Below are 54,775 nucleotides of genomic sequence, written 5' to 3'. Positions count from 1 at the left end.
GCCCCGGCGAACGGTTGATACCCATTTCATTGCACAAAGATGTTCAGCTTGACGCGTCATCCAAATCCGTCCCAAACCTCAAGCGTTTATAACCCAGATCTACTAGCGGGTTTTCTTCTATGCCGCTGCAAGAATCTCAATTAAGCTCACCCACACAATCACGACTAAAAACTGCGCGCTCGCGAACTTTGCTGCTCTGCATTTTAAATTGAATAAGCTGTTGTAATGCGTCGATGAACATAAAAGATTGAAATAGAGTTCTCTTGGCTCGGTAGCTTCAGATACCCAGGAGAAACGAGCATGGGGAAAGCAGATATGACAAAACCTACTTCCGCTCAGAAAAAACTCTCGGAACGGTTACCAGTTTATCTATCGTTGGCCTGTATCATATGCAGCTACCTTGTCTCCGCCGCTCCATTGCAAGCTTCTGAGCTTCCCTGGATCAAACTAGATAGAGAGGTTCAGGCGCCATCGGGTGCCAAATCACTCTGCAAAGATTATTCGTGGGCGTGCGCGAATACTCGTACTTCTGGTCTGCCAGAAGCGCGGGAGAAACAGATCGTTAAAGCGATTAACTTGCGCGTCAATCGGAGGATCCGCGCCGTTTCGGATCAAAACCAATACGGGACAAAGGAATACTGGACACTACCAATGCAGGGGTCAGGGGATTGCGAAGATTTCGCTTTGCAAAAGAAGTTTGAACTAATGCAGAACGGCCTGGATCCTACGAAGCTACTTATTGCAACTGTCTTAGACACCAATCGCAGTGGCCATGCAGTTTTAGTTTATCGCTCGAGTGAAGGCGATTTGATTCTGGACAATGTCACCAACAGGATCAAAACTTGGAAGGAAACGAGGTATCTTTTCCTACGAATACAGGACCCAAATCACCCTGATCGTTGGGTACAGGTTTCTAGCGGCTAAAAACAATGTGGCGCGCCCTAGAGACGCGCCACAATAAAATTTTGGTCCTGCGACTACTGGTTGTTTCGCGGCAACCCAAGTTTAGGACACCGCTTCAAACTTTGGTCAAGCTTTCGCAGCGTTGTACAAACGCGGAGTCACCAGACCTGTACTGTTCAAACCGCGCATTGCCTTGGCTGCCGCAAGCACTGCCAGATCAGCAATCGGCTCAATGACGATTACCAGCATATAAGCGCCGCCAAAGGACAGAACCGACGCCATGGTTTCTGCGCCGAAACCCTGGCCGTAGAAGGCCCAGAACCCAACCCATGCGACTACTCCTCCCTGATACGTCGCACTTAGGGCAAGAGCTTGGCCATATTTGAGGTCAACATATGCTGTGCCGGGTGCGATGATGCGGCTGGCCAGTGCCTGTAGCGCAAATAGCGGCACCAGCAGAGTGGTCAGGTTGATGAAGTACTGCGGAAGATCGAACGGGGCAAAAAACACACCCTGAATCAGGAGACCAGCTGCCAATCCAAAAGCCGCGGGTGCAGCACCGAGAAGCAGAAACAGCGTCGACCCCAGGATGAAGTGGACTTCAGAGACACCAACCGGGAAATGCGGCAGGACTTCGAAGAAAAGGAAAACCCCAACGGTGGCGAGCACCGAGCGCATAACAAAAGATGCAGGTCCATTCGCACGCAATGTGGAAAACGTTTCTTTCGCTGCGTAAGTAGCCGCACCTGCGGCGGTAACATAGGAAAGCGCGATTTTGGCACCATTCACGATGCCCGGTTCGATATGCATGTTCTTTCTCCCTACCGCCTCACCCGGCGGCTTGTCAGGTTGAATCGACCGTAAGGCCGACAGGTTCAGTCTGGGCATAGCCCGGCGCTTTACGGCAGGTCTCCTGACTCGCGGGTGCTCGCTCCGCCAACCTTCCCGGTTCCATTACGAACCAGTGGTGTCTTGGCATCGCTCTCCGCTCACAGTTGCGGGGGCAGTTACGGAATTGGCGCCATTGAAAACACCGAACCGTATTCCCTTTTAATCCTTTTGGCTTCCGCCATCAGGAACCGAAAACAATTCACCGCTACAATGGCGGCTTCGCCTGTGTCAATTGTCTTTGCGACCTATTCCAATGTAAACTCGACCGAAGCAGGATTCACGCAACCGGTCACGTGATCAACTGGGTAAACCAAGCGTTACCTGAAACCTCTTGAAGCTCTAGCTGCTAGAGGCTTTAAGATTCGAATTAATTCGCGATAGTGCGATCCAAATACGTTAAACTTGTGAACCAGGACGAGACCTATGCTTACAAGGCGCCATTTCATTCAATCCACCACAGCGCTGTTCTCGGCGTCTGCGGCCAGTCCATTGATCGCCAAAACCTGGCCAACCGCATCGCAGAAGACCTATTGGGACAGTCAGGTCACGCCAATTGGTTACGATCCAATGACCTCAAATCCGTGGGGTGTTCATGACCGTTTTTTACCAAGACGCGTCGCGGCAAATGATGGTTTGGTTCCAGGTGACATCCATGTGGATGCCGTCGCGCGCTATCTCTACCATATCGAAGAAGGCGGGACCGCAATGCGCTATGGCGTAGCGATCGCGCGCGGGAACCTTTACGAGCCCGGCACCTATGTTATCCGCCGAAAGGTCGAATGGCCACACTGGACACCAACCGCTTCAATGATCGAGCGCAACCCCGAATACGCGGAATTCCGGAATGGAATGGAGCCCGGGCCGAATAATGCTCTCGGCTCTCGTGCCCTTTATCTATACGTTGGAGACCGAGACACATATCTCAGAATTCACGGCACGCCTGAGCCAAGAAGCATCGGCGGTCGCGCAAGTTCTGGATGTGTGCGAATGATCATGGCTCATATCAATGACCTCTACCCAAACGTGAAAACCGGCTCGACCGCTTTCCTATACTCTGCCGAAGATAGCGTCACAGCCCGCTCATGAATATTGGGCAGCGTACATGGACGTCGCTGCCCTCATTTCGATCAGGCGTCGCGCGCAATGCAGATCGGAGCGCCATTCGTCGCGCGCAATGGTACCAATGTCGTCTCGACGGGTCCGCTGTGCTCATACCAAAAGCAATTGTCTTCGGGCAGGAGGCGCGCTGTGGTCAAATCCTGCGCCGGCCCTGCCAGCGCTACGACCGAATCTGGCACGTTGCCTGGTTCAAGTGCTTTGCTTTTGGCCCCGGTGAACTGGGCTGAGCAACCAGCCGTAATCGAGACTAACGTGATGGTAATTGCGATCCGTTTCTGCATTGATCTGTTCCAAATTTTTTGCGTCATCTGCAATTAGATTGCATCCACACGGCCGGCCCGCAAGACGAAATGAACTAACAATATCGCAGGCAAAGAACCCGGATGAAAAAAATACAAAAGGTATTGAAGCTCTAGTTACTGTAGGAACTATTTACAAAGGACCATAGAGATTCTTGAGGTCCAATCATGTCATCCGATACCCATAGCCACGACCATGGCCACGAAAACAAACATGGTCACCACGCATGCGGTAGCGGCGGGTGTGGCGACATCGCCCCCGCCGGTCCAATTCCTGAAGGTGGTAGAAGCTTTCAGGTCTCTGGCCTTGATTGCGCCGAAGAGGTGGCGATCCTGAACCGTGTCGTCGGCCCGAAAGCAGGTGGCGAAGAGCATCTTGCATTTGATGTGATCAACGGTCGGATGACACTTCTTGAAAGTGCTGCCAAGTTATCTGACGAAGATGTCATGCTGCTGGTTGCCAGTACTGGTATGACCGCCAAACCATGGGATGACGGAAATGCCGCCCAGGACCAGGCGGCGCATATTGCACGTCAGCGGCGGTTCACCACTCTAAGCGGAGGGTTTTGGGCAGCGGGTTTTGGCTGGCACATTTTTGAAACCGGCATGGGCGGTGCGCTCGGGCTGTTTTCGGGACATGGTGAGGTTCCGATGCCTTTGCCCGAGGCAGTTTTATTCGCGGTTGCGATACTGTTTGGCGTCTGGCTGGTGGCCCCCAAGGCCTGGTCTTCGGCGCGTCGCCTTTCGCCGGATATGAACCTTCTGATGGTTGTTGCCGTCGCTGGTGCCATCGGACTGGGTGAGTTTTTTGAAGCGGCAACTGTAGCATTTTTCTTTTCGCTTTCTCTTTATCTGGAAAGCTGGAGTGTCGGACGGGCTCGCAACGCGGTATCCGCGCTGCTTGATCTGGCCCCCCCGACGGTTCGGCTGGTTCGTGCTGACGGTTCTGAGGCAACGGTCCCGGCGGCGGATGTCTTTGTCGGTGACAGCTTCATCGTTCGAGGCGGGGATCGCATTCCACTTGACGGGGAAGTCATCGAAGGGGCTGGTGCCGTTGACCAGGCTCCAATCACAGGTGAAAGCGCGCTGATTCCTAAAGAGCTGGGTGATGAGGTCTATGCCGGCACAATCAATGGTGAAGGCACCCTCAAAATACGTGCGACGAAAACAGCGTCCGATACCGTGCTTGCCAAGATCATCCGGATGGTCGGTGATGCTCATGCTCGCCGTGCGCCAGTTGAGCAGTGGGTTACAAAATTTGCGCGGATCTATACGCCCATCGTTATGGTCGTCGCAGTGGCTATCGCCCTGATCCCGCCGCTTGCATTTGGCGCATCGTGGGGCTTCTGGTTTTACAATGCACTTGTTCTGCTGGTTATCGCCTGCCCCTGTGCGCTCGTCATTTCCACACCGGTTTCAATCGTTGCGGCTTTGACCGCTTCGGCCCGGGCTGGGGTTCTGATTAGGGGCGGTGCCTATATTGAAGCCCCCGGTCGTACCACCGCACTGGCCATGGACAAGACAGGCACGATCACCATGGGTGAGCCTGAAGTGGCCAATGTCTATCCGCTGGGCGGCGCATCCGAGCAAGAGCTGTTGGCGAACGCTGCAAGCCTTGAGGTTCGGTCTTCACACCCGCTGGCCCGCGCCATTTTGACCCGGGCAGAACAGATCGACATTTCGATATCGGCGGCTGAAGACATCCGAACCGTTCCCGGTCGTGGTCTGGAAGGCCGTACCGAGCGTGGAGATATCTGGCTTGGCTCCGACCGCTTCGCTGTAGAGAAAGGCTTTGGCGTGTCCATCCCTGCCGAGTTGCGCAACCAAATCGAAAGCGCGGGAAGCACACTTGTTGTTGTCGGGGATGAGAACGGGTTAACCGGTTTGCTTGAGCTGCGGGACCGCATTCGACCCGAAGCCCGAAGCATAGTTGCCCGGCTTCATGCGCAGGGCGTGAAGTCAATCATCATGCTGACTGGTGACAACGAACAAACAGCGAGAGCGGTAGCAGCCGAAGTCGGCATCGACGAAGTCCGGGCTCAGCTTCTGCCGGAAGACAAGGTCGCTGCGATCGAGGAGCTGGCAAAACAGCACGAAATGGTTGCGATGATCGGCGATGGCGTCAACGACGCGCCTGCGATGGCTCGGGCACATTATGCAGTTGCGATGGGTGCAGTTGGATCTGATGCTGCTATTGAGACTGCAGACATTGCTCTGATGACTGATGACATCGGCAAAGTACCCTGGCTGATCGATCATTCACGTCGAACCATGTCGATCATCCGTCAGAACATCGGCTTCTCACTTGCGACCAAAGCACTGTTTGTGACCCTTACCGGTTTTGGATTGGCATCAATGTGGGGTGCAATCGCCGCAGATGTCGGAGTGTCCTTGCTGGTCGTGGCTAACGCCTTGCGGCTTCTGAAAGCCTCGGAGGGTAACATACACTCAACAGGAACAGAAACCGTTGGAACGCCAGGTGAAAATGCTGAATTGGCGCATGGGCAGTAATCAGGCGCGCGGAACCTAAGATCGCGTGTGCTGTGGGATGCCCACTGAAAACAGCATCCCACAGCCGATTTTCGCAATTTATCACTGTGGCGTGGTGCCCGATATATCAATCAGTCCTGGGCTTTGTGTGGCATTTCATCCTGAAGATTAGGGACATTGACACTGATCTGGTTTCCCGGCCCCGCACTTTAATCAGTCAACTTCATCCTGAATGCGGGGGGTTAGTTTGGATCGCCCCACTGCCCCACCCTCTGCTACCGCCAGATCCATTGTCATCATCCTGTAATCACCGCGCATCCATGAAGAAAACAAGTTCTTGTAGAACCGCGAAAGCGGGTGTCCCGACTGCCCGGATGGTGTCAGGAAAAAGAAGCCTTTGTCTTCTGAAACAGACATGACGGCCTGAAAATTCGTGCCGATATTTGTTGCAAACGGTTTTTCGTCAGACATCCCGAATTGAGACGAGAGCAATGAATAAGGTCCTCCGGACTTCGGTTCCCGCACAGATAACAACCCATTGAGGAATCCGGCTGGGCTAACCGCAGACCAATCCAGATTCACAATGTGTTCAGCTCCCCAGCTCCACGAAGAAAGGTCGGGACCGTAGCGCTCGGTTATCCAGACGAGCGCATCGTCGAGTGCGAGAACGATCCACTCGTCGCAGGTTTCGACACGAGTTGAGGTGCGATTGTCACACCACATCGCGGCCTCGTCTCTATTTGAAAGAACCGCGGCAAGAAAATATGGATTCGGATTTGTCCACAAATCACGCCCCGCAGGAAATTCATCCTGTAGAAATCGGCGTTGCAAAGCACGCGCCCATGCCCAGAATATTAATGGCTCCGGTGAAAAACGATCCATTTCACCGTTCCATTCAGCCAAGCGGTTCAAGGCATCCTGTCGGATTCCATCGAGCGGGTCGTCGGCTGCGGGGATCATGGGTGCAGAACGCCACAAGTCCGCCGCCATCAGAGGCAACAAGCTACGCGCTGCCGAACTAACGGTATCTTGTTGTACCCCCATAACACCATCAACTGAAAAAACGCGTTGGCGCGCATCAAGTTCTGTGAGCCGTTGCTGCCGAAGCAGGATTGCATCTTCATCGGAGATGCCCGGCCAGGTCATGACGTCTTCTTTGTCAATAACGACGGTCTCCAACCCGAACAGAGGCATTTCAGAGATCAGCTTCAAGGCGTCTTTTGCGGTGACTACCTGTGTCAGTCGGTAAAGAGTTTTCAAAAAGATATCGCTATCTACCCATTCGGATGTGCCGTTTTGCAATTCAGGTTGCCCGGCATTTGAGTCCAAGGCCCAAGCAACGTCATTTGAACGACCCAGAACAACGAACGGAACGCCGGGCAAAGTCACCCCTGCTACTGCCCCCGAGGGAAATTGAAGATCAGCCATGTACAAGGTTGATGGGAGCGAAAGCGGCCCGCTAGTCTCGATCGCGAGAATTGGGGAATTGGAAACCGTTCGTTCACTGGTCAATGCCCAGGCACCCAGCCGAGCTTTTGGCGTGCTCTTGAGCAATCCGGGTGTTTTCGGTCTGTCGCCTGGAATTGACGCGCCGCCACTCTCGGCCTGCCGCAGATTGCCTAAGAACTGTTGAGTTATTCTGAGACTATCCTCTGGCCGCCAGGCCATGATTGTCTTTTCATCGTACAACAACAGTTCTGGTGCCCCCCGGCCACGCCGGCCTTTTGACACCTCCCCGATCCAGGCATTGACACCGGCTGCATAGGCAATCAGCATTTCAGACAAAACTGGATCTATATCGCGATATCGCGGAACTGGTACTTTACCCGAAGCGGACCGTCGTTCCCTTAACATCTGACCCAATCTATCCTGCGCATGAACGAAACCAAGTGCGAAATAGGCATCGGACGGGGATGAAGCCGAGATATGTGGGATCGCCATAGAGTCCCTCAGGACGTCCACAGAATCTTTCAAACCCTCTAACCTAAAATCTTCCTCATAGTCCGGAAGAGAAGCCAGCATGAGATATGTAGCCGTGCTTAAACAGACAGTAGTGATGAACAGGGCTGCCAGAACCAACCCAAGCACGATCCTGAGCAGCGCTTTCAATTTCAACCACCAATCGGATCAGCCTAGGACACCAGACGCACAACTGCGATCGACAGAAAGAATGCAATCAGGCCACAAACGATGGCGTATCCTGCAGCATACTGAAGAATATCAAGGCTGTTGCCATTCCGGCGCTTTGCCAGGACCCCACCCCAAACGGCGCCAACCAAGGCACCCGCGATTGCCATCATCTTACATCCTCTGATTTTGTTCATTTGCGGTGCAGTTCACTTCAGGCGTTCAAACCGTCAAACTGATAGCCGCGCGTCTGGAGGCGTTCTGAAAGAACTCTCACGAGTTAGCTTCGCGTTTCTTGGCAGTGAGATCGCCCAGCTGCTTCTCAAGCTGTGCCCGTGCACTACTTAATCGCTTTTGCGCTGCTTCGTTTTCTACCTTGTCATTCGCAGCGGCAGCAAGTCGATCGTCAGATAGCGGGTCTGTCGGACGCCCGTCGACCAATACTTCATAATGAAGATTTGGGCCGGTTGCGGTGCCGGTCGACCCGACACGACCAACCACCTGGCCCGCCTCCACGCGCTGACCTTTGGTCAGACCATCGGCGGTTGCGCTAAGATGCGTGTATCGCGTGACCGTGTCCGATCCATGAGCGATTTCGACCACACGCCCATACCCCCCGCGCCAACCAATATAAGACACGCGGCCCGGGGCCGTCGCATGCACCGGAGTACCACGTGCGGCAGCAAAATCGACACCTGTATGCATCCGAACATTTCCGTAGACCGGGTGCTTCCGCCGACCAAAGACTGAACTCAGGCGCGCGCCCTCGACTGGCTGCGAGAAGACGCGAAGAAGCTCACCATCGACATAGATTGTGGCGCGGCCATTTTCGGCATCTGGCCATGCTATTTCATAAAGTTGGTCATCAACTTCCAGCGCCGCAAAAATGAGTTCTGGCTGGCCTGTTCTCTCGCCATCGATGCTCTTTTCGCGCCAGAGAAGACGGAGAGCTTCACCACCTGTCAGGTCCCTCCGAAAATCCACTGTCCCGCTCAGCATCTGCGCCAGATCCACCGCAAAACGAACCGGGATCTTTGCGCTACTCAGCGCATTTGAAATCGAAGTTTCGATCTCTATTTTGCGGGCCAGAATGACGGTGTTGGGTTCTGGTGAGACCACGCGCGTGGACAACGTTTCGCTAAGTATCACCTCGATTCTTACGCCATCTTCCACCGCAAGCTCCACGCTCTGCGGTTGATCCGCTGCGGTTGTAACGACTGTTATCGAGTGGCCTGGGCGCAAACGCTGCAAATCATATTCAGCGCCAAGCGCAAGTGCGATTTCGGCCCGATCGGTTGCGTTGATCCCGGCTTTAGACAGCAAACTGTCGAGCGTGTCACCCAACGCAAGTTCGCGCGTCCATGTCCGTGAAGGCGGTTCAACAGGTGGCAAAGGTTCCTCTGCCTGAATGGGTTCCGGTTGAGCAGGTCGAAACGAAACGGGGCTTGGAGCGAGTTCTGCTGATGGTACGTTCAGCAACTGAGCCGATGTGATCTGCGGTTCCGCAGGAAGCTTGGGCACCGGAAAGACCGTGGGCGCAGGCGCCGTCATTTCAGACCGGTTCGAGGCAATGAACACGATCGAAGCAATTGAGACGCTGCTGATCGCGATTGCCGAGGTTGCTAGAAACCGTGCGTTCATGATGTTTTATCCGCTCCACTTTTCAAAGCACGACGGATCTTGGGCACAGCGAATTCTCTCTGCTCATGATAGTCGATGGTGCTGACAAATTCGCCTGTGGGGCTAAACAGAAATACACTTGCAGTGTGGTTCATTGTGTAGTCGCCATCTTCCATTGGAACTTTTTCATAAGTGGCGCGAAAATCGTCTGCGGCCTGAGCGATTTGGTCCGAAACGCCGACCCACCCACGGACAGCGGGATGAAAGTAGCTGACATAGTCGGCCATAGATTCGACTGTGTCTCTTTCAGGGTCTACGGTTATGAACACGACGTTCAATTCATCCGCGTCATTGCCCAGATCATCCAGCCAGAGGGAAATATCCGAAAGTGTCGTCGGGCAAACATCCGGGCAGTAGGTAAAGCCGAAGAACACCATTGTTGCACGTCCGACGAGCGATTGCGGGGTGACGGTGGTCCCTTCGTGATCAACCATGCGAAAGTTCATGTCTGACAACGCAAGGGGACGAAGGCGATCAGATTGAGCCGCTCCCGGCCCATCCACTTGCCACCATCCGGCAAAGAGTGTCAGCCCGATTGCACCAAGCCCAGCAGCCCCAAATGTGAGAACGCGTCGCCGTTGCATCAGTTCCCAGGGCCTCGCGCAGCAATACCAAATATCGGTACGTTGACAGTCTTTTCTGCGCCATCGGCAAAGATCAGAGTCAGCGCAAAACTCTCGCCTTCGGTCATAGGGCGTTGCAGCCGCATGAGCATAGCGTGGAGCCCGCCCGGCTCAAGCGCTACGGAACCACCCGGCGCAATTTCCAGCTCGCCAGCTGGTGCCATGGAACTGACGCCCTCTGCATTGGTCGATGTCTGATGGATCTCGGGCATCATCGCAAGATCGGTGTGGATAGACGTCAGCGTGACGGCCTCATTGCCGGTGTTGCGGATCGTCATGTAAGCGACGCCAGGTCGGTTGGTGCCAATTGAAGCGCGCGACCAGGCATCTTCAACGACAACATCGCCGCCCCCTGCCAGTACAGGTGCCGATAGAATGGCAGTGGTGCCGAATGCGGCAAGCACACCTGCCAGAAGTGTATTTTTTGCAGTGAGTCTCATAGTACCTCTCGCTACTGCTCAGCTTTGCAGTGCTGCAACTTCTGCAGCGACCAGGCGTCTCAATTCAGCCTCACCAAACGGATCCAGAGATTTGCCATTGACGAAAAATGTCGGAGTTTGCCGTATACCGACCGCTTCCACATCAGCGCGATCCTGATTGAGAACACCAACTGTCTGGGGCGCAAGCATTTGTGCCTGCGCTGCCTCGGCATCCAGTCCCGCCGCTGCTGCAATTCGAATAATAAGACCAGGCTCAGGCGCACCATGCGCGGCCCATTTGGGCTGCTCTCGCAACACGGCTTCCAGTACCGGTTCAAAGACCCCCTGCATGCGTGCCGCTTCAAGCACGCGGATCGCCTCCTCTGAGCCTTCGCCATGGAAAGGGGTGTACCGGATCACAACGCGCACGGCGTCTCCATGCTGTGCCATGATGTCCTTCACGACCGGATGAAAGGCACGGCAGGCTTCACAAGCCGGATCGAAAAATTCGACAATTGTAACCGGTGCGTCCTTTGGGCCGAGAACAGGCGAGTAGGAACGGATAAGTGTTTCAGCGATTTCGGGTGCAACAGGCTCGGTGTTGCCTGAAGCAGCCGGACGGTTCACGTACCAGGAAGCGGCTCCGAATCCGGCACCACCGAATGCGAGAACGGACAAAATCAGGCCACGTCTGTTCATACTTGTTTCTCCTTGAGTGAAAGGGCGCACAGAACGCCGATTAGCGCGAATGAAACGAGCGCCATCAGCGGAATCGGGATGCCCAAAACAGTTTGATTTGCGTCCGTGCAGGACGGACCACTGGCCGAGCATGGTTGGATTTTTTCGGGGATTAGACCAGCATACAGGCCCATATGCCACAAGGCGACAGCAGCGCCCCCCAATGCCAGTGCTATCCCGTATCGGCCCACGTTCTGGTCCTGCCACCACAGGCCAAGCCCCAGTACGATCGCCAATGGGAACATGAACGCGCGCTGGAACCAGCACAGCACACAGGGCGTCTGCCCCAGGATCTCTCCAATGAACAGAACAGAAAGAGACGCAACCAGGGCAATCGCCCAGGCCAGGCCAAGAAGTGTATCTTTGGAAAACCGGGACATGGTGCTCAAAGTCTTTGTTTCAGATCCGCAAGAATTTCTTCTGCTGGCGTGCCATATGACCAGGACTGAACGAATCCAGCGTCCTTGTTGAACAGAAACAGATGAGAGGTATGCCCCATCGTATAACCGTCCGGCGCAGTGGCTTGTTCGATCCGTTCGTAGAAAATCGGAAAGGTCTTGGACGTCTCCGCAATCTGTTCCGGCGTGCCTGTAAGCCCAATGATCCCCGCATCGAAAAGTGGTACATACTCGGCCAGGACTGCCGGGGTGTCGCGTTCGGGGTCAATGGATACGAAGATAGGTTGCACTTGGTTTGATTGGCTTCCCAGCCCTTCCTGCACTGCTGCTACCTCAGACAGTGTTGTCGGGCATACGTCCGGGCAGTTGGTGAACCCGAAAAACACCAACATCCACTTGCCTGCAAAGTCGTTCTGAGTACGAACAACGCCAGAGTGATCTGTCAGTTCGAACCTGGCTTCGAACGGGACAGACCCCTCCTCAATCCGCGCAGGTCTATATTCTGACCACAGCATCAGATAGGCAAATGCCGCCGTTGCGACACCAGCCAGTACCCATAAGATTTTTTGAAATACGGTCAGTTTCAAAGTTAGCCGTCCGCCTGTGATTCTTGGTTCAGAACGGCATGTACACCCTCTACCTGCTAGAGGTTCAAAGGGGATTTTGAGCCTGCGGCTGGGTGTCACAGGTCCACCGGCTGGAAGGTGCTATTGTGCGGTGCTAACCCGAACCTACATACGCTGTAACTTTGTAAGGAGACCCAGATGCTGACGATCGGAACGCTTGGAAAAAAGACCGGAACCAAGGTTCAGACGATCCGCTACTACGAGCAGATCGGACTTATGCCGGAACCGGGGCGCACCGAAGGTGGCCAGCGGCGTTATGGCCATACCGAACTGGATCGCCTGGCTTTTATCCGTCACGCCCGCCAACTGGGGTTTTCGCTTGAAGCGATACGCGAACTGCTTGATTTGTCCGACGATCCGGATCGCCCATGTCATGAAGCCGACAGTATCGCGCGCCGACAACTCAAACAGATTGAGCAAAGAATGGCGCGGCTAGAAGCGTTGCGGACCGAGCTGGAGCGCATGGTGCATGAATGCAGTGGCGGCAACACCTCGGATTGTCGTGTACTCGAAGTTCTACGCGATCATTCCGAATGTCTTACTGATCACGAAGACATCGGCGCGTAACCCTGGGCAGCGTTGTTGCGAACTGGAAATAGCCTCTTGAAGCTACAGTCACTGTAGCAATTACAAGTCTTTCTGAGTTGATTCGACGAGAGACCAAATGCTGAACCGAGACCCGTTGTTAACCGCCACACCTCTGCTTGATTTTGATACACCCACAATTTTGGGACTCATAACGGAACGGCGCTGGCCCGATCTGCCTGTCTCGGATCGAATTGGCGCTATTTATGATTTCGTGCGTAACGAGATTGCCTTTGGTTACAACCGTGCTGACGATATCCCGGCTTCAGAGGTGCTCGCTAACGGCTTTGGGCAATGCAATACCAAGGGCACGCTTTTGATGGCACTGTTTCGCGGCAGCGGTATTCGATGCCGTTTGCATGGCTTTATGATCCACAAAGAGTTGCAGAGGGGTGTGGTCCCCGAATTGATTTATCCGCTGGCGCCAGAAGAAATCTTGCATTCGTGGGTCGAAGTTGAAGTAGGCGATCGTTGGGTCAACCTCGAGGGATTTATTCTGGATCAGCCATACCTGGAGGCGTTGCAGCGTAACTTTGCAGAAACAGAAAGCCTGTGCGGTTACGGGGCGGGCACCGGTTGTTTGAGCGACCCTCAGGTCGAATGGGAAGGTCGTGACACGTACATTCAGAAAACCGGCATCGTGCAGGATTTTGGCGTTTTTGATACTCCGGATGCGTTCTATGCTGACCATGCGCAAAGTTTCGGCAGCATTCGGGGTTGGCTCTATCGCTTCATATTCCGTCACTGGATGAACGCGCGCGTTCGATCCCTGCGCAATGGGAAGCTGAAGGCTCGAATGGCGGCCACGCATACACACGGAAATGCATAGCGGGGCCTCAACTGAAGCGCTTTTGCAAGGCCGTATTCAGTGCCTCTGACAATAAAACCAAAACGATGATTGCCAACGTCACGGTCGCAGCCTTTTCATACTGAAACGACCGCACGTAGGTTTGTACATACAACCCGATGCCACCGGCACCGACAATGCCCAGTATCAGGCTTTCGCGCAGATTTAGCTCAAACCGAAATACGGTATCGCGCATGATCACAGGCGCCATCTGCGGCCAGATTGCCCAACGCAACTGTTGAATTCTGTTGGCCCCTGCGCTTTCAAGCGCCGCCACAGGAGCGGTGGCAACATTGTCGATGGCTTCTGCATAGAACTTTGCCAACATGCCGGTCGCGTGAAATGTGATTGCCAGAATACCGGGAAGCGGACCCAACCCAACAGCGCCCACCATTAGCATAGCGACCAGGATCAGCGGGATCGAACGGATAACCGCAAGCAAGGCACGGACGGGACGCCAGATCGCTGGTGACACCATAGTTTCAGACGCCAGAACGGACAGTCCCGCGGACAGGATCACAGCGAACAATGTTCCCAGAATGGCGATCCTCAGTGTCTCCGCCAGCCCGGTCAGAACCTCGCGCCAAACGGACAGGTCAGGTGGGATCATGCGCCCCAAAAACTCTGCCAGACGGGGTCCCGCGCCTGGCAGCTTGCCCAATCCCATATCTCCGCTGGTCAGCGACCACAGGATCGCCAGCACCAGCATGACCCAAATGACGGATCGACCCATCAACTGACTACACGCAGCCCCGATGTGACACCGGCACCGTGATACAGTTCATCGATGTCCCCGCTGGTCAACTGAGCCGACGGTTTGTCGAACAATACCACGCCATCTCGCAGGCCTATGATGCGCTCAGCAAAGCGGCGTGACAGGTCGGGCTGATGCGAGCTGAAAATGACGCCGATTTCGCGGCTACGTGCAGAGCTGGTGATCAGGCTCAGAATGCGTTCGGCGTGAGCAGGGTCCAAATTGCTGACGGGCTCATCCGCAAGGATCAACTCGGGTTCTTGTGCCAGACATCTTGCAATCGCAACGCGCTGCCGTTGTCCACCCGACAACTGATCGGCACGGCGGCTTGCCAGATCGGACAGCCCCGTATCCTGAAGCGCTCGTGTCACGCACATATGGTCCTCTTCCCGAAACCGACCCCAGAGTGAGGACCAGATAGTCATCCGGCCCATCCGACCGTTCATCACATTCTGATAAACACTCTGCCGATCAACCAATGCGAATTCCTGGAAGACAAAGCCAGTATTGGCACGGTCCTCGCGGGATGGAATTCCTGTTGCCAAAAGTGACTTGCCCAGCACCTGGGCCTCGCCCTGCCAACCGCTCGAACGACCATCCAACAACGCCAGCAACGTTGATTTGCCCGCACCCGAAGGACCGAGTAGCGCGACGCTTTCACCGGGCTGCACCGACAGCGAAACATCTGAAAGAGCTGCCGCACTGGCAAAGTGCTGCGATACCGCGTTGAGTGAAACTATAGGGTTCATTTCAGAAACCCATAGCGCCGCGCAGTCTCGCGCACGCCTTCGTAAACCGACGGATCAGCAGGAAGATAGCCATCCGGGCCATAGAGGTAAGCCAGTAGGTAACGGTTCTCACTATCGTTGAGGCGCAGCATGGTTTCAATGAACTTCGCCTGCAGTCCGGTGTCCAGATCAGGGCGGGCAATGATTGCGTGGCTGGGAATTTGTTCTGATTCCGCCAGCACCTTGACCTCGGCCTGCTGATCCGGGGTCAGATAGAGATCGGCATACTGGCTCGCACCCGCCGCATCGACCAGCCCATTGGCCATGGCCTGCATCGCCTGCTGGTAACCACCGGCAAAGAATTTCTGCCCGAAAAAGCTGTCGGCATCGCCCGTGCCCGAGAACAGCCCGGCGCGCACAAACAGATCAAGCGGATAGATGTAACCGGATTCCGAGACCGGATCGGAAAAGGCGATGTCACGTCCCCGGAGATCGGCCAGCGTTTCGATTCCGCTGTCACGCCGCACGAAGACCCGGCCCGAATAGCTGGGTTGCCCGCGATATACCTCAGACAACAGCGGTACGGCGCCGATCTGGTCTTCGGCCAACACAAAGGGCAACGCTCCCATGAACGAGATATCGGCATCACCGTTGCGCAGCGCCTCAACGGCGGCAGCGTGGTCGAACGTGACAAACCCCGTGACCGGGACGCCCATCTGCTCTGAAAGCCAGCCGGTGATGACGTTGATGTCACCCAATAGCTTTTCGGGGTTCTCCTGCGGGATGAAGGCCAGCTTCAGCCCCCGGTCAGTTGCAGCCATTACGGGCAGGGCTGCAGATGCGGCTGCAGCGACCAGAAAATTGCGGCGCGACAACATCAGAACATCCTCTCGTCAATTTCGGCCTGCATGGCCTTGAACAGTTCCCACTGGCGGGTGGCTTCGGTCCAGTTACCCTCGGCGCTGGCATCGCCAACCGCTCGCAGGATCGCGGCGAATTCGTAGATTTCGGGCTTGGCGTTCTGATTGACCATGACACTGGCATCCGCCGCCAGATCAGGAGCTACCGTGTCGATCAGAACCGCTATGTTTTCGGCATCCTGCATCGGCAGCAGGGTATCGAGCGTGCTGGCGAATGTTGTCAGCTCCTCCCAGGACAAGCGGAATACGCTGTTGCGACCCTCGAATACTTGATAGGGGTCTTCACCGTCTCCAACAGCTTCGACGTAGGCCGTCAGATCTGCGCGCTGTGCTTCGTCCAAACCCAAATTTTTGGTATCATTGAACCAGTCAACAACGCTGGCCAGCGTCGGCAGCGATCCGTCATGCATGTAAGGTGCAGTGAAATTGACGTTGCGCAGCGTCGGGGTTTCGAACGCAGAAGCCGTGCCGCCGGGGAATGGTGGTTCAGCGCTGCCGATGTCGTAGGTCAGACCATCGCGGAACTGACGGTCAGGCGTGTGACACGAAGCGCAGGACTTGTCACCAAGTCCTGCAAATTTGGTGTTGAATAGCACCTCCCCGCGCTTGGCGGCGTCTGACGCCAGATCGGTCAGCTTGCCGGACCGATCGATCTTAGGGTTGGGAAGAAAGTCGAACTGTTTGATATAGGCTTCCAGCGCATCCAGTTGAAACGGCGTTGGCTCCTTTCCCGCGAATTCGGTCACAATCACATTTCGGATGAACCGGCGCAGGCTGGGTTCGCGCCCGTCGCGGCCATAAGGTGCGGTAAAGCGGATGCCGCGCATGGAAGGCGTATCCAAGTGATCATCGGTCCGATCATTGAACATTGGATTGAAGAACGATCCGTCCACATCCATCCCACCCGGATGGGATGACAGGCCCGGAATGAAGAAATCCCGGTTCACGTCGGAGCGGTTGTGGCAGGTCGAGCAGGCGATGCCCAACTCGCGCGCCGGGCCGCCGAAGATTTCAGGGCTATCGAACAGCATATCGCCATAGGCCACCAGCGGTAGATTGGCTTCATCCTCACCCGCCTCTTCAAACTGAAGAACCAGCCGCGGCAGCTGCGCCTGATCTCCGATGTTCGACCCTGGCGGCAGCGTGGCGGGCATTGTGATTTGTTCGCCGGAAAGCACAACTGTTTCAGGCAGCGGTGTTAACTTGTCGCGTTGGGCATACTCGGATGGCAGATAGTTGGCACGAATATAGGCAGCGACAATGGCCTGAGCCTCCGCAAATTGGTCGACATCCACCGTTTGTGCACCATTGCCCAGTACTCCTGCGCTGCCAAGGGTGGAGTTCAGAACCAGCCATGCCCGGCCCAGATCGCGAGCCGCCGACGCATCCGCAGCCTTGATACCATCTTCGAATGCGCGGAACAGAGCTGCCGCTTGTGCAACCTCGCGTGCCGCTTCAGGCTGACCCAACGCGGTCTTTGCGACATCCAGATGGCGCAGGATTCCCTCAGCAATGGCAATTGTGCTTGCTTCGAACAGCGCCTGGAGATCTTCGGCTTGCATAGCTTGGTTGATCGCAAGCGCCTCTTTGTCGGAAACGCGTGACAATGGAGCGACCTGAATGTCACTGCCAGGTGCGGGCGAGGTCCAACTCCTCTCAATTTCATCCCAGGGAACCGGGGTTAGATTTCCCATGAACAAGGTCAGTCGATACGCGGCAGCGCGCGGAGCCCAAGGAGATTCTTCAATCGCCGTGGCATCGGCGATCACTGGCAATGCGCAAAGAAGTGTGGACGCTATTAGATATTTCATAGCTCTGTCTATTAAGGTTAGCCTTGTCTAATTTATTGATGAAGGCATGCTCATTGTCAAGTTCGGCTTTCAGGTGCATACACTAGTGACTGGATTAACGACCTAATCGTGAGCCGATGACTGAAACGACACCGCAAGATTCAGATCGTAGTATTGATACCCAGGCGAGTGGATTTGAGGCTGTGCGACAGGCCCACCAAAGCGAAATGGTTGAAGACTACGTTGAACTTATTGCAGAGTTGATCCATCAGAATGGCTCGGCGCGCCCGGTCGAAATAGCCGAGCGGTTGGGCGTAACCCAACCTACGGTTTCGAAGAATTTGGCCCGTTTGAAACGAGAAGGTTTCATAGAACAAATTCCCTACCGCTCACTTCAGCTGACCGATGCCGGACGTCAATTGGCGGAAGCTTGTAGAAGGCGTCACCGGATTGTCGTGGAATTCCTGATCGCCTTGGGCGTTTCATCGGAAGTCGCAGAGCATGACGCTGAAGGTATTGAGCATCATGTAAGCGAAGAGACTCTTGCAGTTTTTAAAGGGTTCGTTGGGCGGACTGAGGAAACAAAGTAGAAACTAAAAACCTAAGTTGTGCTGGCGAATTCTGACACTCTTAGTTTTAGAAAGACTAAGACCACTTAAACCTTTGTTGGGCCGTTACACTAGCCCCGCACGAACACTTGTCGCATCTGAAAAGCGAAAAATGAGCGGATTTAGTGATTGAATCTTTTCCCAAGCGGCCAAGGTAAAAATCGGTCTAGCTCATTTTTTTTCATTGGGGATCGAAACCTTTAGCGGCAGTGGCCTTACTACAGCAGCTATCCCCCAACTGAATTGGCGGACACGGTACAGTCGCGTAGGAACAAAAGACACAGCAATCGCCCTCCAACGGTTTCAAAACTGCCTCGCATGATTTGCATTCATAAAACCACTGGCACGAGTCAGTTGGCATTTTCTCGGTTTCAACGTGCCCACACCGAGGGCAGGTCAAAATGCTATCGAGCACCACAGTTTGATTTGTCATTGTCTCACATCTGCATGATTAGATAGTCATTGATTTGAGCCTCATTGAACACGATGACCCATGCCAACGCGGTAATCGCCGTGCTTCCGACAAGCCACCATTTCAGATTTGCCAACGTCCCGTTTAGATGCGCTAAGAACCACGAAACCGCGACCAGCGCTGTTGAGACGGCGAGAACATAGTAGCTTGCCGCCGCTATTTTTCCGAATACTGCCAACCAACTGCCGCCCAAGCCTAACAACATCATGGCCATTGGAAGAACACAGCATGTTGCGACGCCCAGAGCTGAAACCGATCCCAAGTAGCTGAGGTTCACGTATTTCTTCATCTTTTGCTCCCGAGATGCTCGATTTGATTGTGTTGAAGCACCGGTATTCAGAGCGTATAACTCCTGTAGTAACTACAGGATCAAGTGGAGGCACTTCACATGATTGCGATAGGTGAGGCTTCCCGGCAATCCGGGGTTGGCATAGAAACCATCCGCTACTACGAACGCGAAGGTATCGTACCAAGACCTGTGCGAGCTCTGAACAATCGTCGCCTCTATTCAGCAAGCGATGTGGGAAGACTTCGATTTTTGAAGAGGTGCCGCGACCTGGGATTTCCTCTCCCAGACGCAAAGGCGCTTTTAGAGCTGTCAGAAGGAAGTGCCGAAGACTGCCGGTCGGTGAAAGAGCTGGCCGAGGCGCATATTTCTAGCGTTCGAAGCAAGATTGATGAGCTCAGACGTCTGGAGCACGCCTTGAGTGAGCTTACTGCCAATTGTGATAGTGGTAACGTTCACTGCCCGATGCTGCAAAGTCTGCGAACGATGGATGATATCTGACTCTGGCCACCGGGCGGAAGCTCAGAGTCTGAGATTTGGCCAGATCAGGTCAGACCAAGGTCTGTGGTGCGGTAACAGATTGTAGTTCATAGTCGATTTCACGATGAGAGCGAAAGTAACTGACCTGACGATTGGCAATTGGTCGTTGTCGCGAGTCTTTCTTGCGGCAAGTATCTTCGTGATGGGTACTGCTACCGCAATCGTTGGGGTCTGGGTGTCTAATCGAATTCAGAACGCAGTCGTGCAAAACTCCGCCAACTCCGCAGCGCTGTATATGGAAAGCGTAGTTTCCCCGCTTAGCCAGGAATTTGCACATGGCGACCGCCTTTCTGAGCAGGCGAGCCTCGCGCTGGATGAGATTTTCATGACCCAGCCAATGCGTGACCGTATCGTTTCCTACAAATTCTGGAAGCAAGGCGGTGTGATTGCGCATGCCTCGGATACAGACATCATAGGAAACCGTTTCAATCCAACGGATGATTTAAGGCGAGCGTGGAACGGTGATATCTCCGGCTCTTTCGAAGAACTTGATCATGCCGAGAGCGCCGCCGAGGCGGCATTGGGGATACCACTGCTGGAAGTTTACAGCCCAATTCGCGAACTCTGGTCCGGCGAAATCATCGCAATTGCGGAGTTCTACGAAAGAGCTGACCAGCTTGAGTTAGACTTAGCCAAGGCCAGGCGAACAAGTTGGTTGGTCGTCGGCTCCGCATTTCTGGCAAGTACTATTGTTCTGTATTCCATCGTCGCAATTGGCGACAAAACAATTCGACGACAGGGGTCTCTTCTTAAACAGCGGTTGAAAGAAAGTGAGAAGATGGCTGAGCAGAATGCGCTGCTGCGGTCGCGTGTGGTCGAGGCGTCAGAAAGATATACCACGCAAACAGATCGGTTCCTCAAGAATCTTGGAGCTGAGCTACATGATGGCCCTGCGCAATACCTGTCGCTCGCCGCCCTTAGACTGGAGGCGGCGTTTTCCAAAGAGTCGGAAAGGCCTAAAGAGGCAGTGGAAATTCAGCAGTCTTTGCAAAAATCGCTGGCTGAAATTCGTGCAATTTCGCGAGGGCTGTCCGCGCCAGATATCGATAGCCTGTCACTCGTCGATGTTGTGAAGAGAGCCGTAGAGGATCACGCCGAACACAGCCCGTTGCGACCGGATATTTCATTCCTGGGCAGCCAGGCCCCAGAGTTGTCATTGTCCGACAAACTGTGCGTTTTTCGGTTCCTCCAGGAAACGCTTTCCAATGCCGCTAGATATGCTCCAGCTTCCAAGTGCACTGTTATCGCTGAGGCGCAGAACGACCGCATAGTTGTAAAGATCACAGACGACGGACCAGGATTTGACAGGTCAGAAGAAACCGCGTTGCGAGACGATGGTGGCCAGGGGCTTATGGGCTTGCGAGATCGGGTCGAGAGTATTGGTGGCAGGTTCGACGTCGCATCGAGACCGGGCGAAGGCACCACCATAGCTATGACACTATTTCCCAGAAAGTTAGGCACATCATGACTACATCTGTCGTAATAGCCGATGATCACCCGATATTCAGGGATGGTTTGCAACGCACGTTGGATGAAGCAGATGGCTTCGAAGTTTTAGCCGCTGGGTCCAGTGCTGAAGAGGCAGTATCGCTGGTCGGCACGCATCAGCCGGACATAGCTATTCTTGACCTCTCGATGCCCGGTGGCGGGATAAGCGCGACACGTAAAATCGCGGCAATGGCAAATCCACCCGTCATTGCAATCTTGACGGTCTCAGAGAACAGCGGCGATGTCGCGGACGCCTTGGAGGCGGGTGCGATTGGGTACATTGTGAAGGGAGTAACCGCGAGCGAACTAACCGCTTCTTTACGCAGCATCGCCGCAGGTGAAGGGTTCGTTTCTCCTGGCTTGGCCTCGCGGGTACTTCTTCAAATCAACGCTGACACCGGCATGTCTGTTAACAGCAGCATTCTAGATGACCTTACACATCGTGAGGAAGAAATACTGAGACGTGTGGCCAAAGGACTGAGTAATCGTGAAATCGCTGACGAGTTAGACCTCCAGGAAAAGACCGTGAAGCACTACATGACCGCAGTTCTGTCCAAGCTTCATGCGCGAAATCGGGTAGAGGCCGCGCTCATTGCACATGATGTTTGGAACAAGGGAGAATAGCTGCGGTCTCTTTGGCGACGGTGGCGGCCCCTCACCAAAAAGAAGCCGCCAACGGATTATCGACTGGAATTGCAGCTCAGTTGGCGACCGACTGTAACCTCCGGCGATCAGAGGCCGTTGCGTTTCTTTCAACAACAGTCCGGTTGTAAGGGTCTTTCAACTCGTAACGCCCAAACTCGATCTCCTCTTTCCAACCATTGGCATAATTTACTTCGATATTGTTGCCTTGGCGTTCGATTTTCGTGGGTCGACTTCCAGCAGTGCCGCCTTGCCCAGATGAGCGTACATTGTCGATTGAGATACCATTCGCCAAGGACCGAAGCCTTGAAACGTCAGCGCCTGTCGCGGGGCGTTCCTCAACAGTTCGGTTCTGAGCATTCTTTCTCTCATACCGCCCGTTTTCGATCTCTTCCTTGGTTCCGTCGGCGTAACGCACTTCAATGCCGTTGGCGTTTGTTTCGACCTTTGTTATCCCAGCCGAACCCGACGATTTACCCCCTGATTGAGACCGATCCTTCTTTCCGCTGCCCTTATTGGAGCGTTTGGAGTCATCGTCGTCATTATCGTCATCGTCGTCGCGACCACTTTTTCCTGATCCCGAATTGTCGTCCCGGTCATCATCTCTGTCGTCGTCTCGATCATCGTCTCTATCGTCATCACGATCATCATCTCGGTCGCCACCACGGCCGCTATTACCCGACCCCGAGTTATCATCCCGATCGTCGTCGCGATCATCATCCCTGTCATCGTCACGATCATCATCCCGGTCATCGTCACGATCATCCCCGTCTTTCCCTTTGCCGCTTTTGGCAAAGGCATATGACGGTTCAAAATGTAGGCGGCCATCGTCATCAAAGGTTGGCACATAAGGCGTCGCGGCAATCAACGAAGCCAACGCCGCGGTACTTAGAAGTTGACCCAGCTTTCTTTGAATTTTCATTTTCGCCTCCAATTTTGATCGTCACGCTTCATGACATTGGAGACAGGCTACTACCGGTCCGACTTTCCCACATCGGGCTTAAGTCTGACGAATTTCAAGCCGAACGTCTTAATCAGATCAGTCAAACCAATAGATTTTTTGCAGAACCAAATGAGCAGTTTAGTGGGGATTAACCCCGTCGCCTTTCAACTCGTCATCAGGTTCGAGGTGAATGACAAAGACGGAACCCGGGTACAGACACTCTAGTTCTTCCTCTATGTCGTTACATATATCGTGCGCTGCGCTGACTGGCATTGTGCCGTCCACAACAAGGTGAAACTCTACAAAGATAACATTCGCGGATCTGCGCCCTTTGAGGTCATGATACTCTAAGGCTGCGCCGAGGTTTGCTTCGATTGCATTAGAAACAGTCTGCAAGTCATGTTCCGACAGGCTCACATCCATCAGGCCATCGACGGATGCCCGAATAACTTTCCAGCCCTCCCACAAGATGTTCAGCGCAACAAGAATTGCCAGGATCGGGTCAAGGATCAACCAGCCGGTGACAAGCGCTAGTATCAGTCCAGCGACGACACCAACAGAAGTCATAACATCCGTAAAAATGTGGCGGGAGCTCGCTTCCAAGGCAGGCGATCCCTCGCGCCTACCTGTCCTAAGCAAGAGGTAGGCCCATGCACCGTTCACACCCGTTGCTACGATATTGACGGCAATTCCAAGCAGCGGCGCATCCTCAAGATGCGGGTTCGGGAGCGCCAGTACAGCTTCTCTGATGATCAAGAACGCCGCCAACACAATCAGCGCGCCCTCAACCACGGCTGAAAGATACTCAGCTTTTTTGTGACCAAAGGGGTGGTTTTGGTCAGGGGGCTTATTGGCAACCCGAACTGCGAAATACGCCAACAAAGCCGCGACAACATTCACGGTTGATTCCATTGCGTCCGACAACAAAGCCACCGAACCTGTCAGCCACCAAGCCAACAGTTTCAGGGCCAGTACCGCAATGGATATCGGGATAGACCAAAGAGCGATTTTTTGTGTCATTTGGCCGCGACCCTCAGTCAATCATGAACAGAAACTCGGGTGATTGGTGAGCTCCGATGTTCAAAACGTAAAACAGGTGTTTGGCGAAAAGGGAATAGGTCTTACGGCATCCTATCGGCGACAGCATCTGGTCGCCGCTGCGTGGCGCCAAACGACTGTTATTCGGATGAAAGCCCGGTCGACGAAACAGGAACAGCCTTGAGGTAGGCGGCAATCGCCAAACGGTCCTCATCCGTCAGCCGTGAGGTGTTCTCGATGACCTCCACCATCTCACCACCCGCACTGTCATAGTCTGGTGTAAAGCCAGATTTTAGGTATTCGGCAATGTCTGCTTCTGACCAATCAAGCTGGTCTGAGGTTAAGCCGGGGATACGACCTTTCCCGTTTGGATTTGGTGCACCCGTCAGCCAAAGGTCTCGTTTCAGGCCCCCTAAACCATTTCGCGGGGTATGGCATTCAGCGCAATGACCCAGCGCCTCGACCAAATACCTGCCATGTTTTTGTTGGTCGGTCAGATCATCTTCGACCACCCAGCCTGATGACATGAACAAGAGCTTCCATCCCCCCAATCCGCGCCGAACGCTGAAAGGAAAACCTACGTCATGCGCAACACTTTCCGTTGCGGCCGCTGGCAGCGTGCCGAGGAATGCGTGTAGCGAAACCACGTCTTCGGCCGACATGTTGGCGTAAGAGGTATAGGGAAACGCTGGGAAATAGTGCTGCCCTTCGGGTCCGGTTCCATGGATCAAGGCATTGGCCAGATCCAGGGCAGACCAGGATCCGACACCAGTTTCCGGGTCACTGGAAATGTTGGGGGCAATGAACGTGCCGAATTCCGTCTCAAACCGGCGACCACCAGCGAGCACGAGCTTGTCTTCACCGACCGCATCCGGCGCTGAATGACAGGATGCGCATCCTGCCGCGTGGAACACGATTTCACCTCTGGCAAGATCTGGGTTCAAACCGTCGAGTCGTGATTGCTCCATTCGTTGAGGTCGGGTCAGGACCAAACCGGCCAACCCGACCAACACAATGACGATTGCGACAAAGAAAAGAAAGCGCCGCACCGTCAGTGCCCAATCAGTTCTTTGGAGCTCTGTATGCTTTGTGACATGCCGAACAGCTTCCGCCCAGATCGCCCATCGCTGCTTTTAGGGCATCAACATCTTGACCTGCCGCAGCCTGCATCGCAACAGCGGCGTCTGCCATGGCCTGCCCTTTCGCACCAACGTCAGGGAAGTTCTCCCAGATCGCAGGCAATGCACGGGTGGTCGGATCGGACACATTGTCAGATCCCTGGGGCCACATCGCGGATTGATCGATTTGTGTCAGTACAACAAGATTATTCGCGGCCCGAGTTGCGGCCTCGGCATCATAATCGACCTCTCCCTTAGCCATTCCGCCAAGTGTACCAAGATTGAAGGCATAGAGTTGCATGATTGAGGTACGAGCTTTCACAGCCGGGTTTTCACTTTCTTGGGCGATGGCTGTGCCAATGGCGGCCAATGACAAAAGACCTGCCGCGAATACTGAGAACTTCTTCTTCATGATGTGTCTCCCTGTTTAATGCTCCGAATGTTAACTTGAACGATTTTTCTTGTAATTGTTTGTTATTGGTCGTCACTTGTTAATTTATGAACAATGCAAACTGGGATGATATTCGGTACGCGCTCGCCGTAAGCAATTACGGCTCACTCAATGCAGCGGCAGCGGCACTGGGCGTCACGCATGCGACCGTGTTGCGAAGGGTGGCCGCATTCGAAGAGCGCAATAGCTGTGTGATTTTCCAGAAAAGCCCTTCGGGATACTCCGCCCTGCCCGAGGCCAGAGCAGTTCTGTCGGCTATGGAAAGCGTCGAAGATGCGGTGCTATCGGTCGAACGTGCGCTTGTAGGAGCAAACCGGTCTCCGGTAGGTCACGTACGTATCGCGTCAACTGACAGCCTTTGCCAGCTTGTTTTGCCCCAAATACTTAAAGAGATATCCCAGTTGTACCCTGGCTTGGAGCTGACTTTATTGAGCGGCAACAGCCATCATGATTTATCGAGATTAACTGCGGACATCGCCGTAAGGCCCTCCATAAAACTTGAAGAAGGGCTTGTTGGGGAACGCGCAGGTACGCTGTCATTTGGAGTTTTCGACGACGGCGGCACCAATCAAAAATGGTTGCGGCTTGATGGGGCATTGAGTCGTTCTCTTCCAGCAAAATGGCTTGCCGATCATGTCAGTGCGGATGAAATGACCAACGGAGCAGATAGCTTCTTAGTGCTTCAGCAGATGGCTGCATCTGGGGTGGGCAGAGCGTTTCTGCCCTTGTTCATCGGGAACGCGGACCCTCGGCTTCAGCTATCGAGCGAGATGGATCCTGGAATTGATGTTCCACTGTGGGTCGCGACACTTGATGAAATAGCACACACTCCGAGGTTTGCCATTGTACAACGAGCTTTGGTTGATCGCATAGCCAACAAAACACTCTGCCGCTGAGAACAACGGGAAGTCGCGCCCTCGCTCGGGCGGACTGTACGCTTTCAGGCCTTCAAGGGTTTCGTCCGGTGGCAGGAAGCGCGCGATCATTAAGGTTACTAACGTCGCAAAAGGCGCGGCTGACCTCTAAGGCAACCCCATTGTTCGCTGCCTGACCTACAAATCAGCTCTGATTCTCCGAAAGGGAAGTCAGATCAAACCAAACAGTCCGTCGGAGCATGAACTGGAGGCGGTGGGTTAGTTTATGAAGCAAATGTCAAATTCAACTAATGTCTAACATTGGGGGCGTCTTCTGATGACGAACGTCCACCGCTTGTCTGGTCCAACTATGACGGTTAGGTCGGGTTCGCTTGACTTTAAACAACAGGAATGTGGGGAGACATATAGCTTTGCGATTCGATAGATATTAGTTTACTGATTTTATATGTTATTTTTCCTTAGAGGAGCGCAGACACTAACATTCGCAAGTCAAGGCATTTCCGATTAGTCAGCGCCCTTCTTAGAATTTCTCAGGTATTAGCTGCGTCTCGACCAATGAGCAAACGCGCTTCTCTCTGACATCCACTGTGGTTTGTGCCGGCTGGTGATCAGAGCCCGTAATAGGCCTTCGGCATCATCCATAGCCTCGCTCGTTTCGCAAATCGTGATGCCCAGGTCGTCTAAATTCGTTTTGTAGAGCTCCGAACAACGAGTCGTGTGGCGAGCTCTTCGGATTTAGGTGCCTGATCAGAAGCGATCCAATCGGCTAGCGCGTCTGCTGCTCGTTCACCCATCTTAAAAACAGGTAGATGCACGCTTGTCAGAGGCGGAACGGTCACGGACGAAATTGGAAGGTCGTCAACGCCCATCATAGAAATCTGGTCCGGGACGCTGATGTTTTGCGCTTGAAGACCAAGCAAAACCCCAAGCGCAACGACGTCAGATAGGCATAAAATTGCATCTGGCTTGGTGTTTAGACCGCCGAGGTGTTTTGCAACGTTTACTCCGCCCTGATGGCTGATCTCGGTTTCGAAGGTTGAAAGATTTCCAGCGAAGGGAAAGGTTGTAATGCCTGCAAGGCGAGCTCGTGTGCGATCATTGTCGTGAACCGGGCCATGTACGACAGCAATGTCCCGATGTCCGAGATCTGCAAGGTGCTGCAATGCAAGTTGCGCCGCGGCTGCGTTATCATACCCGATGGTCGGCAACGGGTTTTCGGGGTCAAAGAAAGACGTAATGATTGTTGGCAACATAGTGCGCTCGATCAGATCGAGCAGCGCGGCATTGTGTGTGGCTCCGGTGATAATCAGCCCCTCAGCTCCGATATCCAGCAGGCTTTTGGCTTTCTTGGCTTCGATATCCAGATTTGCCTCGGTGGTTGCTACGATCAGTGACAATTGGTGGTCCGACAGCTTGCGCTCTAGCGCCGCAAGAAAGCGGGCAAAGATTGCGTTGTCCAGAGTTGGGACCAATGCGCCGACAAATCTAGTGCGTCCGGAGTTGATCGCGCGCGCGGCCGCACTTGGGACAAATTTGAGGTCAGCGATGGTGGCTTGAACTTTTTCCAGAGTATCTTTCTTAACCACACTCGGTTCGTTCAACACGCGCGACACCGTCGCGACAGACACGCCCGCAGCCTTTGCTACATCTCTGAGATTTGCGCGTTTTTTAGGCTCTGGGGCTTTTTGCATCGTAGGATTTGGTGTCCATTTCGCGGATTTCTGAGTAAAGAGTTGACATATGTAACTAGTTTCATCAACCTCTGTAACTAGTTACATTTTGGGAATTCAGCAGCGATATGCAGGGGTCATCCGTCTTACACGCGTTTACCAACTCGGGGTTTGACAGCCCTGGCCGCCTGTTTCCTGGGTTTCAGAACGCTTCTGACACCCGCATGCACATCCTTACCGCACGTGAGGCTGTTCGACTGGTCGTAAAGCACGGTGATTTGCTTTCGATAGAAGGGGTTGGTCCAAAGCAAGCACTGGATGTTGTGGCGTTCACCAATGATGGAAAGTCGGGACTGGCGGCGCTGAGTTTGACAGCAACCGGGCACGTCAAATGGGACGATTTTGATAGTACACAGCTCCTGACTTGGGTTACGGCGCATGGCGGCAGTCGGCAGGTTCCCTGTCACAGGCTGGACCATATACCCGAGCCGCTGATTCTCCGCGCAGACCACACGGTTACTGTCTGGGTGATCCGTACAACCGCGGTCACAGGGTTGATTGAAGGCAGTGCGACCGGGAACATCACAGTCTTGCACAAACCAGCAATGGTCAAAGGGCCGCCTTTGCCACATTTGCTGGGTGATACACGGGACGAATTCACCGTGCAACGCGGTAGCGCTCTGGCCTATGAACTGAAGGCTGGAGAATTTGTTCAAATCATCGACATTGAAGGCCAGCAGTGTTCTGACTTCATGGCGCTGCGAACTGATGGGCTGGATCGTGGCCAGGAATGGATGATCGATTCAACTGCCACTCGGTCGATGGTGCGCCGTGCCTATCCCGGCCCCGGCTTGCTGGACAAGTTCTTTGATCGTGACATGCGCCCGCTGTTGAACGTAGTGCAGGATACCTGCGGTCGGCATGACACATTCGGACTAGCCTGTACCGCTCGCGGGTATGAAGAGCGAGGGTTCCCCGGCCATCTGAACTGTTCGGATAATATGTCAAACGCCTTGGCCCCTTACGGCGTTTCACAGCGGGCTGCGTGGCCTGCAATCAACTTCTTCTGGAATACATGGATCGACCCGACGAACCATCACATACTAACCGAGGAATCCTACTCGCGTCCCGGTGACTATGTCGCCATGCGCGCGCTTGAGGATCTGGTTTGCGTCTCGACCGCCTGCCCGGACGACATTGATCCCATCAATGGCTGGAACCCGACCGATGTGCATGTACGCATCTACCGCCCCAAAACGCCCATCCGCCGTGCGGTTGCCTATCGTGAAAAGGAAGACGCGCCCATGTCGATCAGTCAGGAGTCGGCCTTTCACGACCGTCTGGCCCCGTTAACCCAGCATTTCGCACCTGCGCGCGACCTATGGGCGCCCGTCAGTTACCCTGCCCACGGCACGTTGGGTGAATACTGGGCCTGTCGCGAGGCGGTGACTGTTCAGGACATGAGCGGGCTTCGCAAATTCGATATTGTCGGCCCGGATGCCGAGGCTCTGATGCAATTGGCCACCACGCGCAATGTGGCGAAGCTACCGGTCTGGCGCGGGTCTTATACATTGATGTGTGACGAGAGCGGCTCGGTGATCGACGATGGCACCCTGTTCCGACTTGCGCCCGAAATCTTCCGTTGGTGTTGCGGCACCGAGGAAAGCGGGCGCGCGTTGCAAGAACTGGCCGATGCGCGTGGCCTGCAAGTGCGGATCCATGCGCTGCGTGGAGCAATGCCCAACCTGGCCATTCAAGGGCCAAAGTCGCGCGAACTGCTACGCAAGATCGCCTTTACGCAACCGCATGTGCCAGGCTTGGATCATCTGAAATGGTTCGGCGTCACCGTCGCGCGGCTACGTGACCGCGAGGGTGCGCCGTTTATGCTGTCACGCTCGGGGTATACCGGTGAGTTGGGGTATGAGGTCTTCTGTTCCAAATCCGACGCCGTTGCGATCTGGGATGCGGTGATGGCGGCTGGGGAAGAGTTTGGGATCACGCCAATGGGTTCGGCCGCCCTGGACATCATCCGGATAGAGGCAGGGCTCGCCGCGGCCAATGCCGAATTTGCGCCGGGTGTCGATGCCTTTGAGGCTGGTCTTGGCTTCGCCGTCGATCTGACAAAAACCGAATTCACTGGAAAAGCCGCACTGGAACGCAACCTGCGCGAGCCACGTCGGGCGCTTAAAGGGCTTTTAATCGGATGCGATGATGTGCCAGCGCACGGTGCACCCGTCTATACAGGTGAACGGCAAGTAGGAGTGGTAACGTCTGCCACCCGATCACCGACGCTGGAACACGCAATCGCAATGGCACGGTTATCCATCGAACACGCGGAAAACGGCACTCAACTTGAGATCGGTCAACTCGACGGGCGGATGAAACGCCTGCGCGCCACCGTCTCGGATATTCCATTCATAGACCCGCAACGTAAGCGGGCGCGCGCCTGAAGGCGCATGCAACTCAACGCAACGGGAGAAAGTACATGAAAAAACTGAAACTTATTGCAACCTTGACCTTTGCTTTCGGCGCAACAACGGCGATGGCACAAGAAAAGGTTATGGTGGGCGAGCCCAGCTGGCCCGGTGCCAAAATAATGAGCCGTGTGATCGGCCAGATCATTGAGACCCGCTTGGGTGGAGAAGCTGGCTATGCCCCCGGAGCAAACGCGGTGATCTTTGCCGCCATGGATGGCGGTCGTGGTGACATCGACGTACACCCGGATGTTTGGCTGCCGAACCAGTCGTCCTTTACGGATGAATATGTCGATCAGAAAGGCACCGTAGGTTTGTCCTCAGGCAGTTACGAAGGCCGCGCTGGGATTTGCGTGCCAAACTACATGGTCGAAGATCACAACATCCGTTCGATCTACGACCTGGCGACACCCGTCGCGCAAGAGCTGTTTGACTCCGATGGCGACGGCATGGGTGAGGTCTGGGTTGGTGCCTCGGGCTGGGCCTCGACCAACACGTTCAAGGTGCGGGTGCGGGATTATGGGATCGAGACATTTCTGACGCCGACCACCGAAGACGAAACCGTGTTCTATTCCCGTCTGAAAGATCAGATCGACCAGAAGAAAGGCGCGGCCTTCTACTGCTACGCGCCACACTACGTGCACGCCTTATATGATGTGACCATTCTGGAAGAGCCCGAGCACGACGCGGCCACCTACAAGATGGTTCAGCCCGATCAGGATGCCGATTGGTATAACAAATCCCATGTCAGCACGGGTGAACCGGTCAAAACCGTGACAGTGGCGCATTCGAAATCGCTGGAAAAGCGCAACCCGGCAGCGGCCTCTTTCCTTGCCAATATCGACATGGATGCGGGAGAGCTAAGCGGTCTGACTTATGAAGTCGTAGTCAAGGGCCGTGACACGGATGAAGTCGTAGCCGAATGGATCGCCGCCAACGGCGATATCGTCGACGGTTGGCTGGGACTGACGACCAACTAAAGCCCATGCGCCCCTGACTATCGGGGGCGCGAACCAACACAATTCCAATGGGGCCAATATGACAGCGGAAATAGCAATCGACGCAAAAGGCGTGTGGAAAGTTTTCGGTACACGCTCGCAGGAGGCTTTGAACGCTATCCACAGCGAGGGCCTGAGCAAGGCTGAGGTGCTGGAACGCTTCAACTGCGTTGTCGGCGTGGCTGATGCCAGCTTTGAGATCGAACGGGGCGAGCTGTTCTGCGTCATGGGCCTGTCGGGTTCGGGTAAATCGACCCTTGTGCGTCATGTGAACCGTCTGCTGGAGCCCACTGACGGCCATATCTATCTGGATGGCGAGGATGTGATGGGCCTGAACGATGAAGGTCTGCGCGATCTGCGTAACCGGCGCGTTGCGATGGTGTTCCAGAACTTTGGCTTGATGCCTCACCGCACAGTCCGCGACAATGTAGCAATGCCGCTGGAAATTCGCGGAACCGGAAAAGCACGCCGCTGGGAAGAGGCGGACCGGGTGCTGGAGCTGGTCGAGCTGAACGGTTGGGAAGACAAATACGCACATGAGCTGTCAGGCGGTATGCAACAACGAGTGGGACTGGCCCGTGCGATCGCTGCAGACCCTGAAATCCTTTTGATGGATGAGCCGTTCTCGGCCCTAGACCCGCTAATCCGCAAGCAGTTGCAGGATCAGTTCATGGACCTCAGTCACAAGCTGAACAAAACCACGATGTTTATCACCCACGACCTGGATGAAGCAATCCGCATCGGCCACCGCATCGCGATCATGAAGGACGGGCGCATCGTGCAGATCGGCACGCCGGAAGAGATCATACTCAACCCCGCTGACGACTATGTGGCCGACTTTGTGGCGGGGATTTCGAAACTCAATATGATCTTCGCCCATGCGGTCATGAAACCGGTCGATGAGTTCGAGGCGCATCACGGCGAACTCCCGGAGGATGCCAAAGAGGCTCACCCAGATATGGATCTGTCCGACCTGATGAACCTCTGCGTGGACGGACATGGAGTCGTAGCTGTGACGCAAGATGGCAAGACGGTAGGTGTTATTAACCGTGCGGGTTTGATCCGCGCAATTCAGGACAGTCAGGCGTAAGGGCAACGATATGAAACATGTTGATACGCAACAGATCCAACCGGAAACCGCCGACCGTCTGAATGGGCTAATAGGAGATTTTGTCGGTCAGGGGAACGCCTATTACCAGAAGACCTTCGCCTATATGATGCAGGCCCCAGGCTATCGCTTTACATTAAACACAGCTGCAGCAATCCTCGGGCCGATCTGGTTTGGCGCACGCGGGCTGTGGTCGTGGTTTCTTGGGTTTCTGGTTTTGGAAACGCTGGCCTACATCCAGATCGGTCTGGGTTTGTTTGGTGATCTTGGGCGCGAGTTCCGCGAGCGGGCGATACAGATCGAGCAGACACTGGAGCTGCGCCGACAGCAGATTGCAGCTGCGGAGCAATCCGGGTCGACCACGTTGGAGTCGTTGAAACGCGCGGCGGAATCACTTGAAGGAGCTCTGGCTGGCGCGCAGGAGGCCGCACGCACAGCGGACTCTACCGGTGTCACGTATCTGATCATTGGGATCGCCCTTCTGCTGGCAGTCAAGTTTTTAGCTGCTTCGCTGGCCAACTGGACGCTTGAAGGTCAATTCGCGCGCTGGCGTTCAGACCCAAGTGTAGCCCACGGCTGGTCTATCTCTCGGCTGATTGTGGCGACGGCGTTGACCGCTGTGGTGGTGATCCTGTCTATGATCAAATTTGCACAACCGGACGCGGTGGCTGTGCTCAAGACCTTCCCAACCAACCGGGACTGGCGTCTGAACGTAGGCGATGGTGTGCAAGCGGTGTTCGAGTGGACCAAGACTGCCGGGCGCGGCTTCTTTGATGGGCTGACCTATGGGATGCGCACCCTGCTGGACTGGATCGAGGTTGTGCTGGTCGATACCCCCTGGCCGGTCGTAGCTTTGGTGATCATCATGCTGGCTTACCTGTCGGCTGGTCCCCGTGTGGCGATCTTCACCGGAGCCGCGCTGGCCTATCTAGGCCTGCTGGATTTTTGGGAAAAGGCGATGACTACAATCGCCCTGTTGGGCGCCGCGGCGCTGATTTCGATCACGCTGGGCATTCCATTGGGTATCTATTGCGCCCGTCGCCCACGTGCTTTTGCCATCGTACGGCCCATTCTAGATTTCATGCAGTCAATGCCCTCCTTCGTCTACCTGATCCCGGTGGTGGCTTTTATTGGATCTGGAAAGCCTGCGGGCGTAGTTGCAACCATGATTTTCGGTAGCCCTCCGGTAATCCGCTTTACCGTACTTGGCCTGCAGCAAGTCCCTGAAACCGTGCGGGAAGCCGCTTTGGCTTTTGGAGCAACGCCTCGTTATCTGCTATGGCGGGTAGACCTGCCCTTGGCGCACAAGACCATCATGGCAGGTGTGAACCAGACTATCCTGATGTCTCTGGCAATGGTTGTAGTCGCCTCGCTGATCGGAGCCAAGGGTTTGGGCGAGGACGTACTAGAGGCACTGCAATACGCAGCGGCGGGACAAGGAATTCTGGCCGGTTTGGCAATCTTGTTCTGCGCGTTAATCTTGGATCGGATTGTGGCCGGAAGAAAATAACAATTGTGGCAAACGCACGATCATCCGACTGAAGTTCTAAGTGTGTTTTCAAAGCCAGTAGGTGGCGGGCACTGATCACACCTGTGTTTGAGCCTCGTCTCAAAAAAAGACCCGGATGAAATCTGGTGGCTCGGCAAGTGGTCCCACCGTCACGAAATCGTTTTTCACACGCGACCGACTAGACGCAAATCCAATGCGCCGACTCGTAGCATCCTGAAAAACGCTGATCCAGAAAACCTTGTCGGGCCCGATGATCGCGAACCCCACCACTATTATTGATGAGCATGTGCGAAGGAGCATCAACTTTGCTCAGCCTCCTGCATTTATTGGTTCAAACAGTCGTTGAGACACTCAGCTTGGTTTGACGCTTTCCCCCCATCGTCAGTTTCCGAACAACATCTAGTGTCTCTTTCGGGTACACCCGAACAAAACCGGCTTCACAGGTGATCGTCTGAATTTCCCTTCGGTTCAGTGTCGGACCCAAATGGACCGCTGCTATCTCAAACTGCCGCGCAATTCGGCCCATCGTTACATAGTATTTTTCAAAAGCCTGAATACTCTCTTCAGTGATGTAGCAACGGTAGTGCTGCATGTCCGGGTTTCGCAGTTCTATCTGCTTAAGGTATCCAACTTCCCGCAATAGCCGGATTGACCTAACACTAATACTCATGCGTGCCGCCTCATCCGTAAGCGACAGATCGCCGGAGAACACGCGCTCCGATTTTTCCAAGATCTCATCGCAGTCGATCAGAAATCCAGCCAACCCATCCATGTCCGGGTCTCGCCAAACGCTGGTCAGTCGACCTGCTGCCCAATCGGCGACAAGGCGAGCCAGGGCCACCTTGCTTTGTCGGCTGTACTCCGAGAGAAGCAACCTATGACGGATGCAATGCGTAGGCCTTCAAGCCCAGTCAGCAGGGTTTGTACCCAGGATGAAGGCACATAGCGCAGAGACGTTCCAAAACGATAGGATTCCAGAACGTTATGCCGGATCAGTGCCTTAACCGAGACCGGATGGATATTCAGCTGGACTGCAGTGGATTTGATATGCTGCAAGCCAGACCAGAAGTCGAGCACGGCAGCCAGATTCTCATGGCTGACATCGTTCATGTTTGACAGGTCGCTCGCGTTTTGACCACGAAGATGGGCGAGAATACCTCGCACCCGAACCTCGCCGACCCCATGCAACTCCCGTACCCGTTCAAGCGTGATCAATTTGGGCGCTGTGATTTCAGCACTAACCATTCTTGCGCCGGCCTGCAGCGGATAGTTTTCGCGCATAAAATCCTGCACTCAGACCCTGAGGACCGCTGTAGCCGGATCCTCTATAGTAGTTATCAGTCAGGTGCCCTAATTGCAGTGCAAGTTGGGAAAGCGTCCATGTCGCACTTAAGCGCGATGTGAAGTCCGTCATCTGATCAAAAGCACTTGCTCTTCTACGCAGGAGACACCGAACGACGGGTTTCAGAAGAAAATACAGTTTCAATCGAACGTGTTCAGAGGAACAAACTATTTCCTGGGCTTAGACTAAGCAAAATTTTGGATTTCATCCTTCAGTTCCGAAACCAATTTCAAGTATCAGCACTAGACTGTTACAGCCTGCAGCAACTCATCGCGTGTCACGTCTTCCCTTGTGCCGTTGATTATGACTTCTCCTCGTCGCAACGCGATAAATCTGTCGGCAAGTTCATAGGCAAAGTCAAAGTATTGCTCCACCAGAATGATTGCCATTCCTCTCGTGGTTCTGAGGTGTCGGATGACTTCGCCTATCTGTTGGATGATGTTGGGCTGAATACCTTCGGTCGGCTCGTCCAACAGAAGCAGGCCTGGTCGTGTTATCAATGCCCGTGCGATCGCCAGCTGTTGCTGCTGACCGCCAGAAAGGTCACCTCCGCGACGGTTTTGCATCTGTTTGAGGACCGGGAACATATCAAATATATCACCTGGAATGAAATGTTCGCTGGCAGGCAGACAGGCATACCCCGTTTCAAGATTTTCGCGAACTGTGAGCAAAGGAAATATCTCACGACCTTGTGGGACATAGGCCACACCTTTCCACGCCATTTGATGAGCAGGCAGGACGCTCAGAATTTCCCCGTCCAGTTCCAGACTGCCGCCCGATCGCGGATGCGTACCTGATATTGCTTTCATCAGGCTGGTTTTCCCGACACCATTGGTCCCCATCACGCAAGTCACTTCACCTTGTCTGGCTTCCATGGAAATCCCGTTGAGGATTTGCGAATGCCCATAATGCAAAGTCAGATCTGTTAGCTTCAGCATTGTTTAGCGCCCTAGATATACGTCGATGACGTCCTGGTTAGATGTCACGTGATCAAGACTGCCTTCAGCCAAGGCGGACCCTTCGTGTAAAACGGTGACTTTGCAATTCAGGCGTCGGACAAATTCCATATCGTGTTCCACCACGACAACGGCACGGGTTCTGGCGGCTTGTACCAGCAAGTCGGTGGTGTGTTCGCGCTCCTGCGGTGTCATGCCAGCGGCAGGTTCGTCCACGAGCAAAAGTCGTGGCTCCTGAGCCAGCAGCATGCCAATTTCCAGCCACTGCTTTTGACCGTGGCTCAGTTCACCAGCTTTGCGGCTTAGATTCTGATACAGGCCGATTTCGACAGCCAGATCTTCAACTTTTTGCAAATCTTCAGTGGAGGTTCGATAGAAAAGCACGTGAAGCCAGCCACGTTTGTTCTGAAGCGCCATCAGCAAGTTTTCCTGCACGGTCTGGTCTTCGAAAACCGTGGGTTTCTGAAACTTCCTTCCGATCCCAGCCTGCGCGATCTTTGCCTCGGACAGCCCCAACAAAGATACCGATTTCTCCCCCCAGATGACACGTCCTTCATCGGGCCGGGTTTTACCTGTAATGATGTCCATGAATGTGGTCTTGCCTGCCCCGTTCGGGCCGATCACGGCGCGAAGCTCTGCCTCGCCGATCTGAAAAGACAAGTTGTTGATAGCTCGGAAACCATCGAAAGTGACCGAAACGCCGCTAACCTCAAGCAAAGTGCTCATTCGATGGCCTCCTTCTCGCGCAGGGCGCCGTCATCCGGTCCCAGATTTGCCCCATGCCTATCCGGGTGGCGGCTGTCGGTCCACAAGTCGAACAATCCTCCGATGCCCTGCGGAGCGAACAACGTAACCAACACAAAAGTTACGCCCAGTAGCACCTGCCACCAGTCGACCCATTTGATCGTGTAAAACCCAAGCGGAATATCGGGGGCCTGCCCACCCGTGAACCACGTGCTCAGAAGGCTTACAAAAGCTGCACCAATTACCGCACCATACAAGCGGCCTCGTCCACCGATGGCGACCCAGACGGCCAAATAGATCGAGGCGATGGGGGCCATCTCCTCGGGATTGATGATGCCAGCTTGCGGGTAATAAAGCGCGCCAGCAATGGCTGCGATACAAGCAGTCAGGGTGAAGACAGCCAGCTTGAATACCTCGACTGAATAGCCAAGGAAGCGCACCCGTGCCTCGTTATCGCGAATGCCGCGGATGACCGAGCCGAACTTGCCTGACACGATCCACGCCGCCAGCATATAGCCCAGCCCCAAGGCCAGCGCCGAGGCCCAGAGGAACCAGATCGACACCACGTCCTGCGAGGCGGTGACACCTGGCAGGTTCTGCAGGCCGGACAAGCCGTTGTTCCCACGCAGCCCGCTGTCGTTCTGAAACAGATACAGGGCCAGTGCCAACGTCATCGCCTGTGTCAGGATCGATAGGTATACACCGGTGACACGGCTCCGGAAAGCCAACCATCCGAAGACCAGCGCCAACAGACCCGGGACCAGTACAACCAGGATCAGTTGCAGGGTCAGGCTGTGGGAGAACGCCCAGATCAACGGAAACTCCGACGATCCGACAACGCCAAAGACTTGTGTTCCAATCGCGTCCACCACTTCGGACGACGTCGGTGGAATTTCGGCCTGTGCCAGCGAGTCGACCACAATCAGGCGGGTGCGTTCGTACATCAGCCACATGCCGATCATGTAGCCCCCCAGCCCGAAGAAGGCGAAGTGACCCAGTGACAGGATGCCGGTGAAGCCCCAGACCAGATCCATCGCCACTGCGATCAGGCAAAGGCACAGGGTTTTGCCCAGCGTTTTGACGAAACTGGTCGAGATTACACCGATCCCGAATCCCTCGGACAGGATGGTTACGCTCAGGGTGAACAGGGACAGGATGGCAAGAAAGACCAGCACGGATGGGTTCTTGGCGATAAAGCTGCGTTCCATGGCTCAATCCCCCGCCGCGCGACCCTTGAGGGCGATAATGCCCCGCGGCCGAAACTGGATGAAAATGATGATGAAGATGATCATGTAGGTTTGGGCCGCGAGGGTGTTCGACGGGTTCATCCACTCGATCCCCTTCTGCAGGAAGCCGATCATGCCCGCACCTGCAAGCGCGCCCCAGATGTTACCAACACCACCCACAACCACTGTCATGAAACTTTGCACGATATAGTCGCTGCCCAGATCGGACGTGACCTTGGCGAATAGGCCAATCGCGACCCCGGCGATGCCGGCAATGCCGGAGCCAAGCCCAAAGGTCAGCATATTCACTCGCCCGGGATTAATCCCCATTGACGCCGCCATGCGCGAGTTCTGCGTTACTGCACGCATCTCAAGCCCTAGCCTCGTCCGTTTGATGATGTAGAGGAAAAGCCCCAGAAAAATCAGCGCCAGAACGAAGATCGCAATGCGGATGTAGCTGATTGAAACCACGTCATTCAGCATCCACGAACCATCCAACCAACCGGGAGCAGTCAGCGGGCGCGCCTGCGTGCCAAAGATATTCTTGGCCAGTTGCTGTAGGGCAATTGAGATGCCGAACGTCGCCAGCAACGTCTCCAATGGGCGAGCGTAAAGCCAGCGGATCACCAACCGCTCCATAGCGACGCCCATCGCGAAGGTGACAGCAAAAGCCATTGGAATAGCAACCATGATCGAAAGCGTATGATCAGGGATAATCTGCTGCACCACGTAGCCGGTATAAGCACCCATCATGATGAACTCGCCATGGGCCATGTTGATCACGCCCATCACGCCGAAGGTGATGGCCAGACCGATGGCGGCGAGGAAATAGATCGACGCCAGTGAGATCGCGTCCAGCGTCAGGTCGAGTGTTTGGTTCAGGCCGACCTTCAGTTCGATCTGTTGCAGGGCTTTCTCTGCTGCTTCAGTGACCTCGGCAGATGGCTCACTGTAGGTTTCGAAGAATACATGCGTGTTAACTGCGGCGTTGACATCCGCCTTCGTGACCAAGGCTGGCACAGTCCCCGCCTCTGCCAGAGAGTTATACGCACGCGCGCGCATTGCATCTGAATTCAGCTGTGCGACGGGAGTACCACCTACACGACCACCTTCTATATTGGCCGCCAGTGCCGATCTGATATCTTCCGCCGAAACACGCGGTGCGGCCAGGTTTCCTGCAACGAGCAAGTCATATGCTTCGTCAGACGTTAAGGCGTCTGAGCCCGCTTCAAGAATAACGGCGACGTTCAGGTCCTGGGGCAATTCGGTAGCGGCTTGGCGGGCAGTGACGAGCAACGGGTTCAGAGCCGCACGAACGTCTACGCCCAGATCGCCGGACATTTCTTTGATCGCCGCCACGCGGGCTGCGGTATCTTCGTCAAAACCAATCGTCAGCAACCGTTCCAGCCGCTGCTTTTGCGCCTTCAACTCTGCTTCGGGTTCATCCCCTATCGAAGCGCGAAGTGGCTCCAAGAGTGCACTTTCGGGATCACGTTGGATGGATTGCAATGCGGCCAGACGTTTTGCGCGATCCGGATCGGTCAATTGAAACTGGACCAGAGCGGTCCCGATCATCGCGCGGATACCGCTGTTGGGCTTCAGCTGCCTAAGCTCGGATTTCTCAAATGTACCGACGACTTCTCCGGTATCGAAGTCGGTCAATTCATACGACCGCCCCTCTCCTTTCTGGCCAGAAAAGAACAGACCGTCCGACTTGCGCATCCACATGTTCTTGGCTGCCCATGTCTCAAGCATCACTTGCGCCTGAGGCAAGCCGCTTGATGCAATCGCATCAATCGCCGGTTTGATCGTCTTGCGCGAGCTTTTGGCGATGATCTCCTGATGCTCTTGCAGGATCGGTTGTAGACCGACCTCTTGAGCGTTGGCAGTCAGGCAGGCGCACAGGATTGCGAGGCCCGCAAGGAAAAGTCGTACCATGTGGTGAAACCCGAATGTCTTTATTTTAGCAAGGCGGGCAAACAAACCCGCCTTGCGTGTCGGTTAGTAGTTCGACAGGGTCTGAACGCAGGTCTTGGTCTCGGTGTTGTACATACCGCAACCCAGCTCTTTCCAATCGGAGACGAGCACAGCCGACTCCGGCAGGAAGTCGGTCCAGGCGTCACCCGGCACGACGTCGGTTTCGCTGATGATATCGAACTGACCGTCTTCCTGAATTTCACCGATCAGAACCGGTTTCGCGAGGTGATGGTTCGGCAGCATCACAGCGGTGCCTCCGGTCAGGTTCGGGAATTCCTGCCCATACATCGCAGCGCGCACGGCATCGACCTCGGTCGAACCGGCCTCGGTCGCGGCGTTTACCCACATGTTGAAGCCGATGTAATGCGCCTCCATCGGGTCATTGGTCACACGTTCGTCACCCATGGTGGCTTTCCAGGTGTCCACAAATTCAGCGTTGGCTTCGGTATCCGCCGACTGGAAGTAGTTCCAAGCGGCGAGGTGACCGACGAGGTTGGTGGTGTCCAAACCGGACAGTTCTTCCTCACCGACCGAGAAGGCCACGACCGGAATGTCATCTGCCGAAACACCAGCCGCCGCCAATTCCTTGTAAAAACCAATATTGGCGTCACCATTGATGGTCGAGATCACACCGACTTTTTTACCATCCGCGCCCAGCGCGACCACGTCCGCCACGATCTTGGACCAGTCGGAATGGCCGAAAGGCGTGTAATTGACGAAGATATCTGCTTCCGCGATACCTTTTTGCTTCAGATAGCTTTCCAAGATATTGTTGGTGGTCCTGGGGTAGACATAGTCTGTGCCGAGCAGAGCGAATTTCTCGACCCCCAGTTCCTCCAGGAAATAGTCCGTGGCGGGGATGGCCTGTTGGTTCGGAGCGGCACCGGTATAAAAGACGTTTTTAGAGCTTTCTTCGCCCTCATACTGGACCGGATAGAACAGAAGACCGTTTAGTTCCTCGATCACTGGCAGAACCGACTTGCGGCTCACCGAAGTCCAATTGCCAAAGATTACATCCACCTCGTGGACGGTTAGCAGCTCACGCGCTTTTTCGGCAAACAGAGGCCAGTCAGAGGCCGGGTCGACCACGACAGCTTCAAGCTGTTTACCCAACAGACCGCCCTTGGCGTTTTGCTGGTCAATCAGCATCAGCATGGTGTCTTTCAACGTCGTTTCCGAGATCGCCATCGTACCGGAAAGCGAATGCAGCACTCCAACCTTGATCGTGTCTTCGGTCGACAAGGCGGCGGTGGCCATGACAGCAAATACTGCCGATCCGGCGAGTGTGGATTTGAGCGATTTCATGTGATCCTCCTGGCGGGGCCGGGAGAGAGGGCTTGCACAAAGGCACACTCTTCTTCTACCTGATCCCCGCAACTGTTGTTGCGTTCCGTGTGACGGTTGTGTTCGAGGTCCAATTCGCGCAGCCGTCACACACCCCCGGGTCATCTCCGCGGTGGCACCCATACGGTTTCTGCATCGCAGCAAGCTTGGCAACTTACCTTTAACCCAATTCGGAAAATCGGCGCGATGCGCCTATTTTTTCATCCAAGACCGGGGGCGCTGTCTAAAATTTAGACGCGCGATGTCGAATTAAGCAGATTTCGACACTGTAGATTAGTGTTCCGCCCCTTCAACAGAGAAACAAGTGGCACCAATCAAAGCTCCAAAGGTGCCCTATTACCCACGTTGCAGCCATATTGCCCACGCACAGTGCTATTCCACCGCGCGCTGCAGGCGCCGTCAGTTTGATTACCAAGCAATTGGGTGACAGGACGGTGCTGAACAAGTTTCGCCAGTCCGGGTCTTATAAATGTCTGTTCCCCAGAACCAACACACCTGATCTTGACGCGGTTCTTCTTAACACGGCAGGCGGCGTAACCGGAGGCGACTCATTTCGACTTTCCGGTAAGGCAGCAAAAGGAACGGCGCTGACTTTGACAACACAAGCCTGCGAGCGCGCCTACAAGGCCAAGCCGCAAGAATGTGGCCAGATTACCAATCATCTGACTGTTGAGACTGAAGCCCGGCTGAACTGGTTGCCGCAAGAGACTATTCTGTTCAATGGCAGCGCTCTGGAGCGACGCCTGAAAATCGAGATGGCGCCAGATGCCGAGATGCTGATGGTAGAGCCGCTGGTCTTCGGCCGCATTGCGATGGGCGAGACGCTGACCGATATCCGTCTAAACGATCGGATCGAGATACGGTACCAAGGAAAAAAGGTGTTCCTTGACGCGATCCAGTACTCGGGTGATTGGCACAAACATCTGTCCAAACCGCATATTGCAAACGGCGCGGGTGCGATGGCGTTGATCGTCTTTGTATCGGAGTCAGCCGAAGGTCATCTGAATGCCATTCGTCAGATGCTGCCCGACACAGCAGGTGCGACTATGATCCGCAATAACCTGTTGGTTGCTCGTGTTCTTGCCGAAAACAGCTTTGCCCTCCGTCGCACATTGATGCCGATCTTGCGTCGGTTGAACAAAGACACGCTGCCTCGATGCTGGATGCTTTGACATGAACCTGACCCCTCGCGAAAAAGACAAACTGTTGGTCGCCATGGCCGCCGAAGTCGCCCGCAAACGCCTGGACCGCGGCGTCAAACTGAACCACCCCGAGGCGATCGCCCTGATCACCGATGCCGTGGTCGAAGGTGCACGCGATGGGCGTTCAGTTGCTGACATGATGCAAGCCGGGGCCGAGGTGATCACTCGAGAGCAATGCATGGAAGGTGTGCCCGAAATGATCCACGAAGTTCAGGTCGAAGCCACCTTTCCAGATGGCACCAAGCTGGTGACCGTCCACAACCCCATTCGCTGAAAAAGGAAACCAATATGACACGCATGCTTTTCCCCGCCCTGATCTTCGCTGGCCCGGCAGCCGCCCATAACGGAACGCATATCCACGCGCACGGCACCGATTATGCGGCGATGGGCGTTGGGCTGGCGGTTGTTGCGCTGGCTGCTGTCGCGCTGATCACAAAGCTGAACAAATGATCCCCGGGGAGCTGTTCCCGGCTGATGGTGAAATTACCCTGAACCCCGACACTGATGCGATCACTTTGATGGTCGCCAATACCGGCGACCGCCCGGTTCAGGTCGGCTCACACTACCATTTCGCCGAAACCAACCCGGCGCTCGACTTTGACCGAACTGCCGCGCGTGGCCTGCGCCTGGACATTGCGCCAGGCACCGCTGTGCGGTTCGAACCGGGGCAGGCCCGCGAAGTTTCGCTGATCCCGATCAGTGGTGCGCGCAGGGTCTACGGCTTCAATCAAAAGGTCATGGGGGCACTCTGATGCCAGCAAAAATCAAGCGCTCAGACTACGCCGCGATGTTCGGCCCGACCGCAGGGGACAAGCTGCGGTTGGCCGACACCGATCTTGTGATTGAGGTCGAACGTGATCTGACCAGCTATGGCGAAGAGGTCAAGTTTGGTGGCGGAAAGGTAATCCGCGACGGGATGGGGCAATCTCAGACCACGCGCGCCGAAGGCGCTGTGGATACGGTCATCACCAATGCTCTGATCGTTGATCACTCGGGCATCTACAAGGCCGACGTTGGCCTGAAAGACGGGCGGATCGCCAAGATCGGCAAGGCGGGAAACCCCGATACACAACCCGGTGTCGACATCGTCATAGGACCCGGAACCGAGGCCATTGCTGGCGAGGGTCGTATCTTAACAGCAGGTGGGTTCGACAGTCATATTCACTTCATCTGCCCGCAACAGATCGAAGATGCGCTGCATTCCGGCCTGACCACCATGCTTGGCGGTGGCACCGGGCCGGCACATGGCACTTTGGCGACCACTTGCACCCCCGGTCCGTGGCATATCGGGCGGATGTTGCAGGCGGCGGATGCTTTCCCGATGAATCTGGCCTTTGCGGGTAAGGGCAACGCTTCGCTACCTGCCGCGCTAGAAGAACAGGTTAAGGCCGGGGCCTGTGCGCTGAAGCTGCACGAGGATTGGGGCACCACCCCCGCTGCCATCGACTGTTGCCTGTCGGTGGCCGACGCGATGGATGTTCAGGTGATGATCCACACCGATACGCTGAACGAATCCGGCTTTGTCGAAAACACTGTGGCGGCCATGAAAGGCCGTACAATCCACGCCTTCCACACCGAGGGTGCAGGTGGTGGCCACGCCCCAGATATCATCAAGATCTGTGGCGAGAACCATGTGTTGCCGTCCTCGACCAACCCGACGCGACCCTTCACGGTGAACACAGTCGAAGAGCATCTGGACATGCTGATGGTCTGTCATCACCTCGACAAGTCCATCCCCGAGGACGTGGCCTTTGCCGAGAGCCGCATCCGGCGCGAAACCATCGCGGCCGAGGACATCCTGCATGACATGGGCGCCTTCAGCATCATCGCTTCTGACAGTCAGGCCATGGGGCGCGTAGGCGAAGTTCTGATCCGCACCTGGCAAACCGCTGACAAAATGAAAAAACAGCGCGGACGTCTACCCGAAGAAACCGGTGAGAACGACAACTTTCGCGTCCGCCGCTATATTGCCAAATACACGATCAACCCTGCTATTGCCCATGGGCTCAGCCACGAGATCGGGAGCATCGAGGAAGGCAAACGCGCCGACCTCGTCCTTTGGAACCCGGCCTTTTTCGGGGTGAAGCCCGAGATGGTTCTGCTGGGCGGCACCATAGCCTGCGCGCAAATGGGCGATCCCAACGCGTCGATCCCTACACCGCAGCCGGTTTATAGTCGGCCGATGTTTGGCGCTTACGGACGGTCAGTGGAAAACTCGGCGATCACATTTGTCTCGCAGGCGGCCCATGCGGATGGGATCGGTGATACACTGGGATTGGCAAAGCAAACCGTCGCCGTCCAAAACACACGAGAAATTGGCAAGCAGGATCTTCTGCTGAACAACGCGACACCGCATGTCGAGGTCGACCCGGAAACCTACGAGGTGCGTGCGGATGGCGAATTGCTGACTTGCCAACCCGCCGAAACGCTGCCGATGGCGCAACGATATTTTTTATTCTGATCAAAAAATGTGCTGCGTTGCGGCGCGTGCAAGGCAGCAATGACCAAATACGCACTTCTAAGTGAGGCCAATATGACAGATATAAAAACCCATGGGAGGACCAACGTTTACGAGGGTCCAAATGGCACACTCAGCAACACATACAAACACGCGCTTTTCGCTGGCCGGTTTAATCGTATCCATCGGGTCGTCAATTTACTCGGCCCTGATCAGCGTAGCCGAAGCTCAATCTCGCGTCCGGCAAGTCGAATTCCTGCAATCGCTCAGCGACGAAGAGTTGAAAAACCGCGGTCTGACGCGCGAACGGATCGTGCACCGAGTGTTCTCGGACTCAATCTGGCTCTGAATATTCCCGCTGCAGAGGAGGTGATGGTATGACCGCCCTGCTCTGCACTGCGCGCCAGTATTCGGATCACACGCATGGCGATCCGGCAGACTGTCTCTCGTTGACCTACGACAACCGTTTTTTGCGGCGTAAGGTTCTTACCTGCGAAAGCGGCGAACAGATTCTCATCGATCTCGCGCAAACGACCTCACTGAACCACGGTGGCGCGTTGGTTTTGGACGACGGTCGCGAAGTGGAAATACAGGCAGCACCGGAAGTGTTGCTGGAGGTAAAAGCACCGGACCTGACACGTATCGCCTGGCATATCGGCAATCGGCACACGCCTTGTCAGATTGAAAAGACTCGCCTGTTGATCCAAGTCGATCACGTCATCCGTGATATGCTTCTTAAAATCGGAGCAAAAGTGCGAGAGGTGAATGAACCATTCACCCCCGAAGGCGGGGCCTATGGCCACGGCAGGACCCATGGCCACACCCACTGACGCCGACATCCTGACGCTGACACAATGGTTGTCCCCTGCCTATCCTGTTGGGGGGTTTGCCTACTCTCACGGGCTTGAAGCTGCGATTGACGGGGGAACTGTCGCGAATTCTCGGGATACTGAAGCCTGGATTTCAGATGTGCTGGAACATGGCTCTGGGTGGAATGATGCCGTGTTCGTTGTGGCGGCCTTCAACGCGCATGACAAAGAAGAACTGATCAACGTCGATATCGCGGCGCGCGCCTTTTGTGCAACATCCGAAAGGCTCATGGAAACCGAATTGCTGGGACAGGCCTTCGGAAATGTCACCAAAGGTGTCTGGGAATTGGACCTTGGGCAATTCACCTACCCCGTCTCAATTGGACGGGCTGCAAGACTTCAAAACCTTCCCTTGCTGCTGACGACCAAGATGTTTCTGCAAGCATTCGCAAGCAACCTTGTCGCCTGTGCGACGCGCCTTGTACCACTGGGACAGACCGATGCGCAGCGGTTGATCCGCCAGCTGACACCGTTGTGCGCCCAGATTGCTGAAAGGGCAAAAAAGGCGAGCCTGGATGAGTTAAGCTCTACCGCGTTCTTGGGGGACATTGCGGCCATGAAGCACGAAACACAATATTCGAGGATTTTCCGCACATGACCAGTATGAACGGCCCGCTTCGCGTAGGTATTGGAGGCCCAGTAGGAGCCGGAAAAACCACTTTGACCGCCGCCTTGTCTGAAGCGCTGCGCGATGTCTGTTCGGTGGGAGTTATTACTAACGACATATATACGCAGGAAGATGCCGAAGCGCTGATGCGCATGCAGGTCCTGCCGCGGGACAGGATCATCGGCGTCGAAACTGGCGGTTGCCCGCATACAGCAATTCGCGAAGACGCCTCGATCAATTTGGCCGCCGTCGCCGAGATGCAGACACGTCATCCGGATCTCGATATTGTTTTGATTGAAAGCGGAGGCGACAATCTATCAGCCACATTCAGCCCGGAACTGGCGGATCTGACCATCTACGTGATCGATGTCGCTGCAGGCGAAGAAATACCCAGGAAAGGCGGGCCGGCGATTACGAAATCAGACATCCTTGTAATCAACAAGACCGACCTTGCACCGCATGTTGGCGCTTCGCTGCAGGTTATGGAACGTGATGCGAAAATGATGCGTAAAGGAAGGCCCTTCTTGTTTTCGTCACTTCGTCACAGAAGCGGGGTCGACGCAATTGTGGATCTGCTTGTGAAAGGCGGAGGTTTAAGAATTTCGGAAGCGAATTAGTCCCAGAGACGAAGAAGCCAAGGCATCGATGCCCAAAGCCGTATGGAGAAGCCGAACACACGAACGTCATTTTCGCATTTGTCTGGATTTAATATTTTGGTTTTGATTACTGGCTGACTGAAAAAGAAATTCACCACCATATTATAGACAAAATTCATAAGCAAAACGCTTTCCTTGACCCGCTTGTTGCGTATACCAGCTATCAGTAACCAGCCCATCAAATGGCAAGTATTCGCAACCATAGTATGACTGGCAGCGCCATAGCAAACCAAACGTCGCTGAAACGGTGTTGTGCGAAGCGATCTAAGGTTGAGTGATGGCCGTTCTGTTAAACGAGAATTCTGGCATTGTCGCACCGCTGGATCACCACAATCGTCACACAAATCCTACTTTCCTAATAAAATACGCCGACGATACATGCCACCACCGCATCCCGCTTCACAGGGTTATGATTTCCGGTGCCATGAACGTATTGGGCAGGAATGTAGACAGGAACGGAATATAGGTAACGATGATCAGTACGGCGAACAGCATGGCCGGGAACGGAAGGGCTGCTTTGACTACGCTCATCATCGGCATTCCGGCAACGCCCGAGGTAAAAAAGAGATTCAACCCGATCGGAGGCGTGATTATCCCGATCTCCATTTTGACCAGCATGATGACGCCCAGATGGATTGGATCGATACCCAGCTCGATCGCAATCGGGAACACCAGTGGTGCCTCGATGACCAAGAGGCCCGAGGGTTCCATGAGCTGACCACCGTTCAACAGGATTAAGTTGACGAGACCCAAGTAGTCATCAGAGTAGCCTGAGCATCTAATATCCGCTGGGAACCAGCGCTACGTCTGCTTGAGAGCGAAAAGCTGATCGTTGATTATTCAGGCCGACCGAGAAAACTCAAAAAATCATCACAGCCACCTTATGTTTTTCGTATACGCCTCAAGGGCATTCTAAAAGGGCTAGAAAACTCTTGGTTCGGCCAATGGCGGCCGTTCATCTTGCCAGATAGTGCTGCGGTGCAGCTCCACCGAAACCGCCATTCGCTGCGCGAGCGAGATCAAAGCGCTTCCCATGGTCGGTTGTGCGGATAAATCTGCCACTCACAGTAGCTTTTGTGAATTGGAAACAAACTCTAAATACATTCGTACATTCGAGTCTGACAGGTGGTAGACTTTACGACGTAGAGATCCCCCTAGCAACGAAGATGCGAGAAGGGTTGCTTCAAGTTTTTTTGCGCAACAATATAACGGCTCTGGAACATCGAGGCTTGATCGGAAGTATACAGGATATTGAAGCCTGCGCGCTCAATTTTCCTATCAAGCATCGACATAGACACGAAATTCACAAACGGGGCTTTCCCAAAAAACTGCATGATAGGGATCGCGACACGACTGATCATCGCATACTTGAACCCACCATTCTCAGGCGCACACACCGTTTTGGATATGAAAACCCCACCGGATTTTGTCAATTTGGCAATATGCTCTAGCGCTTGATCCAAATCAGGCAGGAGATGAAGCAGGTTATGCGCCAGAACCGCATCGTAACCACCTTCAACAGGATCGTGCTCGAGAACTTCGGCCACCTTGAAAGTGACATTCTCCAATCCTTCTTTAGCACGCTTCTCGTTGGCAATCTCGATCATGCCCGGAGCGAGATCCGAGGCGGTGATATGGTTGACATGCGGTGCAAGCAACAGCGCGGTTGAACCCGTCCCGCAACCGATTTCCAGTACACTGTCTTCTGCTTTTAGGTGCGACTTCGTACGTTCGAGTGTGTTCAGATACCCTTCCATGTTCCGGATTGGGTCCGCCGCATACTTTCGCGAGATTCTGCTCCAGAACGCGGCATCTTTGGACAAAGCAGCCATTTTATTACTCTCTTTCAAGTTTGTTGTCGCATCCCATACATCCATACACACATTTACTAAATTGCCATAATTCGCAGAAGTGTTATGCATAAATGCATGAACTGGAATGCCATCAATTTCGACTGGAATCAGGTACGGACCTTTCTTGCGACGGCTGAAGAAGGCTCGTTTTCCGCAGCGGCGCGCGTTCTCGAGCAAACTCAACCTACTGTCGGTCGTCAGGTTGTGGCACTGGAATTGGCGCTTGGGATCACCCTGTTTGAAAGAGTTGGTAAATCGCTTAGTCTAACGACCGCTGGCGCCGAGCTTTTGTTGCATGTCAGAGAAATGGCGGATGTCGCGCACAGGATCTCCCTTACTGCTACAAGCCAGTCGCAAACTGTCGAAGGGCAAGTCAGGATCACCGCGTCAGATGTGATGTCTGCCTATCAGCTGCCGCCTATACTGAAAAAGATCCGACTGGCAGCACCGCGTCTTGAGATCGACGTCGTTGCTGCCAATGACTTACGAGACATACAGAGACGTGAGGCTGATATCGCCATCCGACATGTACGCCCGACGCAACCAGATCTGACCGCAAAGCTTGTTGCCGAGGCGACGGCACATTTTTACGCAGCACCTGCGTACCTTGATCAGTTGGGAAGGCCGAAAAATGAAAACGAGCTCGCAAAGTTGGATTTCGTGGGGTTTGGCGACATTGACACGATGATCGGTTTTCTCGATCCGGCGGGCGTTAAGGTCACTCGAAAGAGTTTCCGGATTGGCTCGCAAAGCGGAATTGTATCCTGGGAGCTGGTGCGCCAAGGGTTTGGCATCAGTGTAATGTCGGATGACGTGGCTGCCTTGACACCAGGTGTGGAGCGCGTGCTACCCGACCGAGAGCCGTTTAAGTTCCCGATTTGGCTGGCGACGCACTCGGAATTACATACTGCGCGAAGGATCAGGTTGGTGTTTGATCAACTTGCAGATCAACTGAGCACAGGGGCCATTAGGTAGTCCGGGAGTTCACCCTATGTCACAGGTCCAACCAACGCTTCACTTGCTTTGTGGTAAAGTCGCCTCAGGAAAATCAAGTCTGGCGGCGAAACTTGCGAATAGCGGCGGGGCGGTGCTCATTTCGGAAGATGAATGGCTTAGCGTCCTATTCGGCGACCAGATGAACTCCCTGCAGGATTATGTAAATTGCGCTTTGAAATTGCGGCCGGTCATGGGGCGGCACATCGCATCGTTGCTGAAGGCCGGGGTTTCTGTCATTCTCGACTTTCCGGCGAACACAATTGAAAACAGAGCCTGGATGCGCAAGCTGCTGGAAGAAACTGCTGCGACGCACCAGCTTCACTATTTGGACTTGCCGGATGAGGTTTGTCTGCGCCGGCTGCACAAGCGCAACAGTGAAGGTGCGCATGCCTTTGCAGCAACGGAAGATCAATATTGGCGTTTAGCGAGGTATTTCGAGGCACCATCACCCGAAGAAGGTTTTAATGTCATAACTCACAATCGGTAGCGCCAGCCATTCAGTATTTCGCGGAGTCACTCAGATATTTTGGCCACCCACTCTGTATCGGTGAATGGCCAAATGCACTCAGGCAGCTTTCACTGTGTCTCAAATCCGAAGTTTACGCGACGACATGAGGTGCATGCCAGCTTTCGTTAGCCGCCCTTTGCTCGCGGCCCACAAACACATCAGTCCAAGTACCATCTCTATCCCAAGAGCAGAAAGGATGCTGTCCGATGGTCGTCCATCAAGCATAATGCTGACCACGCGCCCCGCGGCAAAGGCGAAGAACACGGCGGCTCCAAGCCAAGCTGATGTCTGGGCCATCTTTTGGTATAGCGCTCCCGACAGGATGATCAGGCCAAGTGCAGCCAGATTGGCAGCAGGTGCGCGCAATTCGCTCATCAAGTTCGGCTGCGGCGAAATATCAATGCCGTAGCTAGAGTAAAAGGCCAGTGGGGCCAGCGTGATGATCAGCCCCAGGGTGGCTGCAACAAGACCCGCCAACCCCAGGACAAGCCTGCGTTTTACGTCAAACGTCATGATTGTGTTCCTTTGTCGTCAGACCGACTCATGCAGCTTGTGTCCAAGCGCCAGACTTTGCGGCTTCATCAGCAAAATCAGAGAAATCGCGCGGAGCTCTCCCCAAGGCACGTTGAACACCGTCCGCAGTGTTCGCATTGCGACCATCAAGTGTTTCCCTCGCTATGTCAGTAATCACGTCAGCAATCATCTCTCCGCTCGCGTTGATGATTTCCGCATGGAAGTCTTCAAACGAAATCGGCACATATTGCACGGTTCTGCCCATTGCGCGTGAAAGTTCGGCAGCCATTTCGGCAAATGTCATGAGACGCGGCCCTGTAACTTCATACAGCTCGCCAGTGTGTCCTTCCTCGGTCAAGGCGGCGACGGCAACGTCGGCAATGTCGTCCACGTCGATAATCGGTTCACGCACGTCACCTGCGGGCATGGGCAACACACCGGCCATTACCGGCTCCAGCAATGCACCTTCAGAGTAGTTTTGCGCAAACCACGCCGCACGGACGATCGTAAAGGGCACACCGGAGTTCCGAACAACCCCTTCGGCACGTTCGGCATGAAATTCTCCGCGACCTGTTAACAGCACAAGTCGCTGCAGTCCTTTTTCTCGAGCCAATGCCGAAAAGGCCGCAACTTGCTCGACCGCGCCCGGAAAGGCGATGTCAGGAAAATAGGAAATATAGGCGGCAGAAACACCGTCCAGGATTGCGGGCCATGTCTGCGGTTTTTCCCAATCAAATGGGGTTTTGCTATTCCGCGATCCACGCCGAACTGCATGGCCCCTGTCTTCAAGGCGCGTCACGATACGTGATCCGGTTTTACCTGTTGCGCCAAGTACCAGAATGGTTTGCTGTGTCATCGGTCATCTCCGTAAAATCAGTCGATGACCCCAAAATAGGTAAGCACGAAGGACGAAGAAGTCTGCATTGTCCTGACTTTTTATCCATTCATCCAAAAATTGTGGACAATTGGGGAGATATCGAACAGTCTGGTGCAGTGAGCCAGATCAACCCCCATATTCCCGACCCCCATGCAATGGCGCAGCCAATCGGTGATCCGCTCGGGGAAATTCTTCATCTTCTGAAACTGACGGGTACATTCTATTGCCAGTCGCGCATGTCTGCGCCTTGGGGCGTTTCTATACCGGGTTTCCCCGAAATACTGAGCTTTGCGGTCATTACGCACGGGCGTTGCTTTATGAGGGTCGGAGAAGATGTGCCGTTTGAAGTCGAGAAAGGCGACTTGGTTCTGATGACAAATGGCGCGCCAGTTGGGTTCTCCAGCTCAAAAGACACCCCACTTTTGAAACTGGAAGAACTGCCCATACGCAAGGTGACCGAGCTCTACGAAACACTAGAGCACGGCGGCGGTGGAGCCGAGACCGGAATCATGTACGGGCTCGTCAGGATAGATCACGCGGCCAGCGGCATGTTGATGGCCTTGCTTCCCGACGTGCTGAAAATCGATCCGTGGGAAGAGGATGCAGGGAGCTGGCTACAAGCAACTTTGCAATTCATTGCAAGAGAGGCGCGTGAATTACGACCGGGCGGTGAAACAGTGATTACACGCTTGGCCGATGTGGTTGTCATCGAGGCTATTCGCCGATGGTTGAACAGTGCGCCCGACGCCAATCGAGGTTGGCTGAAAGCCGCCAGAGACCAACAGATTGGCCGCACCATTGTTTCCATTCATCGCGCACCCGCAGCAAACTGGACAGTCGAGTCTCTTGCACAGGTTGCAGGTATGTCCAGATCGGCATTTTCCGCACGGTTTACCGAGCTCGTCGGTGTGCCGGCAATACAATACCTCGCAACTTGGCGAATGCATCTGGCGCGGGAACGATTAATTGCTACCGATCAACCAATCTCGCAAATCGTGGCTGAGATAGGGTACCTATCTGAACCTTCTTTTAACAAAGCATTCAAACGGGTTTTTAACATGCCTCCAGGGAAAGTCCGCAGACTACAATACCAGGTGCAAGGCGGCAATTAGACGAAGACAGAAACGTGTTGTAGCAAGGTTGGTAGCTTTGTGCTTAAGGAGATCAGCTTCAGGCTCGAAGCCGACCTGCGGCAATTTATCTCGCGTACCATATAGCGATGTAACTCCTGCACTCCGCCGTCTTTTGACATTCTTCTTTCAATGGTGCGCTTTGCTCACGCAAAGGAAAAGAGATTGAGTTCACTTTTTTGCGCGCCATGAAACAAGTACATATGGAAAGGGCACCGTCAAAACAGGCAAGGCAAGCAAACCCGGCCTATAGAATGGTTCGGTTTAAAAGCGGCAAACATCGCAATTGCGGTCTATTCCAAAGGGGTTAAACCCACCTGCGATCAGAAGTCTGTATGTCCCCTACGGCAAGCTCGTGAACTACGTCGGTGGGCGCAGCAACGGCTGCACAACCTGCTCGCAATCCGCTTCAAAAGAGATTTTGGAGCTTGTCGAAGGAAACCCGACCACGCTCTATATCTACCCGGAATCAAAAGACATTAACGCGGTTGCCAAAGCGGTGGAGCAAGGAAAATCGCTTTCGCGCGCGGGCGTCTACTGGAACGCAGCATGTCTGAAGGCGATTGACGCACCCAAGTTTTGGCCGAAAAGAACTTTGCAACCGATCATCAATCAATGGCGGGCGGCCCTGCCCAAGCAGCCGCCGCTAGAACTGCCAATTTGCCAGTAGCGGTAGGTGCACTTTTTTAGGTGCACTTTTTTTGCTTAGAAAACACCTGCGGGACCTTCTTGTTTCGTAGATTGGCCTTTGGTGTCTGGACAAGAGTTGGGGAGGAAACATGTCTCGCAGCATTATGGAGGGCAAGGCCGAGAGATTTGACGTTGACGCCGTAGCGCTCGTGGAAAGGGATGATAGCCAACAGTTCCCTTAACCGAAAATACACTCGCCTTGCTCGTCAATCACCTGTTTCGCCTTGGTGATGCTAAAGCTCTCGGCCTGATCCCGGCTTTCGAAGACATCCGCCCGGATCAGCGCATAGGTCTTACGATCTCCGTTGATGATTTTTTCGATACGGGCCGACAGGCGATACTTTCCGCCCTCGGCAATCAAAACGGGGAAGATGTCGAACCCTTTGTACGAGACCGGTTGCAGCTCCGACTTTTCACCGCCACCAAAGAGTTTTGAGAAGATTGACATTACGCGGTTCCTTTCTACTTGGGAAATTTGACCCCTATGAATTTCGACTACATCCCAGAAAGCCCAGCATTAGTGTTCAATAGAAACTGGCGGAAAATCGGGCTGCTTGCCGCCCCAATCCCGCGGGCGTTTTCCCCAATAGCCGCAGCTTCTACAGCCGGAGGAATCAAACCGCGTTTATCTTGGTTGACTAGGTAACGACGAACCCGTGAGACCAACTC

60 protein-coding genes, 1 pseudogene and 1 riboswitch (1 of these 62 cut by a window edge) are annotated in these 54,775 nt (G+C 54.5%); of the genes and pseudogenes, 27 read left to right on the top strand and 34 right to left on the bottom strand.

The genetic code is table 11. From position 1 onward, the window contains the following. Positions 1 to 300 precede the first annotated feature (300 nt). A complete protein-coding gene (locus AC1DFB_RS18675; RefSeq protein ID WP_480921840.1) occupies positions 301 to 924 on the top strand; it encodes a transglutaminase-like cysteine peptidase in 624 nt (207 codons plus the stop codon). A gap of 105 nt (positions 925 to 1,029) precedes the next feature. Here AC1DFB_RS18675 and AC1DFB_RS18670 read toward each other — a convergent pair whose 3' ends face one another. Next, complete coding sequence (locus tag AC1DFB_RS18670) at positions 1,030 to 1,713, bottom strand: energy-coupling factor ABC transporter permease (protein ID WP_170392744.1); 684 nt, start codon at positions 1,711 to 1,713, stop codon at positions 1,030 to 1,032. A 76-nt stretch (positions 1,714 to 1,789) separates the two neighbouring features. Then, positions 1,790 to 2,002: riboswitch (cobalamin riboswitch) on the bottom strand. Positions 2,003 to 2,217: 215 nt separating this feature from the next. Here AC1DFB_RS18670 and AC1DFB_RS18665 point away from each other — a divergent pair. Then, on the top strand, positions 2,218 to 2,880 hold the full coding sequence (locus AC1DFB_RS18665; protein WP_170402530.1) for a L,D-transpeptidase: 663 nt from the start codon (positions 2,218 to 2,220) through the stop codon (positions 2,878 to 2,880). Positions 2,881 to 2,921: 41 nt separating this feature from the next. Here the strand turns inward: AC1DFB_RS18665 and AC1DFB_RS18660 are convergent, their stop codons facing one another. Further along, a complete protein-coding gene (locus tag AC1DFB_RS18660; RefSeq protein WP_170392939.1) occupies positions 2,922 to 3,194 on the bottom strand; it encodes a hypothetical protein in 273 nt (90 codons plus the stop codon). A gap of 186 nt (positions 3,195 to 3,380) precedes the next feature. Here AC1DFB_RS18660 and AC1DFB_RS18655 point away from each other — a divergent pair, with 186 nt between their 5' ends. Further along, positions 3,381 to 5,723, top strand: a complete 2,343-nt coding sequence (locus tag AC1DFB_RS18655) for a heavy metal translocating P-type ATPase (protein ID WP_480921839.1) — start codon at positions 3,381 to 3,383, stop codon at positions 5,721 to 5,723. Positions 5,724 to 5,915: 192 nt separating this feature from the next. Here AC1DFB_RS18655 and AC1DFB_RS18650 read toward each other — a convergent pair whose 3' ends face one another. The 8 genes from AC1DFB_RS18650 to AC1DFB_RS18615 form a co-directional block, all read right to left on the bottom strand. Then, positions 5,916 to 7,811: a penicillin acylase family protein gene (locus AC1DFB_RS18650; protein WP_480921838.1), complete on the bottom strand. Its 1,896-nt coding sequence runs from the start codon at positions 7,809 to 7,811 to the stop codon at positions 5,916 to 5,918. A gap of 23 nt (positions 7,812 to 7,834) precedes the next feature. Continuing rightward, a complete protein-coding gene (locus AC1DFB_RS18645; RefSeq protein WP_480436033.1) occupies positions 7,835 to 8,002 on the bottom strand; it encodes a hypothetical protein in 168 nt (55 codons plus the stop codon). Between the two features lie 100 nt (positions 8,003 to 8,102). After that, positions 8,103 to 9,470, bottom strand: a complete 1,368-nt coding sequence (locus tag AC1DFB_RS18640) for a peptidoglycan DD-metalloendopeptidase family protein (protein ID WP_480921837.1) — start codon at positions 9,468 to 9,470, stop codon at positions 8,103 to 8,105. Further along, a complete protein-coding gene (locus AC1DFB_RS18635) occupies positions 9,467 to 10,093 on the bottom strand; it encodes an SCO family protein (protein WP_480886815.1) in 627 nt (208 codons plus the stop codon). Before AC1DFB_RS18635 ends, AC1DFB_RS18640 begins: the two co-directional genes overlap by 4 nt. Continuing rightward, positions 10,093 to 10,572 (bottom strand): copper chaperone PCu(A)C, encoded by a 480-nt coding sequence (locus tag AC1DFB_RS18630; protein ID WP_480886813.1) that lies wholly within the window; start codon positions 10,570 to 10,572, stop codon positions 10,093 to 10,095. The genes AC1DFB_RS18635 and AC1DFB_RS18630 overlap by 1 nt, the downstream gene beginning before the upstream one ends. 18 nt (positions 10,573 to 10,590) lie before the next feature. Beyond that, positions 10,591 to 11,250 carry a thioredoxin domain-containing protein gene (locus tag AC1DFB_RS18625; RefSeq protein ID WP_170516106.1) on the bottom strand — a complete coding sequence of 220 codons (660 nt, stop codon included), beginning with the start codon at positions 11,248 to 11,250 and terminating at the stop codon, positions 10,591 to 10,593. Continuing rightward, positions 11,247 to 11,669 carry a disulfide bond formation protein B gene (locus tag AC1DFB_RS18620; protein WP_170663591.1) on the bottom strand — a complete coding sequence of 141 codons (423 nt, stop codon included), beginning with the start codon at positions 11,667 to 11,669 and terminating at the stop codon, positions 11,247 to 11,249. The genes AC1DFB_RS18625 and AC1DFB_RS18620 overlap by 4 nt, the downstream gene beginning before the upstream one ends. 5 nt (positions 11,670 to 11,674) lie before the next feature. Continuing rightward, entirely contained in the window at positions 11,675 to 12,274 is a 600-nt protein-coding gene (locus AC1DFB_RS18615) for an SCO family protein (protein ID WP_480886810.1), read from the bottom strand. A 177-nt stretch (positions 12,275 to 12,451) separates the two neighbouring features. Here AC1DFB_RS18615 and AC1DFB_RS18610 point away from each other — a divergent pair, with 177 nt between their 5' ends. After that, positions 12,452 to 12,880 (top strand): MerR family transcriptional regulator, encoded by a 429-nt coding sequence (locus AC1DFB_RS18610; RefSeq protein WP_170392752.1) that lies wholly within the window; start codon positions 12,452 to 12,454, stop codon positions 12,878 to 12,880. Between the two features lie 97 nt (positions 12,881 to 12,977). After that, positions 12,978 to 13,727: a transglutaminase-like domain-containing protein gene (locus tag AC1DFB_RS18605; RefSeq protein ID WP_170801778.1), complete on the top strand. Its 750-nt coding sequence runs from the start codon at positions 12,978 to 12,980 to the stop codon at positions 13,725 to 13,727. Positions 13,728 to 13,734: 7 nt separating this feature from the next. Here the strand turns inward: AC1DFB_RS18605 and phnE are convergent, their stop codons facing one another. Genes phnE through AC1DFB_RS18585 form a run of 4 tightly spaced genes read right to left on the bottom strand, consistent with a single transcriptional unit; the run spans position 13,735 to position 17,958 of the window. Next, positions 13,735 to 14,478, bottom strand: coding sequence for a phosphonate ABC transporter, permease protein PhnE (gene phnE, locus AC1DFB_RS18600; RefSeq protein WP_480921836.1), 744 nt, complete (start codon positions 14,476 to 14,478; stop codon positions 13,735 to 13,737). Next, entirely contained in the window at positions 14,478 to 15,248 is a 771-nt protein-coding gene (locus AC1DFB_RS18595) for a phosphonate ABC transporter ATP-binding protein (protein WP_480921835.1), read from the bottom strand. Before AC1DFB_RS18595 ends, phnE begins: the two co-directional genes overlap by 1 nt. Next, entirely contained in the window at positions 15,245 to 16,105 is an 861-nt protein-coding gene (locus AC1DFB_RS18590; RefSeq protein WP_170663588.1) for a phosphate/phosphite/phosphonate ABC transporter substrate-binding protein, read from the bottom strand. The genes AC1DFB_RS18595 and AC1DFB_RS18590 overlap by 4 nt, the downstream gene beginning before the upstream one ends. Further along, a complete protein-coding gene (locus AC1DFB_RS18585; protein ID WP_480921834.1) occupies positions 16,105 to 17,958 on the bottom strand; it encodes a cytochrome c peroxidase in 1,854 nt (617 codons plus the stop codon). The genes AC1DFB_RS18590 and AC1DFB_RS18585 overlap by 1 nt, the downstream gene beginning before the upstream one ends. A gap of 116 nt (positions 17,959 to 18,074) precedes the next feature. Here AC1DFB_RS18585 and mntR point away from each other — a divergent pair, with 116 nt between their 5' ends. Then, a complete protein-coding gene (gene mntR, locus AC1DFB_RS18580) occupies positions 18,075 to 18,527 on the top strand; it encodes a manganese-binding transcriptional regulator MntR (RefSeq protein ID WP_480921833.1) in 453 nt (150 codons plus the stop codon). Between the two features lie 199 nt (positions 18,528 to 18,726). Here the strand turns inward: mntR and AC1DFB_RS18575 are convergent, their stop codons facing one another. Both AC1DFB_RS18575 and AC1DFB_RS18570 read right to left on the bottom strand, forming a co-directional pair. Further along, positions 18,727 to 18,906, bottom strand: coding sequence for a GDCCVxC domain-containing (seleno)protein (locus AC1DFB_RS18575; protein WP_480922630.1), 180 nt, complete (start codon positions 18,904 to 18,906; stop codon positions 18,727 to 18,729). Positions 18,907 to 18,982: 76 nt separating this feature from the next. Then, entirely contained in the window at positions 18,983 to 19,306 is a 324-nt protein-coding gene (locus tag AC1DFB_RS18570) for a hypothetical protein (RefSeq protein WP_480921832.1), read from the bottom strand. Positions 19,307 to 19,405: 99 nt separating this feature from the next. Here AC1DFB_RS18570 and AC1DFB_RS18565 point away from each other — a divergent pair, with 99 nt between their 5' ends. The 3 genes from AC1DFB_RS18565 (at position 19,406) to AC1DFB_RS18555 (ending at position 21,955) form a co-directional block, all read left to right on the top strand. Beyond that, positions 19,406 to 19,804 (top strand): MerR family transcriptional regulator, encoded by a 399-nt coding sequence (locus AC1DFB_RS18565; RefSeq protein WP_170818943.1) that lies wholly within the window; start codon positions 19,406 to 19,408, stop codon positions 19,802 to 19,804. A gap of 103 nt (positions 19,805 to 19,907) precedes the next feature. Continuing rightward, the gene (locus AC1DFB_RS18560; RefSeq protein ID WP_480921831.1) at positions 19,908 to 21,311 is read left to right on the top strand and encodes a sensor histidine kinase; all 1,404 of its coding nucleotides are present in this window, start codon (positions 19,908 to 19,910) and stop codon (positions 21,309 to 21,311) included. Continuing rightward, positions 21,308 to 21,955 (top strand): response regulator, encoded by a 648-nt coding sequence (locus AC1DFB_RS18555; RefSeq protein ID WP_170392761.1) that lies wholly within the window; start codon positions 21,308 to 21,310, stop codon positions 21,953 to 21,955. The genes AC1DFB_RS18560 and AC1DFB_RS18555 overlap by 4 nt, the downstream gene beginning before the upstream one ends. 76 nt (positions 21,956 to 22,031) lie before the next feature. Here AC1DFB_RS18555 and AC1DFB_RS18550 read toward each other — a convergent pair whose 3' ends face one another. The 4 genes from AC1DFB_RS18550 to AC1DFB_RS18535 all read right to left on the bottom strand — a co-directional run bounded on the left by AC1DFB_RS18550 (position 22,032) and on the right by AC1DFB_RS18535 (position 25,484). Then, positions 22,032 to 22,895, bottom strand: a complete 864-nt coding sequence (locus tag AC1DFB_RS18550; RefSeq protein WP_480921830.1) for a hypothetical protein — start codon at positions 22,893 to 22,895, stop codon at positions 22,032 to 22,034. A gap of 159 nt (positions 22,896 to 23,054) precedes the next feature. Then, complete coding sequence (locus AC1DFB_RS18545) at positions 23,055 to 23,936, bottom strand: cation diffusion facilitator family transporter (RefSeq protein WP_480921829.1); 882 nt, start codon at positions 23,934 to 23,936, stop codon at positions 23,055 to 23,057. Between the two features lie 158 nt (positions 23,937 to 24,094). Then, entirely contained in the window at positions 24,095 to 25,003 is a 909-nt protein-coding gene (locus tag AC1DFB_RS18540) for a c-type cytochrome (protein ID WP_480921828.1), read from the bottom strand. Positions 25,004 to 25,016: 13 nt separating this feature from the next. Continuing rightward, on the bottom strand, positions 25,017 to 25,484 hold the full coding sequence (locus AC1DFB_RS18535) for a cytochrome c (protein WP_170402540.1): 468 nt from the start codon (positions 25,482 to 25,484) through the stop codon (positions 25,017 to 25,019). A gap of 86 nt (positions 25,485 to 25,570) precedes the next feature. Between AC1DFB_RS18535 and AC1DFB_RS18530 the strand changes: the two genes are divergently transcribed. Continuing rightward, positions 25,571 to 26,419, top strand: a complete 849-nt coding sequence (locus AC1DFB_RS18530; protein ID WP_480921827.1) for a LysR family transcriptional regulator — start codon at positions 25,571 to 25,573, stop codon at positions 26,417 to 26,419. Between the two features lie 659 nt (positions 26,420 to 27,078). Here the strand turns inward: AC1DFB_RS18530 and AC1DFB_RS18525 are convergent. Further along, a complete protein-coding gene (locus AC1DFB_RS18525) occupies positions 27,079 to 28,026 on the bottom strand; it encodes a substrate-binding domain-containing protein (RefSeq protein ID WP_480921826.1) in 948 nt (315 codons plus the stop codon). Between the two features lie 266 nt (positions 28,027 to 28,292). On the opposite strand from AC1DFB_RS18525, the gene AC1DFB_RS18520 reads away from it, so the two are divergent. Genes AC1DFB_RS18520 through AC1DFB_RS18505 form a run of 4 tightly spaced genes read left to right on the top strand, consistent with a single transcriptional unit; the run spans position 28,293 to position 34,158 of the window. Then, positions 28,293 to 30,518 (top strand): DUF1989 domain-containing protein, encoded by a 2,226-nt coding sequence (locus AC1DFB_RS18520; RefSeq protein ID WP_480921825.1) that lies wholly within the window; start codon positions 28,293 to 28,295, stop codon positions 30,516 to 30,518. Between the two features lie 35 nt (positions 30,519 to 30,553). Next, positions 30,554 to 31,522, top strand: coding sequence for an ABC transporter substrate-binding protein (locus AC1DFB_RS18515; protein WP_480921824.1), 969 nt, complete (start codon positions 30,554 to 30,556; stop codon positions 31,520 to 31,522). Between the two features lie 58 nt (positions 31,523 to 31,580). Further along, positions 31,581 to 32,630, top strand: coding sequence for a quaternary amine ABC transporter ATP-binding protein (locus tag AC1DFB_RS18510; protein ID WP_170392768.1), 1,050 nt, complete (start codon positions 31,581 to 31,583; stop codon positions 32,628 to 32,630). A 10-nt stretch (positions 32,631 to 32,640) separates the two neighbouring features. Then, positions 32,641 to 34,158, top strand: a complete 1,518-nt coding sequence (locus AC1DFB_RS18505; protein ID WP_170392769.1) for an ABC transporter permease — start codon at positions 32,641 to 32,643, stop codon at positions 34,156 to 34,158. Between the two features lie 331 nt (positions 34,159 to 34,489). Here the strand turns inward: AC1DFB_RS18505 and AC1DFB_RS18500 are convergent, their stop codons facing one another. The 7 genes from AC1DFB_RS18500 to urtA all read right to left on the bottom strand — a co-directional run bounded on the left by AC1DFB_RS18500 (position 34,490) and on the right by urtA (position 41,708). Beyond that, positions 34,490 to 34,930: a hypothetical protein gene (locus AC1DFB_RS18500; protein ID WP_480761523.1), complete on the bottom strand. Its 441-nt coding sequence runs from the start codon at positions 34,928 to 34,930 to the stop codon at positions 34,490 to 34,492. Between the two features lie 23 nt (positions 34,931 to 34,953). Beyond that, positions 34,954 to 35,439, bottom strand: coding sequence for a hypothetical protein (locus AC1DFB_RS18495; protein WP_170402558.1), 486 nt, complete (start codon positions 35,437 to 35,439; stop codon positions 34,954 to 34,956). Between the two features lie 303 nt (positions 35,440 to 35,742). Then, entirely contained in the window at positions 35,743 to 36,438 is a 696-nt protein-coding gene (gene urtE / locus AC1DFB_RS18490; RefSeq protein ID WP_480921823.1) for an urea ABC transporter ATP-binding subunit UrtE, read from the bottom strand. Between the two features lie 3 nt (positions 36,439 to 36,441). Continuing rightward, positions 36,442 to 37,182 (bottom strand): urea ABC transporter ATP-binding protein UrtD, encoded by a 741-nt coding sequence (gene urtD, locus AC1DFB_RS18485; RefSeq protein ID WP_480921822.1) that lies wholly within the window; start codon positions 37,180 to 37,182, stop codon positions 36,442 to 36,444. Further along, the gene (urtC, locus tag AC1DFB_RS18480) at positions 37,179 to 38,408 is read right to left on the bottom strand and encodes an urea ABC transporter permease subunit UrtC (RefSeq protein ID WP_170597608.1); all 1,230 of its coding nucleotides are present in this window, start codon (positions 38,406 to 38,408) and stop codon (positions 37,179 to 37,181) included. The genes urtD and urtC overlap by 4 nt, the downstream gene beginning before the upstream one ends. A gap of 3 nt (positions 38,409 to 38,411) precedes the next feature. Beyond that, positions 38,412 to 40,364, bottom strand: coding sequence for an urea ABC transporter permease subunit UrtB (urtB, locus tag AC1DFB_RS18475; protein WP_480921821.1), 1,953 nt, complete (start codon positions 40,362 to 40,364; stop codon positions 38,412 to 38,414). 63 nt (positions 40,365 to 40,427) lie between these two features. Then, entirely contained in the window at positions 40,428 to 41,708 is a 1,281-nt protein-coding gene (gene urtA, locus AC1DFB_RS18470; RefSeq protein WP_170392782.1) for an urea ABC transporter substrate-binding protein, read from the bottom strand. 443 nt (positions 41,709 to 42,151) lie between these two features. On the opposite strand from urtA, the gene AC1DFB_RS18465 reads away from it, so the two are divergent. The 9 genes from AC1DFB_RS18465 (at position 42,152) to ureG (ending at position 47,500) form a co-directional block, all read left to right on the top strand. Continuing rightward, the gene (locus AC1DFB_RS18465) at positions 42,152 to 42,919 is read left to right on the top strand and encodes an urease accessory protein UreD (protein WP_480921820.1); all 768 of its coding nucleotides are present in this window, start codon (positions 42,152 to 42,154) and stop codon (positions 42,917 to 42,919) included. Position 42,920: 1 nt separating this feature from the next. After that, positions 42,921 to 43,223, top strand: a complete 303-nt coding sequence (locus AC1DFB_RS18460; RefSeq protein ID WP_170392784.1) for an urease subunit gamma — start codon at positions 42,921 to 42,923, stop codon at positions 43,221 to 43,223. A gap of 14 nt (positions 43,224 to 43,237) precedes the next feature. After that, positions 43,238 to 43,399 carry a peptidase M23 gene (locus tag AC1DFB_RS18455; protein ID WP_170392785.1) on the top strand — a complete coding sequence of 54 codons (162 nt, stop codon included), beginning with the start codon at positions 43,238 to 43,240 and terminating at the stop codon, positions 43,397 to 43,399. Beyond that, the gene (locus AC1DFB_RS18450) at positions 43,396 to 43,701 is read left to right on the top strand and encodes an urease subunit beta (protein WP_170402578.1); all 306 of its coding nucleotides are present in this window, start codon (positions 43,396 to 43,398) and stop codon (positions 43,699 to 43,701) included. The genes AC1DFB_RS18455 and AC1DFB_RS18450 overlap by 4 nt, the downstream gene beginning before the upstream one ends. Then, the gene (ureC, locus tag AC1DFB_RS18445; RefSeq protein ID WP_170636297.1) at positions 43,701 to 45,410 is read left to right on the top strand and encodes an urease subunit alpha; all 1,710 of its coding nucleotides are present in this window, start codon (positions 43,701 to 43,703) and stop codon (positions 45,408 to 45,410) included. The genes AC1DFB_RS18450 and ureC overlap by 1 nt, the downstream gene beginning before the upstream one ends. Positions 45,411 to 45,531: 121 nt before the next feature. Then, complete coding sequence (locus AC1DFB_RS18440) at positions 45,532 to 45,756, top strand: DUF1127 domain-containing protein (protein ID WP_170392788.1); 225 nt, start codon at positions 45,532 to 45,534, stop codon at positions 45,754 to 45,756. Positions 45,757 to 45,784: 28 nt separating this feature from the next. Beyond that, positions 45,785 to 46,237, top strand: a complete 453-nt coding sequence (gene ureE, locus AC1DFB_RS18435) for an urease accessory protein UreE (RefSeq protein WP_170402584.1) — start codon at positions 45,785 to 45,787, stop codon at positions 46,235 to 46,237. Then, positions 46,221 to 46,874 carry an urease accessory UreF family protein gene (locus AC1DFB_RS18430; RefSeq protein WP_170402587.1) on the top strand — a complete coding sequence of 218 codons (654 nt, stop codon included), beginning with the start codon at positions 46,221 to 46,223 and terminating at the stop codon, positions 46,872 to 46,874. The genes ureE and AC1DFB_RS18430 overlap by 17 nt, the downstream gene beginning before the upstream one ends. Beyond that, positions 46,871 to 47,500: an urease accessory protein UreG gene (gene ureG, locus AC1DFB_RS18425; protein WP_170392791.1), complete on the top strand. Its 630-nt coding sequence runs from the start codon at positions 46,871 to 46,873 to the stop codon at positions 47,498 to 47,500. Before AC1DFB_RS18430 ends, ureG begins: the two co-directional genes overlap by 4 nt. Before the next feature lie 438 nt (positions 47,501 to 47,938). On the opposite strand, the pseudogene AC1DFB_RS18420 reads toward ureG, so the two are convergent. Beyond that, a pseudogene (locus tag AC1DFB_RS18420) lies at positions 47,939 to 48,295 on the bottom strand (TRAP transporter large permease subunit); the annotation flags it as partial. 398 nt (positions 48,296 to 48,693) lie between these two features. After that, positions 48,694 to 49,416: a class I SAM-dependent methyltransferase gene (locus AC1DFB_RS18415; RefSeq protein ID WP_480921819.1), complete on the bottom strand. Its 723-nt coding sequence runs from the start codon at positions 49,414 to 49,416 to the stop codon at positions 48,694 to 48,696. Positions 49,417 to 49,467: 51 nt separating this feature from the next. Between AC1DFB_RS18415 and AC1DFB_RS18410 the strand changes: the two genes are divergently transcribed. Next, complete coding sequence (locus tag AC1DFB_RS18410) at positions 49,468 to 50,367, top strand: LysR family transcriptional regulator (RefSeq protein ID WP_480921818.1); 900 nt, start codon at positions 49,468 to 49,470, stop codon at positions 50,365 to 50,367. A gap of 16 nt (positions 50,368 to 50,383) precedes the next feature. After that, a complete protein-coding gene (locus tag AC1DFB_RS18405; protein ID WP_170626557.1) occupies positions 50,384 to 50,875 on the top strand; it encodes an ATP-binding protein in 492 nt (163 codons plus the stop codon). A 99-nt stretch (positions 50,876 to 50,974) separates the two neighbouring features. On the opposite strand, the gene AC1DFB_RS18400 is transcribed toward AC1DFB_RS18405, so the two are convergent. Together AC1DFB_RS18400 and AC1DFB_RS18395 are read right to left on the bottom strand one after the other, a co-directional pair. Continuing rightward, positions 50,975 to 51,409 (bottom strand): DUF4345 domain-containing protein, encoded by a 435-nt coding sequence (locus AC1DFB_RS18400; RefSeq protein WP_170402600.1) that lies wholly within the window; start codon positions 51,407 to 51,409, stop codon positions 50,975 to 50,977. Positions 51,410 to 51,437: 28 nt separating this feature from the next. Continuing rightward, entirely contained in the window at positions 51,438 to 52,265 is an 828-nt protein-coding gene (locus AC1DFB_RS18395) for an NmrA family NAD(P)-binding protein (RefSeq protein WP_170402603.1), read from the bottom strand. On the opposite strand from AC1DFB_RS18395, the gene AC1DFB_RS18390 reads away from it, so the two are divergent. Both AC1DFB_RS18390 and AC1DFB_RS18385 read left to right on the top strand, forming a co-directional pair. Continuing rightward, positions 52,232 to 53,398 carry an AraC family transcriptional regulator gene (locus AC1DFB_RS18390; RefSeq protein WP_480921817.1) on the top strand — a complete coding sequence of 389 codons (1,167 nt, stop codon included), beginning with the start codon at positions 52,232 to 52,234 and terminating at the stop codon, positions 53,396 to 53,398. The genes AC1DFB_RS18395 and AC1DFB_RS18390 overlap by 34 nt on opposite strands. A 439-nt stretch (positions 53,399 to 53,837) precedes the next feature. After that, positions 53,838 to 54,086: a hypothetical protein gene (locus AC1DFB_RS18385; RefSeq protein WP_480886777.1), complete on the top strand. Its 249-nt coding sequence runs from the start codon at positions 53,838 to 53,840 to the stop codon at positions 54,084 to 54,086. 198 nt (positions 54,087 to 54,284) lie between these two features. Here the strand turns inward: AC1DFB_RS18385 and AC1DFB_RS18380 are convergent, their stop codons facing one another. Continuing rightward, a complete protein-coding gene (locus AC1DFB_RS18380) occupies positions 54,285 to 54,554 on the bottom strand; it encodes an HlyU family transcriptional regulator (RefSeq protein WP_170402606.1) in 270 nt (89 codons plus the stop codon). Positions 54,555 to 54,601: 47 nt separating this feature from the next. Further along, positions 54,602 to 54,775, bottom strand: the 3' portion of a protein-coding gene (locus tag AC1DFB_RS18375; protein ID WP_480886903.1) for an ROK family transcriptional regulator. It continues 1,026 nt past the right edge of the window; only the last 174 of its 1,200 coding nucleotides appear in the window; its start codon lies off the right edge, out of view — the gene reads right to left on this strand; the stop codon is at positions 54,602 to 54,604.

Source organism: Ruegeria sp. S84, assembly GCF_056583445.1.
Note: the sequence above shows the minus strand (reverse complement) of the source record. Positions and strands in the feature narration are given on the sequence as shown.

Excerpts from the sequence above, each read along its gene's own strand:
- AC1DFB_RS18675 (WP_480921840.1), top strand. The coding sequence starts at position 301 with ATGGGGAAAGCAGATATGACAAAACCTACTTCCGCTCAGAAAAAACTC.
- AC1DFB_RS18670 (WP_170392744.1), bottom strand. The coding sequence starts at position 1,713 with ATGCATATCGAACCGGGCATCGTGAATGGTGCCAAAATCGCGCTTTCC.
- AC1DFB_RS18665 (WP_170402530.1), top strand. The coding sequence starts at position 2,218 with ATGCTTACAAGGCGCCATTTCATTCAATCCACCACAGCGCTGTTCTCG.
- AC1DFB_RS18660 (WP_170392939.1), bottom strand. The coding sequence starts at position 3,194 with ATGCAGAAACGGATCGCAATTACCATCACGTTAGTCTCGATTACGGCT.
- AC1DFB_RS18655 (WP_480921839.1), top strand. The coding sequence starts at position 3,381 with ATGTCATCCGATACCCATAGCCACGACCATGGCCACGAAAACAAACAT.
- AC1DFB_RS18645 (WP_480436033.1), bottom strand. The coding sequence starts at position 8,002 with ATGATGGCAATCGCGGGTGCCTTGGTTGGCGCCGTTTGGGGTGGGGTC.
- AC1DFB_RS18640 (WP_480921837.1), bottom strand. The coding sequence starts at position 9,470 with ATGAACGCACGGTTTCTAGCAACCTCGGCAATCGCGATCAGCAGCGTC.
- AC1DFB_RS18635 (WP_480886815.1), bottom strand. The coding sequence starts at position 10,093 with ATGCAACGGCGACGCGTTCTCACATTTGGGGCTGCTGGGCTTGGTGCA.
- AC1DFB_RS18630 (WP_480886813.1), bottom strand. The coding sequence starts at position 10,572 with ATGAGACTCACTGCAAAAAATACACTTCTGGCAGGTGTGCTTGCCGCA.
- AC1DFB_RS18625 (WP_170516106.1), bottom strand. The coding sequence starts at position 11,250 with ATGAACAGACGTGGCCTGATTTTGTCCGTTCTCGCATTCGGTGGTGCC.
- AC1DFB_RS18620 (WP_170663591.1), bottom strand. The coding sequence starts at position 11,669 with ATGTCCCGGTTTTCCAAAGATACACTTCTTGGCCTGGCCTGGGCGATT.
- AC1DFB_RS18610 (WP_170392752.1), top strand. The coding sequence starts at position 12,452 with ATGCTGACGATCGGAACGCTTGGAAAAAAGACCGGAACCAAGGTTCAG.
- AC1DFB_RS18605 (WP_170801778.1), top strand. The coding sequence starts at position 12,978 with ATGCTGAACCGAGACCCGTTGTTAACCGCCACACCTCTGCTTGATTTT.
- phnE (WP_480921836.1), bottom strand. The coding sequence starts at position 14,478 with ATGGGTCGATCCGTCATTTGGGTCATGCTGGTGCTGGCGATCCTGTGG.
- AC1DFB_RS18595 (WP_480921835.1), bottom strand. The coding sequence starts at position 15,248 with ATGAACCCTATAGTTTCACTCAACGCGGTATCGCAGCACTTTGCCAGT.
- AC1DFB_RS18590 (WP_170663588.1), bottom strand. The coding sequence starts at position 16,105 with ATGTTGTCGCGCCGCAATTTTCTGGTCGCTGCAGCCGCATCTGCAGCC.
- AC1DFB_RS18585 (WP_480921834.1), bottom strand. The coding sequence starts at position 17,958 with ATGAAATATCTAATAGCGTCCACACTTCTTTGCGCATTGCCAGTGATC.
- mntR (WP_480921833.1), top strand. The coding sequence starts at position 18,075 with ATGACTGAAACGACACCGCAAGATTCAGATCGTAGTATTGATACCCAG.
- AC1DFB_RS18575 (WP_480922630.1), bottom strand. The coding sequence starts at position 18,906 with ATGCCAACTGACTCGTGCCAGTGGTTTTATGAATGCAAATCATGCGAG.
- AC1DFB_RS18570 (WP_480921832.1), bottom strand. The coding sequence starts at position 19,306 with ATGAAGAAATACGTGAACCTCAGCTACTTGGGATCGGTTTCAGCTCTG.
- AC1DFB_RS18565 (WP_170818943.1), top strand. The coding sequence starts at position 19,406 with ATGATTGCGATAGGTGAGGCTTCCCGGCAATCCGGGGTTGGCATAGAA.
- AC1DFB_RS18560 (WP_480921831.1), top strand. The coding sequence starts at position 19,908 with ATGAGAGCGAAAGTAACTGACCTGACGATTGGCAATTGGTCGTTGTCG.
- AC1DFB_RS18555 (WP_170392761.1), top strand. The coding sequence starts at position 21,308 with ATGACTACATCTGTCGTAATAGCCGATGATCACCCGATATTCAGGGAT.
- AC1DFB_RS18550 (WP_480921830.1), bottom strand. The coding sequence starts at position 22,895 with ATGAAAATTCAAAGAAAGCTGGGTCAACTTCTAAGTACCGCGGCGTTG.
- AC1DFB_RS18545 (WP_480921829.1), bottom strand. The coding sequence starts at position 23,936 with ATGACACAAAAAATCGCTCTTTGGTCTATCCCGATATCCATTGCGGTA.
- AC1DFB_RS18535 (WP_170402540.1), bottom strand. The coding sequence starts at position 25,484 with ATGAAGAAGAAGTTCTCAGTATTCGCGGCAGGTCTTTTGTCATTGGCC.
- AC1DFB_RS18530 (WP_480921827.1), top strand. The coding sequence starts at position 25,571 with ATGAACAATGCAAACTGGGATGATATTCGGTACGCGCTCGCCGTAAGC.
- AC1DFB_RS18520 (WP_480921825.1), top strand. The coding sequence starts at position 28,293 with ATGCACATCCTTACCGCACGTGAGGCTGTTCGACTGGTCGTAAAGCAC.
- AC1DFB_RS18515 (WP_480921824.1), top strand. The coding sequence starts at position 30,554 with ATGAAAAAACTGAAACTTATTGCAACCTTGACCTTTGCTTTCGGCGCA.
- AC1DFB_RS18510 (WP_170392768.1), top strand. The coding sequence starts at position 31,581 with ATGACAGCGGAAATAGCAATCGACGCAAAAGGCGTGTGGAAAGTTTTC.
- AC1DFB_RS18505 (WP_170392769.1), top strand. The coding sequence starts at position 32,641 with ATGAAACATGTTGATACGCAACAGATCCAACCGGAAACCGCCGACCGT.
- AC1DFB_RS18500 (WP_480761523.1), bottom strand. The coding sequence starts at position 34,930 with ATGGATGGGTTGGCTGGATTTCTGATCGACTGCGATGAGATCTTGGAA.
- AC1DFB_RS18495 (WP_170402558.1), bottom strand. The coding sequence starts at position 35,439 with ATGCGCGAAAACTATCCGCTGCAGGCCGGCGCAAGAATGGTTAGTGCT.
- urtE (WP_480921823.1), bottom strand. The coding sequence starts at position 36,438 with ATGCTGAAGCTAACAGATCTGACTTTGCATTATGGGCATTCGCAAATC.
- urtD (WP_480921822.1), bottom strand. The coding sequence starts at position 37,182 with ATGAGCACTTTGCTTGAGGTTAGCGGCGTTTCGGTCACTTTCGATGGT.
- urtC (WP_170597608.1), bottom strand. The coding sequence starts at position 38,408 with ATGGAACGCAGCTTTATCGCCAAGAACCCATCCGTGCTGGTCTTTCTT.
- urtB (WP_480921821.1), bottom strand. The coding sequence starts at position 40,364 with ATGGTACGACTTTTCCTTGCGGGCCTCGCAATCCTGTGCGCCTGCCTG.
- urtA (WP_170392782.1), bottom strand. The coding sequence starts at position 41,708 with ATGAAATCGCTCAAATCCACACTCGCCGGATCGGCAGTATTTGCTGTC.
- AC1DFB_RS18460 (WP_170392784.1), top strand. The coding sequence starts at position 42,921 with ATGAACCTGACCCCTCGCGAAAAAGACAAACTGTTGGTCGCCATGGCC.
- AC1DFB_RS18455 (WP_170392785.1), top strand. The coding sequence starts at position 43,238 with ATGACACGCATGCTTTTCCCCGCCCTGATCTTCGCTGGCCCGGCAGCC.
- AC1DFB_RS18450 (WP_170402578.1), top strand. The coding sequence starts at position 43,396 with ATGATCCCCGGGGAGCTGTTCCCGGCTGATGGTGAAATTACCCTGAAC.
- ureC (WP_170636297.1), top strand. The coding sequence starts at position 43,701 with ATGCCAGCAAAAATCAAGCGCTCAGACTACGCCGCGATGTTCGGCCCG.
- AC1DFB_RS18440 (WP_170392788.1), top strand. The coding sequence starts at position 45,532 with ATGGCACACTCAGCAACACATACAAACACGCGCTTTTCGCTGGCCGGT.
- ureE (WP_170402584.1), top strand. The coding sequence starts at position 45,785 with ATGACCGCCCTGCTCTGCACTGCGCGCCAGTATTCGGATCACACGCAT.
- AC1DFB_RS18430 (WP_170402587.1), top strand. The coding sequence starts at position 46,221 with ATGGCCACACCCACTGACGCCGACATCCTGACGCTGACACAATGGTTG.
- ureG (WP_170392791.1), top strand. The coding sequence starts at position 46,871 with ATGACCAGTATGAACGGCCCGCTTCGCGTAGGTATTGGAGGCCCAGTA.
- AC1DFB_RS18415 (WP_480921819.1), bottom strand. The coding sequence starts at position 49,416 with ATGGATGTATGGGATGCGACAACAAACTTGAAAGAGAGTAATAAAATG.
- AC1DFB_RS18410 (WP_480921818.1), top strand. The coding sequence starts at position 49,468 with ATGAACTGGAATGCCATCAATTTCGACTGGAATCAGGTACGGACCTTT.
- AC1DFB_RS18405 (WP_170626557.1), top strand. The coding sequence starts at position 50,384 with ATGTCACAGGTCCAACCAACGCTTCACTTGCTTTGTGGTAAAGTCGCC.
- AC1DFB_RS18400 (WP_170402600.1), bottom strand. The coding sequence starts at position 51,409 with ATGACGTTTGACGTAAAACGCAGGCTTGTCCTGGGGTTGGCGGGTCTT.
- AC1DFB_RS18395 (WP_170402603.1), bottom strand. The coding sequence starts at position 52,265 with ATGACACAGCAAACCATTCTGGTACTTGGCGCAACAGGTAAAACCGGA.
- AC1DFB_RS18380 (WP_170402606.1), bottom strand. The coding sequence starts at position 54,554 with ATGTCAATCTTCTCAAAACTCTTTGGTGGCGGTGAAAAGTCGGAGCTG.